The following is a 57,671-nucleotide window of genomic DNA, read 5'->3' as shown; positions in this document are numbered from 1 at the left end:
AAAAACAAATGGCATAAGTATTGTGCATTGTAAGATATTATAATATACCACACGTTTTCAGAGGTTATTATAAAAAATCACTTTAACGATTAAAAACGAAAATGACAATTTGTCATTCGATTAATTATGACAGAATTTGAAGATATTAGTTTAGAGGAAATGATCAGTGACGGATTTGATATCGTAACTGAAGAAATCAATCTTTCTGACTTTGCGGAAACTGATAAAAATTCCGAACAGAAAATATTCCCAATACTTCCTGTAAGAAATATGGTCATGTTCCCCAATGTGGTGATTCCTATTACAGCAGGAAGAAAAACATCGATACAACTTCTTGAAGAAGCTCAGAAAAACGGAGATTTTATAGGAATCGTGAGCCAGAAAAATTCAGATCTGGAACAGCCAACTGAAAAAGATATTTATACCACCGGTACACTGGCAAAGATTATCAAAATTATAAAGCTTCCGGAAGGTAATATCACTGCGATCACTAAAGGATTTCATAGATTTAAGATTAAAAAGGTTCTTGAGAGCCAACCTTATTTTAAAGCTGAAATTTCAAAATTAAAAGATACCAGACCAAAGGACCAGGAAGAATATGAAGCATTGCTTGAAAATGTGAAGGAACTGGCTTTAAAAATTATCGAACTGGATCCGAATATTCCGAATGCCGCTAATTTTGCCATCAAGAACATCAATAATAATGATGACCTTTTGAATTTCATCTGTACAAATGCCAACTTCCCTTCTTTGGAAAAACAAAAGCTCCTTGAAGAGAAGAGCCTGATGGAAAGAGCGAACAAGTGCTATGAAATGATGCATGAAGATTTCAGAAAACTGGAATTAAGAAACCAGATTCATCAGAAAACGTCAAAAGATCTTGATAAACAGCAGAGAGAGTATTTTCTGAATCAACAAATCAGAACAATTCAGGATGAATTGGGTGGTGGTCCTGAAAGCGATGTTGAAGATCTTATCACGAAAGCAAAGACTAAGAAATGGAGCCAGGAAGTAGAAGAACATTTCCAGAAAGAAATCAACAGGCTACAACGCCAGAACCCCAATTCTCCGGATTATAATGTCCAGAGAAACTATCTGGATTTCTTTACAGATCTTCCATGGGAGACCTATACTAAAGATATTTTTGATATTGCAAAGGCAGAGAAAGTTCTGGATAAAGCTCATTTTGGATTAGAGGATATCAAAAAAAGAATATTGGAGCACATGGCTGTTTTAAAATTAAAAAACAACATGAAATCTCCTATTCTATTATTGGTAGGACCTCCGGGAGTGGGGAAAACCTCTTTAGGGAAGTCTATCGCTGATGCATTAGGCAGAAAATATGTAAGATTATCTTTGGGTGGTCTTCATGATGAGAGTGAAATCCGGGGACACAGAAAGACTTACATCGGTGCTATGGCCGGAAGAATTTTGCAGTCTATCAAAAAGTCCGGAACATCTAACCCGGTTATTGTTCTTGATGAGATCGATAAAATCGGGCAAGGTCTTCATGGGGATCCTAGCTCAGCACTCCTGGAAGTACTTGATCCGGAGCAAAATAAGTCATTCTATGACAACTTCCTTGAGATGGGGTATGACCTGTCGAAAGTAATGTTTATTGCAACGGCAAATTCACTTTCCACTATACAAACACCTCTTCTGGACAGAACTGAAATTATTCAGATTGCAGGGTATACAATGGAGGAAAAAATTGAAATCGCAAAAAGGCATTTAATCAAAAAACAACAGGAAGAAAATGGTTTGGACACCAAATCATTTAAACTTGGAAATGCCGAGCTTAAGCATATTATAGAAGCCCATACTTCCGAAAGCGGAGTAAGAACTTTAGAGAAAAGAATTGCTGCCATAGGAAGATGGGTAGCATTACAGACAGCCTTGGTAAAAGAATATGATCCAAAAATTTCTCTTGAAAAAGTAGACGAAATTCTTGGAGTTCCGAGGCCAAAAAGTTTATCTGAAATCACAGGAGTTCCGGGAGTCGTAACAGGCTTAGCCTGGACCAGCGTTGGCGGAGACATCCTTTACATTGAAAGTATTTTAAGCAATGGAAAAGGAGCATTAACGATGACAGGTAACCTTGGGACGGTAATGAAAGAATCTGCAACGATTGCTTTAGAATATATTAAAGCGAAGCACGATGAATTGGGAATTACACAGGAAGATATGGATAAGAAAAATATTCACGTACACGTTCCTGAAGGAGCAACTCCAAAAGACGGTCCATCTGCAGGTATTGCGATGTTGACTTCAATGGTTTCTTCATTTAAAAACAAGAAAATCAAACCCCATCTTGCCATGACAGGAGAGATCACTTTAAGGGGTAAAGTCCTTCCTGTAGGGGGAATTAAAGAAAAACTGCTTGCCGCAACAAGAGCAGGCATCAAGGATGTTATTCTTTGTGAAGCCAACAGAAAAGATGTAGAGGAAATCAAAAAAGATTATTTAAAAAATCTGAAGGTTCACTATGTCAACAGAATGGAAGAAGTCATCGACATTGCCATTGAAAAATAAAACAATTGATAACATATTAACTTCTCAATAAAGAAACACGTCCTGCTAACCGGGGCGTGTTTCTGTTTTTGGAGAAAATCACCATCATCATTTCCACATGGAATAAAATTTGATGCAATACGGAAAAAAAATACCCTATTTGAGTAAAAAATTTTTCATTTCAGAAGGGTTTTCTTATTTTTATTCCATACAGTACATCCAGATTATGAATTTCCTTAGACTTCCTTTCCTAGTTAAGCTCACATTGGTGGTTATTTCCATCATTGGGATAGGCTATCTTTTAGTCCTGGAGCAGACTATTATAGCTCCGTTCTTCTTTGCATTCCTGATGGCAATGCTCTTTTTGCCGGCAGCAACTTTTATGGAAAGAAAACTGAGATTTCCGAGATCCGTATCCACAATGACCTCTGTTTTCATCATGTTAATCATTTTAAGCGGGATTATTTATTTCTTTACGAATCAGCTGTCTGATTTCAGCAAAGATCTTCCCCACCTGAGAGAGCAGTTTACAACAGTTTTTAATAATCTTCAGCATTGGGTATCAAAAACTTTTAATGTAAAAGTAGATGAACAGGTAGACTATATTAATCAGGGACTGAATAAACTTCTTTCTTCTTCAGGGGCTATTTTGGGGTTTACATTTGGTATATTTTCGACGGGATTCGGCTTTATCTTGTTTTTCACCCTGTTTTTTATCTTTATTTTAAATTACAGAAGATTGTTAAACAATTTCATTGTGACTGTTTTTAATGAAAGACATAAGTCAAGCGTGCAGGAGGCCGTCAATGAAATAAGAATCATGACCAAGAAATATATCTTCGGTCTTTGTATTCAAGTAGTTATCGTATCTATTCTTACGGCTACCGTTCTTACCATTTTAGGGGTAAAATATGCTATTTTACTGGGTGTCTTGACAGGTTTATTAAATGTAATCCCATATTTAGGTATTTTTATTTCTCTTGTTATTTCCTGTTTTATAGCATTTGCAACAGCCAGTCCTTCCACTTGTATTTATGTGGCTATTGGATACATTGGTATTCATGCCGTTGATGGCAATATCATACTCCCGTTTGTCGTAGGTTCAAGGGTAAAAATCAATGCTTTATTCTCGTTTATTGGAATTCTTTTAGGGGAGCACCTATGGGGTATCGCAGGAATGTTCCTATGTATTCCGGCAATTGCTATCATTAAAATTATCTGCGAAAGAGTTGAGGACTTAAAACCCTGGGGAAGATTACTCGGAGAGGAAATAAAACCCAATAAGAAAAAGAAAAGCTATAAGATTTCAAAGAATATTACCCTGAAGGAAATGGACTGATCATCAGCAATGAGTAATGAATAATAAATGATATTATTCTAATCTTTAAAGTAAAGTATAAATAAAAGACTGCCTTCTCCAGAGCAGTCTTTTTGTATTTTTATTATGGAAGTGCACAATAGGGGTTCATGCTATTCGCACAGACTTCTGTACACAAAATATTAGATTGGGTATAGCGACAATATTCATCATCAGGTGGTGGCAGGATACCTCCTTATCCCAACAAGGACCTCCCGCTGAAATTTTAAATGGGCAACCTATAGGACCAATATCAAATTGTACCCAAAACACCTATCCACCGGTCAACAACAATAATTGTTTATTTTTTAAGCCAATTAAATAAATATATCTCATTTTTGCATTACATTTGATATAAAATATTTAATTATGAAAATAGTAAAATTCATTATCTGCCTGCTTTTCGGACTTATGTTTATCAACGCAGGATTAGACAAGTTTCTTCATTATAATCCTGTACCCAAACTGACGGATACTCAAATGAAACTGTATGCTGCTTTTGGAGAGATTGGATGGTTGCTCCCTTTGGTAGGTGCTGTAGAAGTCATTGGTGGACTATTATTTATCTTTCCAAAGACAAGAGCACTAGGAGCAATCATTATATTACCGGTCATGGTTGGGATTTTGATTCATAACCTTTACAGAGATCCTTCATCAACAGGTATTGCCATTTCTTCAGTGTTATTCCTTATCAATATCTGGATGATTATTGATAATCGTGAAAAATATAAAAAACTGGTGAGTTAATAAACTACTGATATCAGGTAGCAGATTACACTTATTGATAACCTGCTACCTGGTCCAAGCTATACAAAAGCACTGAATCCTGTAATGGATCGCCCTACAATCAGTGAATTAATTTCTTTTGTTCCTTCATAAGAATAAATTGCTTCTGCATCTGCTACAAATCTTGCAACATCATATTCCAGCAGAATACCATTTCCTCCCAGCACTTCCCGGGCTCTGGAAACAATATCTCGTGTTCTAAGGGTACAAAATACCTTGGCGAGAGATGCGTGTTCATCTTTTAAAATACCTTCATCCTGCATTTCGGATAATCTGAAAACCATAGTCTGCATGGCGGTAAGATTAGATAACATTTCCACCAAATGTCCCTGAATCATTTGAAAAGAAGCGATAGGTCTTCCAAACTGTTCTCTTTTTCGGGTATAGTCCAATGCACTTTCATAAGCTCCTCTTGCACAACCCGTTGCCATCCAGGCTACTCCCGCGCGTGTCATCCGCAAAACTTTTCCGGTATCTTTAAAAGAGTTGGCATTTTGTAAACGGTTTTCTTCGGTCACCACACAATCTTTTAAAGTGATCAATCCGTTCTGAACAATTCTGAGAGCCATTTTTCCTTTGATTTTCTCTACCGAATATCCGGGGTTGTCTTTTTCTACAATAAAACCTTTTACCTCTCCATCATCCAGATCTCTAGCCCAGATGATCACAAGATCTGCAAAGGTTGCATTTCCAATCCATTTTTTCTGACCATTAAGAACCCAACCTTCGGCTGTTTTTTTGCAGGTAACAGTAAGACCTCCGGCTGCGCCTGATCCCACTTCAGGTTCTGTAAGGCCAAATGCTCCGATTTTTTCAAATTTCTGCATTTGTGGAAGCCATTTCTGTTTCTGTTCTTCTGAACCACAAATATAAATGGATCCCATTGCCAATCCGGATTGCACTCCGAAAAAGGTAGCAATGGAAGCATCAATTCTGGCCATTTCCATGGCAATGACACCTTCCATCAGAAAAGGCATACCCGGACAGCCGTATCCTTCATAGGTAACGCCGCAGATATTTAATTTTTGAAATTTCGGAATCAGCTCAAAAGGAAATTCATCTCTTAGCCAATAGTGGTTTACTAAAGGTTTCACTTCTTTTTCCATAAACGCTCTTACTTTAAGCTGAATTTCCCTTTGCTCAGGTGACAACGTGTGATAGATATCATAAAAATCTCCATCAATAGGTGGAAGCTCTTTCTTTTTTTTATTGGGATCGAGCATTTTCACCAATCCTGAAAGTTGTTTATCGTCCAGTTTTGAAAAGTTATTCATCAATTTAGGTAAATCCACTTTTTGAGAAATGGCACTTAATTGATCAAAATCTATGGATGTGAATAATCCGATTGCGTTTCTGATTTTAGAAAAGGTATTTGACATAATGGTATATTGTGATTTTGGTTTGTAAAAGATAAGCAAATTTTGCTCCGAAAAAAAGCCGCAACCGTTGAATCTATTTTACAAAACGCTAATTTTCAATTAATTAAAAGATAATATTTTCTTTACAATCTTTTTACTTCTGATTTTCAATGATTACAAAGAATCCTTACTGAACTTTGACTCAAGCAAAATATAAAAATCTACACTATGAAAACGACTTACATCAGATTATCATTATCCGCTATCATCCTTTTAGGAATTTATTCATGTAAAAAAGGAGAAGCTTCTGCTGCTGAACTCGAGACTTATGCTGCCACCGATTCTGCGAGCGCTATAGTATCAGACAGTGTTTCGTCTGCTGCAAGTATGAAAGTACAAGACAAGAAGTTTATAAAAACAGCAGATGTCAATATGGAAGTAAAAGATGTCTACAATACAACTATTTCTATTGAGAAGTCAGTTCAGGAGTTTGGAGGTTTTGTTGTCAACAGCAATTTGCAAAGCAATGTTATTTCGCAGGACACTTATAATACTTCCGACGAAGAAGCCATGTTGATCAAGAAATACCAGACGGAAAACAGAATGCAGGTTCGGATACCTACCGAAAAGCTGGGTGAGTTTTTAACATTCATCAACAGTAATAAGCTATTCCTTAACTCAAGAACTATCAATGCTGAAGATGTTACATCCAATATCAGATATTCAGAATGGGAAGGCAAAAGAAATCAGAAAACATCCGAAAATATAGGCCAGCTTAAGACTAATAAGGATAAAGTAAATCTTGACGATAAAAATATGTCTGAAGGGAATCTTCAAAAACTGGCTACTATGAATATGACAGACAACCTGAAATATAGCACTGTAGACATATACATTAAAGAACCTAAGGTTAGAATTGCTGAAATTGCCATTACCAATGCCAACAGCATCGATAATAAATACCGATACAACTTTATCTATGATGCTAAAGATGGTTTTGTGTATGGTTTCTACCTGATCCAGAGAATCATCGTTGCACTTATTAATATCTGGCCTCTGTTATTAATCGCAGGCGGAATCATCTATTTTTTAAGAAAGAGAAAAATCACAAAACCAGTCTCATCTAAAACACAGGAATAATAGCTATCCTAACCTAAAGGTTATCACTATAATTTTAGATTTTACAACCTCCTTTTCCAGGAGGTTTTATTTTTTTTGAAAAAAAACTGTAACGATTGCAACCTTGCTTTTACCTACTGTTTAAAGAATAGAAAATCAAAAAAAATAATCATATGAAAAATGTAATTAAACTTGGACTTATAACTTTATTATCAATCTGTCCGATATCTGCAACAGCACAATCTCTAAACATCAACAAGAGCAACAACAGTCTGCTTTGGGAAGTATCAGGAAACGGCCTTTCAAAACCTTCTTATATAACGGGAACTTTTCATATCTTATGCAGTAAAGATTTCGAAATCAAACCTAAAGTATTGCAAGCACTTGAGAAATCTGACAATTTTGTTATGGAAATTAATTATACAGATCCTGGTGAAATAATATCAATGCAAAAAATGCTTACGACAGACAAAAAAATTTCTGATCAACTTTCTCCCAAAGAAGCTAAAGAACTGAATACCATACTCGCTAATTACGGAACTGATCTGAAAAGTATAGATTCTTCAAGTTCTCAATCATTGTACGCATTGCTTTCTACCAAGGCTATTCCATGTCCTCAGACCGAAGTAAAGTTTTACGAAATGGAACTTTTACAGAAAGCAATAAAAGATAAAAAAAGCATCAAAGGGCTTGAAAAAGTAAATGATCAAATGAAAACCATCAATGAAGCTTATGATCTGAAGAGTACTATTGCGCAACTTAAAATGGGTAAGGAATATGAAGTATTATTCAGACAGATGATCGAAGCATTTAAAAATGAAAATGTACAATCACTTTATACTCTTTTTAAGGATGAAAGATTCATGAATGCTAAACAGGAGAAAGCTATGCTTACCAACAGAAATCAAAACTGGGTAAAAATAATGCCGGAAATGATGAAAAAAGAAAGCTCGTTCTTTGCAGTGGGCGGATCGCATCTTATGGGAGAAAATGGGATTATTCCTTTATTACAGTCAAAAGGGTATACTGTAAAGCCAGTATCAAGTTTATAATCATCAACAAACCATGAAACTACTGTGAACAATCCTACCGAATCTTCCTTTTTAATATTGATCAACCAACACAAGGGCATTATATATAAAGCCTCAAGGATTTATGCAGATTCTGTAGAAGACCGGGAGGACCTTCAGCAGGAAATCCTTATCCAGCTATGGAAATCTTATCAGAACTTCAAAGGAAACAGTGAGTTTTCTACCTGGATGTACCGGGTCGCCATCAATACTGCAATTACTTATTTAAAAAAGGAAAAACGAAGATCCAATAACCATACAGATGCTCCCAATCATTTTGAAGTACAGCAGGAAGATTATAATCCTGTAAAGGACAGACAGTTGGAAGTTTTCTACACTGCCGTTCAAGAGCTGAATTCCTTAGAAAAAGCCGTCATATTTTATTTCATGGAAGGGATGTCACATAAAGAAATTGGAAACAATCTGGGGCTCAGCGAAGGCAATGCCCGCGTAAAACTTAACAGAACAAAAGAAAAAATACAACACATCATAAAAAAATCAAATTATGAATTTTGATCAATTAAAAGAACAATGGAATAATGAAGATAGTAATCTCAATATCCCTGATAACATAAAGCAATTAAAGGAAAGTAAACACCCTGTCGAAAAAATCCAGAAAACCATGAAAAAAGAATTTCCAATGCAGATTCTGGCGGTGATTCTTATTGCATTCTTTCCTTTTATATTTAAATTCAGTGCATCGTTGTATACCATCTATTATACTTCTTATGCAATACTGGTTGTGGTCTCCTCTTATTATTTACTGGGGTTTTATAAATTCTATAAACAGACTGAGCTCTATACAGGAAACACTAAAAACAGCCTGTGGAAAATCTATCATGAGCTTCGCTTAAATATGGAAAGATATCAATCCTTCGGATTTTTACTTTTACCCCATCTTTTGATCACAATCGGTTTAGAAATCTGCAATGCTCTGGAGAAAAAGGGAAAATCCTTATTTGACCTTACCAATACTTATCAGCAATCTATAGTCCTGATTGTGTTAATCACAACCATAGTGTATGTAGCAGCTATTGTTTTATGGACAAAATATTTCTACGGAAATCAAGCTCAACAACTCGAAAATATTCTGAATGAAATGGATGAATAATACTTCACCATTTCTATTTACAAGCTTCTCCCACAAAACCTCAGAACATTTCTGAGGTTTTGTTTTTTAAAAAATTGTTATTTATACGTCCCAAATTTATGTGAGGTTTTATTTTTCCTTAAATTTGCAAATCAGAAATAAAGCATTATAGATTTAAATATTTTTAATCTGTTAATTTCTTTTCTGAACTAATTAATTCCCTACATATGCTATCAAAAATAAATCCTATACAAACCAATAGCTGGAAAGCCCTTGATGAACATTTCGGAGGAAATGACTTTGACTTAAGAACCCTTTTCCACTACAACCCTAATCGTTTTGCAGAATTTTCTTTACAAAAGGACAATTACCTTTTTGATTACTCTAAAAATTTAATCGATTCAAGAACTAAAGAACTTTTATTGAATCTGGCCGAAGAATGTCAGGTAAAAGATGCTATTTCCAAGATGTTCTCTGGTGACAAAATCAATGAGACCGAAGGAAGAGCCGTTTTACATACTGCTTTAAGGGATTTTTCTGATAAAGAAATTCTTGTAGATGGTGAAAACATTAAGCCACAAATCAAGAGCGTTCTTGATCATATGAAAGCTTTTTCTGAAAAGATTATTTCGGGAGAACATAAAGGCTTTAATGGAAAAGAAATTACTGATGTAGTAAATATCGGAATCGGAGGTTCAGATTTGGGGCCAGTGATGGTGTGCTCGGCTTTAAAGCATTTCAAAACAAGATTAGATGTGCATTTTGTTTCCAACGTAGACGGAAATCATATTGCAGAAGTTGTTAAAAACTTAAATCCTGAAACAACACTTTTCATCATTGCCTCTAAGACGTTTACCACTCAGGAAACAATGACTAACGCTAATTCGGCGAAAGACTGGTTTCTGAAAGCTGGAAAACAAGAAGATGTTGCCAAACATTTCGTAGCCTTATCAACGAATATTGAGGAAGTTAAAAAATTCGGAATTGCAGAAGAAAATATTTTTGAGTTCTGGGATTGGGTAGGCGGAAGATATTCACTGTGGAGTGCCATCGGACTCAGCATTGTGCTTGCCGTTGGATATGAAAACTTTGAACAGCTTTTAAAAGGTGCTTTTGATACGGATCAACATTTCCAGACTGCAGACTTCTCTGAAAACGTTCCGGTTTTAATGGGGCTTTTAGGAATCTGGTACCGTAATTTCTATGCGGCAACTACCTATGCTATTCTACCGTATTCTCAATATTTAGACAGATTTTCGGCTTATCTTCAACAGGGAGATATGGAAAGTAACGGAAAATGCGTTGACAGAAACGGTGAGTTTGTTGAATATGAAACAGGACCCATCATCTGGGGAGAACCAGGAACCAATGGTCAGCATGCATTTTATCAGTTGATCCACCAGGGTACAGAATTGATTCCAGCCGATTTTATCGCTTATATAAAAAGTGCTAATGATGTTTCTGATCATCAGGAAAAGCTTTTAGCTAATTTCTTTGCTCAAACGGAGGCTCTTGCCTTTGGAAAGACTGAAGAAGAAGCTGAGGAAGAACTTAGAACTTCCGGGAAGTCGGATGAAGAAATTGATCGATTATTAAATTATAAAGTCTTCCATGGTAACACGCCTACTAACTCCATATTATTCAAAGAATTAACTCCTTTTTCATTAGGACAATTAATTGCAATGTATGAGCATAAAATTTTTGTACAGGGTGTCATCTGGAATATTTTCAGTTTTGATCAGTTTGGAGTAGAATTAGGAAAAGTTTTGGCTACAAAAATCCTTCCTGAACTTGAAAATAATGAGAATGTAAGTTCTCATGACAGTTCTACCAACGGTCTGATCAATTACTACAAGGAATTCAAAAAGTAAATAAATCTAATAAAGTAATAAAAGTAAAAATGGCAGAAATTCTTGACGGACTTAAAGTATCCAAAGAAATAAAAGCAGAAATCAAGGTTGAAGTGGATAAAATCCTTGAAAGCAAAAGAAGAGCACCCCATTTGGTAGCTATTCTTGTTGGTAACAACGGAGCAAGTAAGGCGTATGTAAATGCTAAAGTAAAAGATTGTGAAGAAGTTGGATTTCAATCAAGCTTAATTAAATTTCCAAGTACGGTTTCAGAATCTGAGCTATTGGAAAAAATCGATGAGCTGAATAAGTCTAAAGCAGTAGACGGTTTTATTGTTCAGCTGCCTTTACCGGATCAGGTTGATCAGGAAAAAATCATTAATGCTATTGATCCAAGGAAAGATGTTGATGGTTTCCATCCTGAAAATTTTGGAAAAATGGCTCTTGAAATGGATACATTCCTGCCGGCTACTCCTTTCGGAATTTTAACATTATTGGAAAGATATAATATCGAAACCAAAGGAAAAGACTGTGTAATTATCGGAAGAAGCAAGATTGTAGGAAGACCAATGAGTATTTTGATGGGAAGAAAAGATTTCCCAGGAAACTCTACGGTGACTCTTACCCACTCCTATACAAAAGACATCGAAGAGTACACTAAAAAGGCTGACATTGTCATTACTGCTTTAGGCGATCCTCACTTCCTGAAAGGAGATATGATAAAAGACGGAGCGGTAATCGTGGACGTAGGTATCACAAGAGTAGATGACGATTCTCCAAAAGGATACCATCTTGCCGGTGACGTAGATTTTGATAGCTGTGCTGCTAAAGCAAGCTGGATCACCCCTGTACCCGGAGGAGTAGGGCCAATGACCAGAGCAATGTTGATGAAAAACACCATCATTGCATACAAAACTTCGGTCTATAACGACTAATTTTAAAATGAATAAAGATCAAGATATTTTATTAAAAGAAGGTAAAATGCTCCCTGTAATGGAGCATTTTTACACTTTACAAGGAGAAGGAGCACACACCGGAAAAGCCGCTTATTTTATACGATTAGGAGGCTGTGATGTGGGATGCCACTGGTGTGATGTGAAGGAAAGCTGGGATCCGGATCTTCATCCTTTGATGAATGCTACGGAAATAGCAGAGACAGCAGCAAAACATTGTAAAACAATAGTTCTGACAGGTGGAGAGCCTCTGATGTGGAACTTAGAAACCCTGACGTCAAAGTTAAAAGAACTGGGATGCACTATCCACATTGAGACCTCAGGAGCCTATCCTATGAGCGGACAACTGGATTGGATCACTCTGTCTCCAAAGAAAACAGGACTTCCGAAAGAAGAGATTTATCTGAAGGCTAATGAGCTTAAAGTCATTGTTTTTAATCATCATGATTTTACATTTGCCGAAGAGCAGGCAGCAAAAGTTTCTGAGAACTGTAAGCTTTATCTTCAAAGCGAATGGAGCAAAAGAAATGATATGTATCCTAAAATCACTGATTTTATTCTGGAACATCCGGAATGGCAGGCTTCAGTTCAGACACATAAATATCTGAATATCCCGTAAAAATACGTACATTAGCTTGCCGTATCCTGATAACCCCCGATAGATGCAGAGAATTCGATACTCTAGATACCTGAAATCAATCATTATTTTGCTTGACCTGATGGTTATTGCATCTATTTTTATATTCTTTTTTATAAGCAGAAACGAAAGTTTAAAATACAGTAAGGAAACCTGGTATCAGAATGCTTTTTCTCTGGTATTGTTATTTTTGTTCTGGGTGCTGCTAAGCGGTAGGACAAAAATATACAATATCCCAAGGAACCTGACCTATACTTTGTTTCTGGAAAGGCTTTTTACCCATTTCCTCTTTTTTATCCTGGGTGTTCTGCTTATCGGAAAGGTGAGTAAAAACGTATTTTTCAATACAGATATCTACTGGCTGTCCTTTTACTTATTAGTTCTTATTTTCCTGACAAAATCATTAATTTATTTTGCGATAAAATACTTTCGTTCACTGGGGATCAACCACAGGAATGTCATGTTTTTAGGAGATAATAGTTCAACTGAAATTCTAAAGAATATTTTTAAAAATCGTAAAGATTATGGATACCGGATCTTTAAATACGAAGGCTCAGAAACTAATATCAATGAATTAGTGAGCTTTTGGAAAAGAAATGGAATTCACACCTTATTCTTATCTACAGAAAACTCATATACTGAGGAACTGGAAACCCAGATTTTTAAATTGGCAGAAGATAATAAAATCCATATTTCCTTAATCCCGAGTATTACACAAAGTGATTTTTTCCTGTATGATCTCGGATATATACAAACACAACCTGTTCTTAATCAGGCAAGATATCCATTAGATTATTATTCTAATTTTCTGATGAAAAGAACATTTGATCTGTTTTTTTCAGCTCTCGTATTGCTTTTCATCTGTTCATGGGCATTTCCGATCATTGCTATTTTAATCAAAACAACTTCTAAGGGTCCCGTTTTCTTTCTTCAAAAAAGATATGGTTTCCATGAAGAAGTTTTTAATTGTATTAAATTCAGAACCATGGTAATCAATGATGAATCTGCGACTAAAACAACAGTTGCCAATGATTCCCGAATTACCAAAATAGGTAAATTATTAAGAAAAACCAGCCTTGATGAATTGCCACAGTTTATCAATGTATTGAAAGGAGAAATGTCCGTTGTAGGGCCGCGCCCTCATATGTTGTCGGTAGACAATTATTATAAACCCAAAATTGGAAGATACAGCTTACGAAGCATGGTAAGTCCAGGTATCACGGGTCTGGCACAGGTCAGTGGATTGCGTGGTGATTACGGAGATGTAGAAGTCGATATGAAGAAAAGGGTCCTGGCTGATTCATTTTATGTAAGAAACTGGAGTTTTGCTCTGGATGTGGTCATTATTCTGAAAACCGCATTATTAGTTATCGGTGGAGATAAAAATGCAAAATAAGTTCAGACTCCCGGTAAGGCTGGTATAATTTTAACATTAAATGACCATCAGTCTTTAGTCTTGACTCTAGCCTAATTAAATAAAAAAGTTTAATTTAGCGGCATGTTAAAAAAGTTTTTCACAGCAGTAGGGGAATATATAATCCTTCTGGGAAAATCCCTGCAGAAACCCCAAAAAATGAGGGTTTTTTGGAAGCTGTTCATGAGAGAAATTAATGATTTGGGAGTAAATTCTTTCGGACTTGTAGTCTTCACATCAATCTTCGTGGGGGCTGTAGTTGCTATTCAAATGTTCAACAACTTTGATGCTTCATCATTTCCTATCCCTCCTTCGTTTGTAGGATATGCAACGAAGGCTGTGCTTGTTTTGGAGTTTGCCCCTACCATCATCAGTTTAATTTTAGCCGGAAAGGTAGGTTCATATATCGCTTCCAGTATTGGTACAATGCGGGTTTCCGAGCAAATTGACGCACTGGATATTATGGGAGTAAACTCACCTAACTTTTTGATTTTCCCAAAAATTATTGCATGTATACTTTTTAATCCGCTCCTTATTGCTATCAGTATAGTTTTTGGTATTGGCGGTGGATATATTGCCGGGATTCTAACTGGAAACTGGACAGAGAATGATTATATTGTGGGGATTCAAATGTATATGCCCAATTTATTTATCTACTATGCCTTCACCAAAACCATAGTCTTTGCATTTATTATTGCAACAGTACCTTCTTATTTTGGATACAATGTGAAAGGCGGATCATTGGAAGTAGGTAGAGCAAGTACACAAGCAGTAGTATGGACCATGGTGTTCATTATTATTTCTGAATTAATTTTAACCCAATTAATATTAAGCTAATGATTGAGGTAAAAGATCTTAAGAAAAGTTTTGGAGATGTTGAAGTGCTTAAGGGAATTTCAACTTCATTTGATAAGGGAAAGGTCAATTTGATCATAGGACAGAGTGGTTCAGGAAAAACAGTTTTTCTTAAAAGTTTATTGAACGTTTATATGCCTTCATCAGGAGAAATCCTCTTTGACGGAAATGATATCAATACGATGACCCGGGATGAGAAACAGCATCTTCGTTCTGAAATTGGTACTGTATTCCAGGGAAGTGCTTTATTTGATTCCTTAACGGTGGAAGAAAATATCATGTTTCCTCTTGATATGTTTACCAATCTGACCTACAGAGAAAAAAAGAAAAGAGTTTTTGAGGTAATTGGTAGAGTTCACCTTGATAAAGCTGATAAAAAATATCCATCAGAAATTTCCGGAGGAATGCAAAAAAGGGTTGCCATAGCCAGAGCAATTGTTAACAACCCTAAATATTTGTTCTGTGACGAACCCAACTCCGGGCTGGATCCTTATACATCAAAGATTATTGATGATCTCCTGTATGAGATCACCAAAGAATATAATACAACAACCATCATCAATACACACGACATGAATTCCGTGATGACCATTGGTGAAAAGATTGTCTATCTGAGATTAGGAATCAAAGAATGGGAAGGGAACAAAGACATTCTGATTACTGCAGGCAATAAAAATCTGATTGATTTCGTTTATTCTTCAGAACTGTTTAAGGAGCTGAGAGAATATTTACTTGAAAATAACAAAACGATTGAAAATACAATTACAAAAATAGATGATAATGAAAAAGGTACTTAGTGTAGCGTTAATAGGGTTTTCAATGTGGGCTTCTGCACAGATTTCACTGGCAGGTAAAGCAAATTTAATATTTCCTACGGGCTCACCTTCATGGGAAAATATTAAAGGAACCGTGAACGATGCTGTTCAGGGAACAGGTAAAAACAATGTAGGATTCAATGTGGGACTTTCATTAAAGGTGGCACTTCCGACTTCATTGTTTGTGATGCCTGAAATTTATTATACGCATTTCAAGAATGAGTTTACCACAGAAAATACTACTTTTGATGTTAAAAGCAATCGTATAGATGTTCCGGTTCTTTTAGGGTATAATCTTTTGGGTAATATGTTAGGGGTTTTTGTAGGACCTGTCGGAAGCTTTAATTTGAGCAAAGACAATACTTACAATGATTTTAAAGAAAATGCTAAAAATAATTTTACCGTAGGATACCAGTTTGGTGCTCAGCTTGAAATCAAAAAACTGATTGTGAATGCAAGGTATGAAGGTGCTTTCAGCAAGGACGAAAGAAACTTCATCAACAGAGTTTCAGGTTCTGAGATCAGATATGACAACAGGCCGAACCTGTTTATGGTAGGTTTAGGATACAAATTTTAATCAACTATCGAAATAACAACTGTAAAAAACCCTCAAGTCTAGACTTGAGGGTTTTTATTTTGATTATCCAGTTCCGCCTGGCGCTTCGCAATATCAGCAGCCTGCTTTTCCAGTTCTTCTTTTTCTTTTTGCAATTGCTTGAATTCTTTCTTCTTTTGTTCTGCCTTCATTGCACTTCCTTTGCTAAGGTAGCCAACCATTCCGCCAATGATAAGCCCTACCCCAACTCCCGCCATCATTCCCATGATATGAGAGATTTTAATTTGCTCAACAGCAAAATCTGTGGTAAGGTAAAAAAGTAAAGCAGATACAGCTAAAAGTATAAGTCCGGTAATTGATAAACTCTTCATAATATTGTGTTTAGGTGGTTACATAAAAAAGCCTTACCAAATTTACTAAAAATTTAATAAGGCTTCACTCAAGATTAAAATTCTAATTATATTTTTCCTCCCGCAGCCTTATAATATTCCAAAGCTTTTGGTAAATCTTTATTAATATCCGAGATTCTTGTTTCAGGATTGGGGTGAGTAGACAAGAACTCCGGTTGTCTTGCTCCTGAAGAGGCCCCTTCCATTCTATTCCAGAAAGGAATAGCTGCTCTCGGGTCATATCCTGCCATAGACATCAGATAAAGTCCCATTTTATCAGCCTCTGATTCCTGACTTCTTCCATACTTCAATAAAGCTACCTGAGAACCAACAGGATAAACCTTCTGGAACACACTAGCCCATTGCGCATTTGAGATTGCTCCTCCAAGAATTGCCCCTCCATACTGAGCCATCATAGCCTGAGAGATTCTTTCATTTCCATGTCCTGCTAAAGCGTGGGAAACCTCATGTCCCATTACAACAGCAAGTCCGTTGTCATCTTTAGTCACGGGTAGAATTCCGGTATAAACCGCCACTTTACCTCCGGGCATACACCATGCATTGAGTTCGCTGCTTTGCAAAAGATTAAACTCCCAATTGTAGCTAGCCAGATCTGCTGACCTTCCTATACTCTGATAATATCTTTCTGCCGCGTTTTTAATTCTGTTTCCAACATTCACCACTCTCTTTGCATCTGCTGTTCCGGTAATCACTTTACCTTTAGACAATGTCGTTTTGTATTCCTGAGCAGACATTGTTAAAATTTCTGAATTGTTAGCCAGCTGTAGAGACGATCTTCCGGTAATCGGATTCGTAGTACAGGCAGTGACCGACAGAGCAATCGCTCCAATTCCAAATAGATGTGTAAATTTCATATTTTGAGTGTTAATAATTCAACCTTAACAATTTTTATTCCAAAATATTTTGGAAAGCATAAATTTGCATACATTTTGCTATTTAAATGTAATAATTATTCAATTATGAAAAAATATATTTCTCTTCTGATGATCTTTGGGGCTCTGTTCTTTTTTCAGAGTTGTGCCTCTCAAGGTTCATTAGATTCGAAAACCGTAGATGCTTTAGTAAATTCTCAGGAATTTACATTCAATGCACAGAGAGCTAACCCCATGAATTATGATGTCATCAACGTGATGAATTCTCTCCCAAATTCTACAGCATCCAGAATGCTGGATTTAAATGGAGAGTATACGATTCTAATAAGTAAAAATAATCTGGATGTGGTGCTTCCTTATTTTGGAAGGGTATTCAACCCTACTTATGGAGATACCAGCAGTAATAGTTACAGATTTACATCAAAGGACTACACAATCAACAAGTCTCAAAATAAAAAGGGAACATGGGTTTTAAAAATTAAGCCTAATGATGTGAGAAATGTTGACGAGATTAATATGGAAATTTATGCGAACGGAAGGGCATCAGTTTCAATGAGAAGTAATGACAGACAACCTATTACTTATAGTGGCTACGTTTCTAAAAATGTAATAAAACAGGAAAAACCAACACCTTAATCCTAGTTTTTGTCGGATAAAAATTTTTCTACAAATAATTTTGCTTCAGTACTTGGATTAGAAACCATTTCTGAAGCATTTTTCTTATGCATAAGATAAGCTTCTTCTACCGTATTACTTTTTTTCATAAGTGATAAAATATATTCCTGAACCCAGTATTCGAAACGTTTTTCTGCTTGCTGAGTACGAACCTCTTCAAAACGTCCTGCCTTCTTTTTGATATCAATAAATTCGGCAATCTTATCATAGATCTCGTTCAACCCTTCATGATGTAGAGCAGATCCTAATAATACCGGGATTTTCCATCCTTTTTCTTTTGGTGGAATAAAATCAAGAGCCCTTTTCAGCTCAAGCCTTGTATTCTTTGCTTTCTGAAGATTATCCTGATCTACTTTATTGATAAAAATAAGGTCAACCATTTCCATGATACCCCGTTTTATTCCCTGAAGCTCATCTCCACCTCCGATTATTTTAAGAAATAAAAAAACATCGGTAATATCTGCTACAAGAACTTCAGACTGTCCCACTCCAACGGTTTCAATCAAAATGTAGTCGTAGCCTGCAGCTTCACAGATCATCATGGTTTCAAAGGTTGTATTGGCAACTCCTCCTAAAAAACCTGAGCTTGGGGAAGGACGTATAAAAGCATTCTCTTCTTTGGCAAGCTCTTCCATTCTGGTTTTATCTCCTAAAATACTCCCTTTATTGATCGAAGAGCTCGGATCAATAGCCAGAACAGCTACTTTTTTCCCTTCTGCGATAGCCAATCTCCCGAAACTTTCAATGAAAGTAGATTTTCCTGCACCTGGCACCCCTGTCACCCCAACTCTGATGGAGTTTCCTGTAAGTGGCATTATTCTTTTTAAAAGATCTTCTGCCTGCACCCTATGGTCTGCTTTTTTACTTTCAACTAATGTAATAGCTTTTGCAATCAGACGTTTATTTCCTGATTGTATTCCTTCCATTAATTCTTCTGTAGAAAATTTCATTGATTCAAAAATAACAATTAAAAAGGGAATGGTCAATACCCGTGTTTAATGATATATAAAAAGAAAATTTCTCAACTGCTTTTCTGCATTATTAATGTAAGCTGAGTTCGGGTCAGGAATGAGAAAAGTAAGTATAAAAGAGGAGAAACCGGAAGAAACAGGCAGATCGTCCATTTCCCAGCTTTAAATCTGCTTACACCAGAAATCCTGATCCCAACTGATAATAGTTCAGTTCCATTTTAATTTTTATTTCTTCTAAATTAAAACTACAAGCCTCTGTGTCAACGGCCTGAGGAATTTATTACATTTGTTATCTATCAAAAAAATAAACATGAAAAAACTTATCGCTGTCGCATCAGTTACTGCCGTTCTACTTGTTTCTTGTACGCCTAAAGCTTCAACATCTGTTGTCGCATCCGGATCTTCAACATCAACAGCAGAGCAGATTGCTCAGGGAAAAACTATTTTTGAAAACTCTTGCGGAAAATGTCATAAACTTCCGGATCCGGCTTCACATAATCCTGTACAATGGGTAGGAATTATGAATTCTATGGCTCCGAAGGCAAAGCTTACGGACGAACAACATCAGTGGGTTTACGATTATATCGTTTCTGTAAAAAAATAACCAACAACAAAACAAAATAGAGGTATGAAAAAGTTAATTTTAAGTGGTATTGCAGCTTCAGCATTTTTGTTATCCTGCGGACCCAAAAGTACAGCCGTAACCGGCCCCAAGTATTCCTCATCTGAAAAATTGGCCCAGGGAAAAACTATTTTTGAAAATTCGTGTGCAAAATGCCACCAACTTCCGGAGCCTACAAAGCACGACAACCAAGGCTGGATAAAAACTTTAAGCAGAATGGCTCCAAAAGCTAAACTTAATGATGATCAACATCAAATGGTTTATGATTATCTGATTTCTGTAAATAAAAAATAAGCTTTCATTAGAAAGCTTATTTTTTTGTATTCATGATTGTATTTACCTTACAATCAACTTCTCCACCTGCATTTTATCTCCCTGCTGAATATGTACCATATATACTCCTTTCTGAAATCCACGTGTTGAAATAGCTTTCTTTGATACAGATTCCCTGGAATCTGTAAATACCAGTTTTCCTGACATATCAAACATTTTGATCTTGACTTCTTTGGAAGATTTATCAATATTTCCAACAAAGAATTCATCATAAGTAGGGTTAGGGAAAATAACAAACTTATTATCAGCTGTCTTAATATCCTGAGTTGACAGTGTGTTACATTCTGACGGAACCGTAAAATCTTCTACCTGATCGTTAGCAACAGTGCTACTTCCTGCAGAAGCATTCGTTCCCAATCCTCTTTTTGCAAATGCATTCCAGATCATACATTTGTCTGCTCCTGCATTACCAACTGCATCAGCCTGGAGAATTGCGTTTCTCCCATCAATAAATGAAGGGTTACAAGCCTGAAGTTTAAGTCCATCCATAACCAACTGCAACACCCTTGCATTCCCGGAGGTTGTACTGGCCATCACATCACTGTTGTACCCATATTTTTCAATGTATTTCCAGGTAAGATCCCACAACATGGTTGCCCAGATAAACCCTATGGCGTGGGATCCTGAAACCGTATTCGTTCTGGCATACGTATAATCGTTTACACTAAAGTCCGGCGAATATTTAGCAAGCCTGATTCCTCCTCCATTTGTTGATTGATTCTTAACATATGTTCCCATTCCTTTCGCTAAAGAAGATGTATCTCCAGGTTTAGTAGTTAACATTAATGCAAAATAATCTGACCATCCTTCTCCCATCTGTTCGACAGAATTAAGGCAACTATACCCTTGCCCCGTTAACCTATTTGAAATACCATGTCCGTATTCATGAGCGATAATTCCATTATCAAAACTTGAATGCTTAAAGCCATCATAATTAAAATTTAAGGTAAGATTCACTGTCGTTCCCCCGTTAACCTGATCAACAAGATATTCCCCTTCTGACTTACCCATCATAATAGAAGGGATGGTAACTCCAGAAACGTTACCATCATCGCCCATTGTAAATGGATCAGCGTTAACCGGATCATAAATAATAGCTCCTATAGCTCCTGCTGTCTGCATATTTTTCACTTTAGTTTTAAAGCTGCAGACTCCTCTTTGTGCAACGCCTATTTTTCCTGTCAGGCTTCCTGCAGTTAATGCAGAACAGGCATTAGTAGGTGTAGAAATACCGAGGTCCCCCGTTACTGTCTGTCCACCAAATAAAAGTGACCCAAATCCAGCTCCTCCTGTTGCCACTTTAGGGCGGTTTACAATTAAATCCGGAGCATTATATTGATATCGAGTAATGAGATCATTTGCGGTTTCATTTCTAGTCCAAAGATACATTTGCATTCTTGGAACATAAATATAAGTCTGCCCTCCAACTACAGCTTCCAGCCCAGGATAAAAATTGGCATTATTAAGCCCGCTTCCATCAAAGGCTTCGGCATTTACAGCGTCTCCCTGCAATCCTCCTTTACCAAAATTGTTGGTTTGATAATTTCTAGCGGTCTCTGTAAATCCAAATTTATAGAATATATCATGCATCTTATTATTCATATAAAACAGATTGGTAATAGCTGCATCTCTGTATGTAAAAGGATTTTCATATCTACCATCGGCAAAAGGAAAGTCAAAATTGAGAGTACTTCCTCCATCCGGAGAATATCCGGCTGTATCAGTATTGTTCTGATCTGAATATGCATACACATTATTTCCTCTGGTATTGGTATAGTTATTTGTTCCATCTGAGTGCCACCCTTCTGGAGACAATGTCAAATTCCATGGATTATTGACAAGTGATCTGGATCCAAATGTGGGAGCTTCTACCGGCAGGGCAAAAACATTATATGAAGCATTAGTGGGTACGAGTACATTTGCCAGATTATCCCGAGAAATTTCTTCCTTACCCATTGATTGTATTTCTTTAATTTCTTCATGTACATCTGAATTATTCCCAAAATTACAACTGAGGGTCATATTATCTTTAGTCAATATTTCCCCACTGTCTGCGTCCGCAATCACATGCCAGATATCCGAGGAGTTTTTGTCTGATACAAAGAGTTCTTTCGCCAGAATATACACTCCATTTTTCTCAAAGTATACATTCGGAAAATAATCAACCTTTGCAATTTCGTTTAATGCAAGTTTTTGCTTAAGAAGATCCTCTGGAAACTTTTCCTGAGCTTTCTTCTGAGTGGCAACTACAATATTTCTCCTGAAATCATTTTTTTCAGAGATGATACGATCATCTTTCACAAGTACTTTCCCCAAGGCATTAAAAATCCTAAGCCCATCATAAGTTTGTTGTACATTTACAATCGTTAGCCCCAAACTTTTTGAAAGATCTTCATTAAGAATAGTAACTCCAACTTTATTCCCTCCATTATTTTTTTGAGCTAAATAGTCGCTATTTTGATAATAATCCTGAATAAATTTTGAAGTGTTTTGTGCATTTATTTTGCCAAATGCAAAAAAAACAGCCATAGAAATTGGCATTAAAAATAGTTTTCTATCCATAAAATATGTTTTTAAACAATCGAACTTACATATTATTCATAAGAAAACACATGTAAAAATGTTAAAAAAATAGAAAAACACGCATTTTATTAAAATTATTGTTTTTTAATTATTTTTATTCAGTTTTTCAAAACTTTCATTGTATTAATTTCTTTTCACTCAATTGTATGGGGTTGATTTCTATAAATAAAAAGTAAGCTTTCTAGTAGAAAACTTACTTTTGGGCTCTTTATATTAAGCTATAGTTTATCTTACAATCAGTTTTTCCACTTGGGTTTTATCTCCCTGCTGAATGTGTACCATATACACTCCTTTCTGGAATCCTCGTGTTGAAATAGCTTTCTTGGACGCAGATTCTCTGGAATCTGTGAATACCAGTTTTCCGGACATATCAAACATTCTGATTTTAACTTCTCTGGAAGATTTATCAATATTTCCAACAAAGAACTCATCATAAGTAGGATTAGGGAATACGATGAATTTAGTATCTGCATTTTTTATATCCTGGGTGGCCAGTGTCGTGTTACATTCTTGCGGAACAGTAAAATCCTCCACCTGGTCATTGGCCACTGTTTTAACTCCGGCTGAAGCATTTACTCCTAAGCCTCTTTTTGCAAAAGCCGCCCAGATCATACACTTATCAGCGCCTGCATTCCCCACTGCATCTGCCTGAAGAATGGCATCTCTTCCATCAATAAATGTGGGGCTACATGCTTGTAATTTAAGTCCATTCATCACAATCTGAAGCGCTTTGGCATTTCCTGACGTAGGGCTCGCTAAAACATCACTGTTATATCCATACTTTTCAATATATTTCCAGGTAAGGTCCCACAACATGGTTGCCCAGATAAATCCTACCCCATGTGGGATCACTGCAGTATTTGTGTTTACGTACGTGTAATTATTTTCATTAAAATCCGGAGAATATTTAGCTGGTCTTATTCCTACTCCTGTGACAGGTTGTCCTTTCGGATATGTTCCTACACCTCTTGCAAGAGCTGAAGTATCTCCCGGTCTTGTGGTGAGCATCAGGGCAAAATAGTCTGACCATCCTTCTCCCATCTGTTCTGTGGTATTGGTAGCAGAAAGACAGCTATATCCCTGACCTGTCAATCGATTTGAAATTCCGTGTCCGTATTCATGAGCGATAATCCCATTATCGAAACTTGAATGTTTAAATCCACTGTAATCAAAGTTTAAAGTGGCATTGACTGTTGTTCCCCCATTCAGTTGAGCGACCATAAATTCACCTTCCGTTTTTCCAATATTAATGGATGGAATGGTTACCTGCGCTCCTGAGTTTCCGGCCCCCATACTTACAGGGGTATCACTTGATGGTCTGTATACGATTACTCCGACAGCACCGGCATTTTGCGCGTTCAAAACTTTAAGACCATATTCACAACTCGTACTGGTCACAATAGCGATTTTATTGGTAAGGCTTCCCGCAGCAGGTGCTGTACAAGCGTCCGCAGGAACCGAAACGGCAAGATCTCCTGTAACTGCCGGACCGAAGATGGGCCCGAATGAAGCTCCTCCTGTCGATGCTTTGGGTCTGTTAACAATCGTTGCCGGAGAATTATACTGGTACCTTACAATAGGGTCGTCTGCGGTTTGTGTTCTGTCATACAGATACATTTGCATTCTTGGCGCTAAAACCTGAGGTTGTCCTGAAACAATTCTTTCATAGCCTGAGCTGAAATTGGCATTATTAAGTCCACTTCCGTCAAAAGCTTCCGCCCGTACTGCATCACCTCCCAATCCTCCGTTAGCAAAATTATTAGTTTGAAAATTTCGTGAACTTTCCGTAAACCCAAACTTATAAAACACATCATGCATTTTGTTGTTCATATAAAACAGGTTGGTAACCGCCGCATCTCTGTATGTGAACGGATCAGCATATCTGTCGTCGGCAAATGGGAAATTAAAGTTTCTGGTAATGCCTCCATCGGGTGAGTATCCTGGTAAATTGGTGTTATCCTGATCCGAATAGGCATATACATTGTTTCCTCTTGTAATGGTGTAGCTATTGGTTCCATCAGAATGCCATCCTTCCGGAGAGGCCGCCAAGTCCCAGGGATTATTAATAACCGTACGACTTCCAAAGGTAGGAGCTTCTACCGGCAGTGGAAAAATATTATAGGAAGCATTAGAAGGTACAAGCAGATTATTTGTTGTATTCTGAATCGTTTCTTTAAAATAAATAGGTTGATCTACCCTATTTTGAGATTCCTGAATCTCTTCAGATTTTTCATCTGAATCTAAGTTGTGATCAAACTGGCAGCTAAGAGTCATATTATCTTTACTAAGAATTTCTCCACTACCGGCATCTGCAATGATATGCCATACATCGGAAGAATTACCGTCTGAAACAAATATTTCCTTTGAAAGGACAAATACTCCATTCTTTTCGAAATAGACATCGGACGAATAGTCTGCATGTGTAATTTTCGTCAACCCAAGTTTTTGTTTAAGGAAGTCGTCTGAGAATTTCTGTTCTTTTTTAGAAGGAGTAGCCACCACCACATTTCTGCTAAAATCATTTTTTTCGGAGACAATCTGTTCACCTTTAATGATTACTTTTCCCAAGGCATTGTACAATCTAAGTCCATTGTAGGTTTGCTGCACATTGACAATATTAGCTCCAAGTGTTTTAGAAGGGTCTTCATTCAAAATGATCACTCCAACTTTATCATTGGCACCGTTTTTTTGAGTTAATTTTCCGCTTTTTTGATAATAATCCTGAATGAGTTTCGTAGAATTTTGTGCATTCAACCGGCCAAATGCAAAAAACACTGCAACAGAAACCGGTAGTAAAAATAATTTTTTATTCATATAATCGCTTTTTATTGGATAAATCTATGGATTATTTACAATAAAACAAACAATTAAATGAATTTTATAAAAAATGAAGACTTATACAGTCTCCACTTTTTTTCTTCTTTCAGGCATTTTCTCTCTGATAAATTTTTCCCGATCATTGAGCGTATCTGTCATACTTCTGCAATAACTGAATCTTTTCGCTGTTTTCAGGTGTTCGATCGCTTTATTGTATTCTTCTTTTCTTTCATATAAAAGGGCATTACAATAAAGAATATCTGCTTTATCGATCCCTTTCATTTTCAAGGCGAAAGCAATTAGTTTTTCTGCTTCATGGTAATCTTCGTTATTCATAAGGCATTCAATATAATATCTTGGAGTATTTATATTGGCAATATTCGACTGCATGGCCGCTTCAAAATAGTTTTTTGCAGCCTCATAATCCCTGACAATTTCTGTGTAGACTCTGCCCATGAGACAAAGACTGTCTGCATCCTCAGGTTCATAGGATAACGCATAGTTTAAAGCATCCATACATTCTGAAAGGTTATGAGGAAAATAATCTAAGGCCTCAAAGTAGTATTTATTTTTAGTTAAGGTCATTGCTGTACTTTTTTAATTCATTTTTTAGAGTGCTCCTTTTCTTTTTAAAGGATTTGTCTTCATAATTTTTTTTAAAATCTGTTCCGGAAAATATCCGTATCGGATTTCCACGTTGCACTTGTATCTGAAGTGTCCAGGTTTCTTTCATTTTCTTTTCCAGTTGTTGAATATACATTGCCATTACTTTTTCTTTCAACCGAATGACAGACAGCTTTTTATTCTCCAATTGTGATCTTGAGTCCTGCACAAATACAGACTCTTTACTTGGGATATGGGTAGCCCGGACAGCTGTATTGACTTTATTTACATTCTGGCCTCCGCTTCCCTGGCTTCTTGTCGTCTGGAACTTAATGTCTCTTTCCCTGAAGTCTACTTTTTCCGGGTTCTCTAATTCAAAGACACCGATAAACCAGTTGCTTCTTTTGTGTAGTTTTCTGAAAGTACTTTTCCCAACCCAGCAAATACTTCCCAGCCAGTTTTTTAAAAACACCGGCAGCTCTTTTCCTTTTAAAAGAACAGTGACCGATTTCAATGTCAGGTTTTCATCACCGTTTTCACGATGGATGATTTCATACTTTATATTATTTTGTGTTGCTTCTTCAAGAAACGTTTTCAATACTTTAGCAACTACCCATTGGCATTCTAAAGGTCCTCTTCCGGAAGTTATCTGTATTAATTTTTCCATTTTATTTAGGTATTTCACTTAATTTTGGATGTCCCAAAGGATCAATTCGCTTTTGTAATAAATCTTTTGCAGCCATTACTGCCCAGCATTTGTCACTGGAATGGATATTTCTATAAAAGGAGAGCAGCAGCTCCGGCTCAACGACAGTGAATCCATTGGATTTTACCGTTTTCAGATCATCTCTTTCAAAGAAATCGATAGTAATCCTATAAAATTTTTCGTTTTCCAGTTCTACTGTTTTCTCATACCTGCGGAAGTTTTCCTGACTTGGTAAATGATCATACCGGGTCCATACTTTCTGAAACCCTTCGTTTTGCAGGATCATTACGACCTCAGCTACGTTTTCCTTTTTTACAAAAACATCAATATCCTTGTGATCATGGGCATGTTTGTATTCTGTGTGCCCGGGTTCTGACATAAAATGCCAGGCCCATCCTCCTGATATAATGACTTTATTTTTGAGTATATTTAATATGTCAAGACCCAGGCGGATTCTGAATTCCGGCCAAAGCTCTCCATATCTTTTTATGTTATGTGGTGCTCCCATTGTTTTGTTTTTTAAGGTGATAAAGATTGATTACTGATATTACCTTTCTTTTCTATTGTTATTAAAACCTAACAGGTTTCAGAAACCTGTTAGGTTAGCCCCGATTGCAGCGATTGTCTGAGCTCATTTTTCTTTTTGCAAAACGAAAAATAGCGAGTGCGGAAAGCGGGATTAAGCTCCTGTATACACAACAAGCTATCGGTCCATTCTTACAATTCTCGGTTGAAATGTTCCCAGAATGTCTACCAGTTCGCTTTGTGCGTTCATCACTTCATGGATGTTTTTATAGGCCATTGGTGCTTCTTCTGCATTTCCTCCCATTAAGGTAACGTTCTTGAGCTTTAACTCTTTTTTGATATCGTTTTGGGTAAAAAGGCTTCTGCATTCTCCTCTTGAATGAGCTCTTCCTGCACCGTGTGAAGCAGAATTCAAAGAATCAGGGTTTCCTTTTCCGCGGACAATAAATCCTTTTTCGGTCATGGATCCGGGAATCATCCCCAATTCATTTTGATTGGCCGGAGTGGCTCCTTTTCTGTGAACAATGACTTCTTTTCCGTTGTGAATTTCCTTCCATGCAAAATTGTGATGGTTCTCAATTCTGGCTTTCACCCTACCACCGACGGCTTTCACCAATCTCCTGTGTATATCGTCATGACAAGCGGAAGCATAATCTCCGGCAAGGTTCATAGCAGTCCAGTATTCCAACCCGAGATGTGTACTCAGGTCAAGCCAGGCAAACTGTTGTGCTTCCTTGGGGAGAGGACATTGGTCTGCCGCTACCCTTGAGTAATACTGGGCAATCTCAGCTCCCAGCCCTCTGGAACCGCTGTGAGAAAGTATTCCCAGATATTTTCCTATGGGCAGACCGATCTGCTCATCTTCTTCGGTGATTTCTACTTCCCCGAATTCTACGAAGTGATTTCCACCACCGGAAGATCCCATTTGCTTAATGGCTTTGCCTTTTAATCTTCTTAAAACTGGAATGTGATCAAAGGTATCTCTGTCGAAGATCTCATGGTCTATGTGAGACTTATGGGTCTCATACATTCCGAATTTTGTATGTTCTGCAAGGGCTTTTTCATATTTATCCCTTGCTCCGTTGAGATATGAAACCGGTGTATCCAAAATACTGAGGCTCATTCTGCAACCGATGTCCATCCCCACTCCATAAGGGATTACTGCATTTTCTACGGCAAGTACTCCTCCGATAGGAAGCCCATACCCGCTGTGAGCATCAGGCATTAAAGCTCCTTGCGTAGAAATCGGCAGTTTCAGTGCGGTGTACAGTTGGTTTTTTGCTTCTTCTGAAATATTGTTTCCAAAGATCTGAAAAGAGGCGCGCTGCGAATTCAGCATTCTTTTTTCTGTCTTTTTTGAAGAAAGCAATGTTTCTGCGATCTGTCCGAAGGTCAAATCTTTTTCAAAATTCTCCGGATGAATCAGGATTTCTTTTAAAATAGATTTTACGTGATGGATATTTTTGGTTGCAAAATTTCTTTTCATGACTTCCAAAGCAACGTTTACACTTTGATTGTTTGGATAGCCCAGTTTTAATATATCTTTTCCTTTTAGTTTTAAATTTCCCATTGTTTTGGTTTTAAATAATAGTTGGACTTACAGGTCCTGAAAGTTTTCTGCAATTTCTTTTGCAGAGAGGGCGCAGGTATAATATTTCCCGCTTTTGACAAGATGTATATCTTCTTTTTTTGATCTCCATTTGTATGATTTACCATAGATTTTTTTGTTGATAACCCCTACTGTTTTATGCTGCTCTAAACAAGACTCCAGCTCTGCAAGTTCTTTTTCCAGTTCGAAATCTATTGGCTTGTAATGGGTAATCATATTGGGTCTTATCCTTAAGGTAAACCTCCATGGTTCAGTAAATTCGTAGTATGCTTCGTTGCATTTCCGATAAGGGCAGTATTCTTCATATTTCAGGAAATATTGTCTTTCCCTTGCTGTAAGTCCGAATTTCGGATCATTCCAGGACCAGGAAGAGATCGTCTTGAGCTTTTGTTCTTTTTCGACATATATTCTCCTCCCGAATTTCCTTTTCTTTTTGAGAAACTGACGGCTTTCGGAATACATCCAGGTATTGATTTTCTTTAGAATTTCTTCAAAAAATTCTCCATCTTTTGATCTCATGACGTCATCCCTGACGACAAAGAATCTTACAAATCCCCTCTGATAAGGATTATCTAAAGGAATCAGTGGAGTATTTCTTTTTATTTTCCAAAGTTCTTTACTACGATTATACTTTTTTCTGATCTGTTTTTCTACATCTTTTCTTTTTGTTCTTTTTCTGCTTCTCAAACTTCTTAAGCGATAGGACAGAAGGTGATCATTTTCCATGTTAAGACACAGGATATCAGATACAAGATCCGTAATTAAGGATCTGTTTTGTATCTTTTCCTTTATTCAACTAAAACATTAGTTGATATATTGACACTGATGGACATGTATAGTTTTGAGATTGGAATCTCATTCTATTTTTGTCCTTTAACGACACTAAAAGATTTCGGGGAAACTTAAGTTTGAAATATTGCGCAATAAAAAACCCGAAATCTCTACGACTTCGGGTTGTGATATTTCTTTGTACTATTATTCTAAGAGTGTACCAAACCACGAAGCCTCACCACGAAAAGTGGCAATCCAACTGTAGAATTCTGTTTATTTCTGAACATTGCTTCGTTGTTTTTAAATGGTTAAACTTGATTTTCAGGTGCAAATATATAATTAATTTTTAAATGTTCAATTTTTTAAATCTTATTTTTGTGAAAAAATTAATTTCATGCATAAACTTTTGTTAGGCTTACTTCCGTTATTGTTGATCGGATGTAAGAAAGAAGAACCTGTAAAAAAAGAAGAGGTAAAGGTGTTGGACAAGGCTTGTTATTCCACCGATTTCACTAAAAAAATCCTTGATCTTGATGAAATGAAGGAGCAGGCTAAATTTCTGGATTCTCTGACTAACGGGAAAAGTGGCATTGCTTTTTTAGTAGACAGTACAAAGGTTAATGGTATCTGGAACTACTCTATTTCTGCAGGATATAACGGACCGGATCGTTTTGAAACCTATCACATCTTTCGTGCTTCCGCCAATGAATGTGATCAGCTGGAAATTATGGAATCTGTTTCGGGAGATTATATATCTATCGAAAAATGGAGAAAAGCAACGAACGAGCCTTCACAGGAAGAATCCGGCTTAAAAAAGGGGAAATACAGTTTTCCTCTTGAAAGCCTTCCCAGGGTAGATGTCAAATTTATGGAAACTGATTTCTTACCGGAAGGTTCAGAACAATATACCTGTGGAGAGCCCAAGTTCAGATATTTTCCGTTAACGCAATATAAAGGGATGGAGCTTATTCTCGTTCCGATGGATTGTGGTGATTTTGATTACCGGTACTATCTGCTTACTGTAGTGAAAAACAGCATCATTGGTGAAGCTTATGTAGAAGGTATTTGGTTTGATCCCGGAAAGGATGATAAGAAGGAAGAATTCAGCAGTTATGAAATCAGTAAAAGCGGTAAGGTGACTGTCACTACGGATCATACCTTAGATGGGGAAAGCCAAAGCATCACGAAAGCGTATTACCAGATTTCGGATGACGGCAAAATAATAGAAATCAAGAAATAAAAAAAGCTGCTTCGTAATTGAAGCAGCTTTTTTATGGTATTGCCAGTCCTACTGATCGGAAGACTGGGCTAATAATCTCTCTAAAATTTCAACCGCGCATTTCGGAAGGTTGGTTCCCGGACCGAAGATAAAGTCGGCACCATTTGCAAACAGGAATTCGTAGTCCTGTTGAGGAATAACCCCTCCTACAACAATGGCAACATCATCAGCTCCCAGTTTCTTAAGTTCTCCTACTACCTGAGGAACCAGTGTTTTGTGTCCTGCAGCCAGTGAAGATACTCCCAGAATGTGAATATCATTTTCTACCGCCTGCTTTGCTACTTCTTCAGGAGTCTGGAACAATGGAGCAACGTCTACGTCGAATCCCATATCGGCAAATGCGGTAGCTACCACTTTAGCTCCTCTGTCGTGCCCATCCTGGCCCATTTTAGCGACCATAATCCTTGGGCGGCGCCCTTCTTCTTCTTCAAATTTCTGAGTCAGATTAAGGGCTTTTTCAAAGTATTCGTTTTTACCTGCGTTCATAGCATATACTCCAGAAATTGTTTTAATATTGGCTTTATATCTTCCGAAGGTTTCTTCCATGGCATCACTCATTTCGCCAAGGGTAACTCTTCTTCTTGCGGCTTCTATACATAATGCCAACAGGTTTCCTTTTCCTGTTTTAGCACTTTCACGGATATCATTTAAGATTTGTGCAACAGCTTCAGGATTTCTTTCGGCTTTGATGGATTCCAGTCTTTCAATCTGTTTTCTGCGAACTTCTGTGTTATCGATGTCCAGAATTTCAATGGCATCTTGCTTTAATGATGACCTGAATGAATTGACTCCGATGATAAATTCTTCTCCACTGTCAATCTTCGCTTGTTTTTTAGCAGCCGCTTCTTCGATTCTCATTTTAGGGATTCCCGCTTCAATGGCTTTGGTCATTCCTCCTTCCTGTTCTACCTCATCGATATATTTCATGGCTTCTTCAATCATTTGCTGGGTAAGGCTTTCCACCAGATTGCTTCCTCCCATTGGATCTACCACATCACATATCCCGCTTTCCTGTTGTAGGATAATCTGGGTATTTCTGGCAATTTTTGCGGAGTAGTCTGTAGGCAGGGCGATCGCTTCATCCAATGCGTTGGTATGCAGGGACTGTGTTCCGCCTAATGCTGAAGATAAGGCTTCAATGGCTGTTCTTGTAATATTATTGAAAGGTTCCTGTTCTGTGAGTGACCAACCGGAAGTCTGTGAATGGGTTCTTAATGCTAACGATTTAGGATTCTGAGGATTAAACTGTTTTAAAAGAGTCGCCCAGATATATCTTGCAGCCCGCATTTTAGCAATTTCCATGAAATGATTCATTCCAATCGCCCAGAAGAATGAAAGTCGGGGAGCGAAATCATCTACATTCATGCCTGCTTTAATTCCTGTTCTTACGTATTCAAGACCATCTGCCAGTGTGTATGCCATTTCCAATACGGGAGTGGCTCCTGCTTCCTGCATATGGTATCCTGAAATGGAAATGGAGTTGAATTTCGGAATGTTCTGAGAAGTATATTCAAAAATATCTGCAATAATCTTCATGGAAGGTGCCGGCGGATAGATGTAGGTATTTCTTACCATGAACTCCTTAAGAATATCATTCTGGATGGTTCCGGAAAGCAATTCCTGTTTTACTCCCTGTTCTTCGGCAGCCACAATGTAGAAAGACAGAATCGGAAGTACCGCTCCATTCATCGTCATGGAAACAGAAATCTGATCCAATGGAATTTCGTTGAAAAGGATCTTCATATCTTCAACGGAATCAATGGCTACTCCTGCTTTTCCAACGTCACCTACTACTCTTGAGTGATCTGAATCATATCCTCTGTGTGTAGCAAGGTCAAAAGCTACTGAAAGACCTTTTTGCCCTGCAGCAAGGTTTCTTCTGTAAAAAGCATTAGATTCTTCTGCTGTCGAAAACCCTGCGTACTGTCTGATCGTCCAGGGTTTTTGAACATACATGGTGGAATACGGCCCTCTCAGGTAAGGTTCAATTCCTGGAGAAGTCTGGGTTAATGATTCATTTTTCACATCTTGTTTTTCATAAGATGATTTAAGCTCCAGTCCGTCTTTTTCAAAGTTGTATATCTCTCTTTCCTGAGGTAATATATTAAAATCCGGTGTTTTCACAGAAATTGTCTTTCGCATTCCAATAATTTTTGTCTCCGTAAAGTTAATTTTTTTGAACGAAACACGAAACTTCCGTTAACGATTACATTGTCTGCATTTTAATATATAAAAAGGCCGAACAAATGTCCGGCCTTCATGTCATTTATTTAATCTGTTTATTTTTTATAAACCTGATTTTATATGGTAAAATTAAAGCTTAACTCCCATTTCATAAAGCGCAAAAGAAAGCAAGTCTGCATTTTCACCGATTACCTGATCTGTTGATCTACCGGCACCGTGTCCTGCATTCTTCTCGATTCTTAATAAAACAGGATTCTTACATGCCTGTTTTTCTTGCAGCTCTGCACCAAATTTGAATGAATGGGCCGGCACTACTCTGTCATCATGATCACTGGTAATAATCATTGTTGATGGATAGCAGGTTCCTGCTTTTACATTATGTACCGGAGAATAAGATTTAAGATATTCAAACATTTCTTTGCTATCTTCTGCTGTTCCGTAATCATATGACCAGCCCGCTCCGGCCGTAAATTTATTATATCTTAACATATCCAGAACCCCTACTCCAGGGAAAGCTACTTTTGCAAGATCCGGACGCATGGTCATTGTTGCACCTACCAACAATCCTCCGTTTGATCTTCCTGAAAGAGCCATATATTCTTTTGATGTATAGCCTTTGCTTTGTAAGTATTCTCCTGCTGCAATAAAGTCTTCAAAAACATTTTTCTTCTGCTGTTTTGTACCGGCATCGTGCCATTTTTTACCATATTCACCTCCACCACGGATATTTGGAACAGCATAGATACCCCCATTTTCCATCCAGATCGCATTCACTACGGAAAAAGAAGGCTGTAAGCTGATGTTGAAACCTCCGTAAGAATAAAGGATTGTAGGGTTTTTACCATCAAGCTTGGTTCCTTTTTTATAATTGATCATCATCGGAACTTTTGTTCCGTCTTTTGAAGTATAGAATACCTGTTCTGATACATAATCCTCAGGATTAAACTTCACTTTCGGCTTCTGATATACTTCGGATTTACCTGAATCTACATTAAATTTAAATGTTGTTCCCGGAGTAATATAGTTACTGAAAGAATAATACACATCCTTTTCTTTTTCTTTTCCTCCGAAACCTGAAATATTTCCTTTGCCCGGAAGCGCAATTTCTCTGATCAGCTTTCCTGTTTTATCAAATTGTTTCACCTGATCAATAGCATCCACCATGTAGGTAGCAAAGAAATATCCACCACCGGAAGAAATTCCCAATACATTTTCTGTCTGCGGAATCACATCCTTCCATGTCTCAGGAGCCGGATTAGCGATGGTCGTTTTTACAAGACGCATATTCGGAGCCTCTTTGTCAGTAGAAATGAAAAGGTTATCTCCTTCTGTATCTACAATATCAGCATTGATATCAAATCCTTTTACGATTTGTACAAAATCCCCCCCTTTCTTTAAATCTTTTATATACAATTCATTTCCATTGGTAGCATTTGCAGCTGAAATAATCAGGTATCTCTGATCTTCAGAAACACTTGCACTCAGATATCTTCTTGGTGTTTTTTCACCACCGAAGATCAATTTGTCTTCAGACTGTTTGGTTCCCAGTTTATGAAAGTATACTTTATGTTTATCTGTCATTCCGGAAAGCACCGTCCCTTCTTTCGGTTTATCATAGCTTGAGTAATAGAACCCTTCATCTCCCTGCCATGAAATGCCGCTGAATTTTACATCCAGTAGTGTATCATCAATCTGTTTTTTGGAAACTGCATCGATGATGATAATTTTATTCCAGTCGCTTCCGCCTTCTGAAATGGAATAGGCTGCAAGGTTTCCTTTTTTATTGAAAGAAAGATTAGACAGTGAAGTTGTCCCTTTTTCAGAGAATTTATTAGGATCTAAAAATACTTCTGTAGCCTTGGTCTTATTGTTGGTTCTGTATAAAACAGACTGTGCCTGTAGACCATCATTTTTAGAGTAATAGGTATAATCCCCTTCTTTGAAAGGTGCTGAAATTTTTTCATAATTCCAGATTTCCTTCAATTGATTTTTTATTTTATCTCTGAATGGAATTTTTGCAAGGTAATTCTGGCTGTACGCCACCTCTTCATCTACCCATTGCTTAGTGGCTTCAGAGTCGTTTTCAAGATCTCTGAAAGGATCAGCCACCGTGCTTCCGAAATACGTATCATTCTGGCTTCCTTTTAATGCTTTAGGATAATTCATTGTTTGAGAATAAAAAGACGCTGAAAACAGAACTCCAGCGGTTAATAACATAGGTTTAAAATTCATAGTGAACGGTTTTTCTCAAAAATACGTAAAGTCTGTGACATAAAAAAAGTCCCGAAAACCGGGACTTTAATATATTTCATTTTAGAATTATTCTTTCGCTCCAAAGCTATCAAAATAAAAATCGGTAAGATCCGTGACAATCTGATCCGGACTTCCGTTCCAATAGTATATTTTATCTCCTTCTTTAAGCTCATAAAGGGTAAACTCCTGGTCTGTAGTCACCGTTTTGTCTGCATTCTTAAAATCCTGGGCAGCTCCAACCAAATATTTTTTAAGATCCTCAGCTTTTACTTTCTTAAGATCTCCTGCTGGGGAAGGTGTTAATTTTGAAGGAACCTGAAAGCTCACAGAATAGGTGATTTCAGCAATTTTCTGATCTTCCACATATTCATTGGGAACAACTTTTACATTTTTTACGGTAAGTTTTCCGGTTTTAAAATTACCCAGCATCCCTTTGAAATATTCTTCAGCTTCTTTTTTGCAAGCCGCAGCAGTTGCCTTAGGGAAAGCGCCAAGAAAATTCTCCACACTTGAGTTCATCATCTCTTCTGAACTTTCTTTAAAATTGACCTGATAAGCATTCTGCCCTTCTACGGTAGGTCTTAAATAATCATTCAGCTTGTTTAAGGAAGTTTCATCATTATTTACAAAAGTTCCAAAGAAGAGTTCAAATGCCTCCTTAGGTTTCTTTACTTCTGTCTGAGCCGACACATACTGTCCCATCATGGTAAGAAATACCAATAAAATAATTTTGTAGTTTTTCATAGTTTATATTATTAAATGATTTGAAAAAGAAAGCCCCCGAAAAATCAGAGGCTTTCTTATATATTTTTTTAAACTTTAGTAGTTTTCTTCTTCTCCCTTCATTTTCTCTGCATTCTCTGCCATGATTACCGCATCGATCATTTCAGCAATGTCTCCGTTCATGTACGCATCCAGATTATACATTGACTTGTTGATTCTGTGATCCGTTACTCTTCCCTGAGGATAGTTGTACGTTTTGATTTTTGCAGAACGGTCTCCGGTAGAAACCATTGTTTTTCTTTGTGCTGCAATATCTCCCTGAACTTCCTGCAATTTGATATCATAAAGTTTAGCACGAAGCATCTCCATTGCCAATTCACGGTTAGCCAGCTGAGAACGTGCCTGTTGACAAACCACCACAAGCCCTGAAGGTTTGTGAGTAAGCTGAACTTTCGTTTCAACTTTGTTTACGTTCTGACCACCGGCCCCTCCTGAACGGGAAGTCTGCATTTCAATATCTGCAGGGTTGATTTCTACATCTACTTCTTCAGCTTCTGGCAGAACGGCAATTGTAATAGCAGAGGTGTGGACTCTTCCCTGAGATTCTGTTTCAGGCACACGTTGTACACGGTGAACTCCAGATTCGAATTTCATGATTCCGTACACCCCTTCACCTTCTACTTTCATGATCAATTCTTTGTAGCCTTTTGCAGCTTCATTAGAATCGGTTACTTCATGTCTCCATCCTTTTGTTTTGAAATACATGGTGTACATTCTGTAGATATCTTCTACGAAAATCGCAGCTTCATCACCTCCGGTTCCGGCACGTAATTCTACAATTATATTTTTATCATCCGCAGGATCTTTAGGAATCAGCAATACTTTCAGCTCTTCTTCCAATCCCGGTATTTTAGCCTGAGCCTCCAGTTTTTCTTCTTTAGCAAGATCTACAAGATCTCTGTCTGACCCATCTGCAATAATCTCATCAGATTCCTCAATGGCATCTAATGCTCCTTTGTACTGGTCATACACTTTAACAATTTTCCCCAAGTCACTGTATTCTTTGTTCAAAGAAGAATATTTTTTTTGGTCTGAAATGACATCAGGCTGTATAATAAGGTCTGCAACCTCATTATATCTTTGTTTTATAGCTTCTAATTTTGGAATTAATGATTTAGACATTGTGGAAATTTTGTGGGTGCAAAGATAAGCATTATTAATTCAAAAGTAAAGCATAAATTTTTGAGCATTAGGGGTAAAATAGTAAAAAGGTGAATATGGGGATTTACAAATTCATCTTTTTACAGGATGAATGCTTTTTTCTAAACTCCTTTAGTAAGTCTTCTGTCTACGAGATACAAAATAATTCCTACAGCAATAATTCCCAATCCTATTACACTTTCTTTAGGATTATGGATAAATGTAAAATAGAGAATATAAAAGCTGAAGAGCAGGAAAACTGTCGGAAAAATATAAAATGTATTGGATTTAAATATTCTTCTGTCCTTTTTTTTCAGGAAAAACACCGTTGAAATAGCAAGACTGGCAAACAATTGCAGAATAAAAGCTGTGTATACAAAAATTTCTTTAAAGCTTCCCGTAAGGATAATAATCGTAGCAATCACCGCATGGGCAAAAATAGCTCTCACCGGAATTCCTTTTTTATTACCTGTTGAAAGAGGTTTCCATAGGTACGTACTTTTTGCAAACGCCTGTGTCAATCTTGAGCCTACCCACAGATAACCACTAATGGTGGCGATAAGCTGTAATGCAATAAAGACATTAACAATCTTTCCGAAACTGGTTCCCAGCATATTCACAGCCGCCTCACCCATCACATCTTCTTTTCCGGCCAATTGACTTACCGGAGCATGTTTCAGCATGATATAATTGACTAGGAGATAGCTGACAGTTACAAAAACAGTTCCTATAATCAGAGACTTCGGGAGGCTTTTCTGCACATCTTTTATTTCTCCGGCAATATAAGATGCTGAATTCCAACCGGTGTAAGAATAGGTCACAAAAACCAGAGAGGTGGCAAAAGCCGGAAGCATGATCTCATTTTTCCAACTCTCACTAAAATTCAGACTATTTCCAATTTGTGGTGATTCTGAAAGCCCAACTCCTACAATGACCAATACAATAATAAAAGCTATTTTGATAAAGGTAAAAAAGTTATGGAACCTGCTGGAAGTTTTTAAACTAAAGGATAAGGTAGCGGCTACCAGAAAAATAGCGGCTATGGCAAAGCCATTTCCAAAGGAATAATTAAATACGGAAAGGTATTTGGACATCGCTAAAGCTGCCAGGGCAACAGGGGATGAAAATCCAATGATTAAGGAAATCCAGCTGATCAGGTATCCAAATAGTGGATGATAGGTTTCTTTAAGATAAATAAAATCGCCACCGTTGCCTTTGAAATGGGAGCCTAATTCGGCATAGCAAAATGCTCCGAACAAAGCCAGAATTCCTCCGATAATCCACAATAGAAAAATACTGTAGGTATTGGTAATGTCCGATAATTGAAACCCCAATGTAGTAAAAATACCTGTTCCGATCATATTGGAAACAACAATTGCTGCTGCTGTTTTCCAACCGATCTGATGTGAAGCAGTACTCATGTAATGATTAAAAGTTAAAGTTAAGTCTTCCAAAGAAATAGCTCCCTAATGTTCCCATCTGAACAGGAGCATATTTGAATACCCCATAATATGAATTTTCATAAATCTGAAGATCAGGAAAGACATCAAAAATATTATTGGCCCCTACGGTAAAATTGATGTTTTTTGTAATATCATATCCTACACTAAGATCTGTAACAATTTTGGATGAAAATTTCTGAATGCCTCCAAACGGATAGCCATCTCTTATGACTTTACCAAAATAGGTATTTCTCACGAGAAAATTGAATTTTCCAATGCCATAGTTCAATCCTAATGATGCTTTTGTTTTAGGGGATAATGATTCAATAATATTGATCTGATCAGGACCAAAAAATTCTTTTTGAGGGGTTCCCAGGTTTTCCGGGAAATGGAAATCTGTAATTTTTGTTTCTGTATAATTTCCGGCAAGATTGATATTTAGATTTCCGCGGTCCAGTTTCCAGTCATAGGATACAACCAGATCTACACCTTTCGTTTCTGTATCTACGGCATTGGCAAAAAATCTTCCGCTTTCCACTTCATTCCCCGCGCCGACAATATCAGGATCCGACAATCTTGGGTCAGTAATATTGCTTGTGATCACAATTCTATCTTTCACCTTGATAAGATATCCATCCAACGTAATAAATAATCCTTTAGCCGGTTTTAAAGTAAATCCTACGCTTCCGTTCACTGATGTTTCCTGTTTTAATTTATCGAATCCAAGAACCTGTGCAGCTTTACTGTCGTTATTAAAAATTCCTTTAGTTACAATTCCTGAGCCGGAGGTTGAAATATCGGCATACGAATTATTGAAATACTGCTGCTGAAGAGAGGGGGCCCTGAAACCTGTTCCTATCGCTGCTCGTATGGCGTAATTTTTCACTATTTCGTAGCGTAAAGCAAGTTTACCATTCAAAGAATTTCCAAAATCGGAATAGTTTTCAAATCGGACGGCAGCATCAACATTCAGCTTTTTATCAAGATCATAAGATACATCTGCATATACCGCTGTGGAATGTCTGTCTTTTTTCAACGCATTTTTAGGTGAAAAACCAATAAATGACTGGGATCCGCCTGCACCACTTACCGTTGAACCTGAAGTTGCAACATTTCCATTGATATCATACTGGGTATAAGAAGCTTCATCTCCCGGTCTGATCTGATATTGCTCGAATCTGAACTCTCCACCGAATGCTACATTAAACTTACTGATGCTTTTGGAAACGTCAAGATTGAGGGTATTCTGAAGAAATTCGTGTGCTCCGGCATAAAAACTTGTGGGAGATTTAGCTCCCAGCGAAGCATTATTGGTATTGCTTATATTGTAATTGAAGGTATTGCTTCCGAAAGTATTGCTCAGATCAATTAACCAATTATTCACATCATACTTTGCTCCCACGGCGTAGGATACATCATACACCTGCGATCCTATGACAGCCTGAAATCCATTGGGGTACATTGAAGGAACGACATTAGAGGTTTCGCTTGGAAGCCTTCTGAAACCATACCCTTTTCCTTCCTTAATACTAAATCCTCCGAAAGAATACATTTTAAAGCGATCATTAAAAGGATACTCAGCATTAAAAAATAATTGCCCTTGTCTTATCTGAGCATCTCCGATCTGAAAATTGAAATCATCACGGGATAATCCTCTCTCTTTAATTTTTGCATCATCTGCAGCCCTTGCCGCTTCAGGATCCTTAGCAAATGCATAGGCGAAATTATCTCCAAAGATATCTAAATCATGATTTTGAGTTCTTGTTGTCTTTCCTCTATGACTTAACTGCAAAGAAAGATTGATATAGCCGTCTTTTTTTCCTAAAGAAGTTCCGTAATTTGCACCTGCCTGATAGGTATCACCATCATTTCTTCCACTTAAACCATAGGTAAGGCTGGCTGAAGCGCCTGCATTTTTTTTAAGAATAATATTGATAACTCCTGCAATAGCATCAGATCCATATTGTGCTGCAGCTCCATCTCTTAGTACTTCTATTCTATCAATGGCAATAACGGGAATGGTACTTAAATCTGTTCCCACCGATCCGTTTCCAACCGTGTTCTGGTAATTGACTAAAGAAGTAGTATGTCTTCTTTTTCCATTCACCAATACCAGCACCTGATCAGGTCCCATTCCTCTCAAAGTTACCGGGTCAATGTGCTCAGTACCATCTGAAGCAGATTGTCTTACAGAATTAAATGACGGAATCACATAATTCAATAGATCCTGGACGGTAATTTGCGGGGAAGCTTTCTGTATTTTTTCAATGTTGATCACATCGACAGGAACCAGTGTTTCCAGTTTTGTTCTTTTAACATTACGGTTTCCAACGATGATAATATCTTCGATTTGTTTTCCTTTTTCCTCTTGCTCCTGAGCAGCGACTCCAATTGTTCCAAGCAGTAATATAGTGATGCTTAATTTTTTCATCTTTTGTTCTTGCCGATTAAATACAAACGTTCTGACGGAACCTTCCGCAGATACATAAGACTTCAAGAAATGGAATTCATATAAGAATATTGACTTCACTTATCTCCCCCATCGGGTTGGAATTAGCACCTTTGCACTTCTGGAATTGTGCAGGTTGCTAAGGTTTCATTGGGCCAAATCCCTCCACCTTTCTTGATAAATCTACTGCAAAAGTAGACTATTTTTTTCAATATGCAAAAAAAGCAGAGCCACTTACTTGAAAATGGGTTGTCATGACTATTCGTTTATTTTATTTTTATTTCTGATTTTCCTGCTTGACTTTTAATCCCTATATCCATAAAAAAGACCCATGAAAATCTCATGAGCCTTCTAATAAAAGTAATTGTAATGAACTATATTTTAACCGAAAAATCGGAAGATATACTAATTATGATCATGAAAAACATCAGTCTTTTATAACTTTTGTAAATACTGACTGACCATTTTTCAATTTTAACTCTACAATGTACAGTCCATTAGAAAATGTTGTCATATCAATACGATTATCTGATACTTTGACATCCATTTTCTGTCCTATTGTATTGATAATACTTACACTTTCAATAGCGGTATCTGCTTTTATGGTCAGAATTCCTTTTGTAGGATTTGGTGAGATTCTCAGATTAAAGTTTTTTAGTTTAATATCTGAAGTACTTAATGCAGTTTCTGTTTTAATACATCTCACAGAAGAACCTTGTCCTCTGGATGCTCCTGCAGAAGGATTGGCCAGGATATTTCCTATATACAGGTATTTCCCTCCAAGTCCGGAAGTATCGGAGCTCCAGAAATATCCTCTTTGTCCTACAAATGTAAAGTCTCCACTGCCTGAACCTCTGTATCCCCCTGCAGGTAATTTCAGATGACTACTATATGCAGTAGCTGGATTTACAATATTTTCGGCACTTATTAATGATGCCCAGTCTGCCTGTGAAGGCATTTTCCAATCAGAACCAATCGCTTTGCAAGGGTCTACACCGATATAATCTTTAGCATCTTCAGGAGCTTTGGCCGTCCATGTATCTGTTGACTCAAAACCAGCCCACCAGGCCGGAGCGCCTGCAATATATGATGCTGTTGTAATCCCTACCGGGTTGTTGGGACTCGGGGCAGGACTCACTGAAGAGTTTCTCAATTGGTGCCCATCATCCCATCTGCCCCACTGAAAAAGATCACCATATGAATCCTGATCTGCCACTGCTGACGCCACCTTTGAGCTTCCAAGATTCTGTTGAAGCCATATTTTTCCATCTGCACCTCTTACTGTGGCATACGCAACCGGTTGTCCCTGATACGTAAAGTTGACGCATCCTAAATCTCCTGCGCTTCCTCCCGGATCTGTATTGCTGCAGTTTTGTGGTGTTATCTGGGCAGATACAGAATTTGCGGTCAATACAATTATTGCAGTGATGCATGTTTTTCGTATGGTAACATATAAATTTTCAAGCATATAATAATATTATTTTTATTTATTCTAAATTTAATTTAATTTTGCGCAAAAGTACCGTACATAATTAACCTGGGGTTATCATTTCCCAACTTTTAGTTATCCTATACGATACTTTATTGATTGTACGTTGTGCCGTTGCTGTAAACATGTGTTGTATGAGGAACCAACAAAAAAACGGAATATTCTTCAGATCTTCAGATATTGAAATCATCATGAAGGAGGAAGTACCACCTGAAATGGGTGTAGGATCTTATCTATTTGAAAATAAATCAAGTTTTAATCTGCTTTTTTTATTGAGTTCAAATATCAGTATGAAACCTGATAAGCTCCGTCCAAAAATTGTACTGCAAAAAAATCAATACCTGCTTCATTACACCTCAGAAGAAAACAAAACCGAATGGTGGTCAACAAATGATGAAACATTGAAGTATTTGCATATAAAACTCAGATACAAATATATTTTTAACCTCATCAACCCGGAATATAATAAAGAAGGTGTACAAATACTGGAAAATATGATTCAAAATAACTTTATTTTTTTCCATGAAGAAACTCCTCCTACAATGACTGTTGAAATGCATATGATTATCAAAGAAATGATCAGTTATTCTAAGGAGGGAATCCTGCGAAAATTGTTTATGCAAGCCAAAGTCATCAAGCTCCTCATTCTTATTTTTGAGCAATTCAATGAAAAAAGCGTGGTGGGATCATCCCCTAAAATACCTGAAACCGTAAAGAGATTTATTGATGAGAATTATCACAGAAATATCAGAGCTGAAGAAATCGGAAGACTGATTGGAATCAATCAGAATAGTATCAGAAAAGAATTTAAGGCACAGTATCATACTACAATTGCCCATTATATTTTAGAATTAAGAATGTTGAAGGCCAGAAAGCTGATTACCAATAAAGACATTATGATTAAAGAGATAGCCATCGAGTGCGGATATGAGTATATTCAGAATTTCACGCGCGCATTTAAAAAGAAATTTGGGGTATCTCCGGAAAATCTTAGAAATAATACATAGAAAAACCGCTTAAATTTTTTAAGCGGTTTATATATGTTGTTTTGCTTTGATATTACTTTTTCAGAATTCAGGTGAAAAAGCAATGACAATCAATTAATGATGATGTCCGTGATCGTTGTGAATGAAAGGTCCGTTCCCTTTAGGTTCGTTAAAAATAACCTCTACTCCTTCCTGCTCATACATTTTCTTTCTTCTGATATCTTCAGGATCGAAAGGCTTTACTTTTCCGAAATATTCTTTCAGACCTTCAGTTAACCACATTGGGATAACTAATCCGAAGAACATAAAAATACACCAGAATCCTACTAAAAACATAGTAATGAAAAATACAGTCCAAAGGAACTGGTAGAACGGCCAAAATGCTGATAAAATCGTTATCATTCTCTAAAAGATTTTAGGCAAAAATAAAGCTTTTTTCTTTTTTACACAAAAGATAAGCACTCTATTTTATTATTTATTTTAATTCTACATAGATTTTAAGGCAGTGGGACACGAAATATAAGATAATATAGTCATCTACGACCTCGTATTCTTACAGTCTCTTATTCTGATTAATGGGCAAGATTTGCAAAGAAGTCATTTCCTTTATCATCAGTAATAATGAATGCTGGGAAATCTTTTACTTCAATTTTTCTTACGGCCTCCATTCCCAGCTCTGGAAAGTCGACAACATCTACAGACACAATATTATCTTTTGCAAGAATTGCTGCAGGCCCTCCGATAGATCCAAGGTAGAACCCTCCGTATTTATTACATGCATTGGTAACATCTTTGCTTCTGTTTCCTTTTGCCAGCATAATCATGCTTCCCCCATGGCTTTGGAATTCGTCAACATATACATCCATTCTTCCGGCTGTAGTAGGCCCGAAACTTCCTGAAGCCATTCCTTCCGGTGTTTTTGCAGGTCCTGCATAATAGATAGGGTGATTTTTGAAATATTCCGGCATTGGTTTTCCACTGTCGATAATTTCTTTGATCTTAGCGTGAGCAATATCTCTTGCTACAATCAGTGTCCCGTTTAGCTTTAATCTTGTTTTGATCGGGTATTTCGAAAGTTCAGCCAAAATCTCAGGCATTGGCTTATTCAAATCAACTTCTACGGCTTCTTCCAGATGTGGTGGTGTAGCTGGTAAGAATCTTTTAGGATCTTGTTCCAACTGCTCAAGGAAAATACCTTCTTTTGTAATTTTCCCTTTGATATTTCTATCTGCAGAACAAGAGACTCCCATTCCTACCGGGCAAGAAGCTGCATGACGAGGGAGCCTGATCACTCTCACGTCGTGGGTAAGATATTTCCCTCCAAATTGTGCTCCAATAGCACTTTCCTGGCAAATTTTCTGAACCTTAGCTTCCCACTCAAGATCTCTGAATGCCTGACCGGCTTCGTTACCTTCTGTCGGAAGATGATCATAATATTTTGCTGATGCTTTTTTTACCGCTGCAAGATTTGCCTCTGCTGAAGTACCTCCGATGACCAACGCCAGATGATAGGGTGGGCAGGCAGCTGTTCCAAGATCTGAAATTCTTTCTTTGACAAATTCTTCAAGAGATTTTTCGTTCAATAAAGATTTTGTCTTTTGATATAAAAATGTTTTATTCGCAGAACCTCCTCCTTTTGTTAAGAACAAAAATTCATAATAATCTCCCTTTTTAGCATAGATATCAATCTGTGCAGGAAGGTTTGACCCTGAATTTTTCTCGTCAAACATCGTTAAGGGAACAACCTGAGAATATCTTAAGTTCCTTTTCTGATAGGTATTGTAGATTCCACGGCTTAAGAATTCACCATCATCTACTCCTGTATATACATTTTCTCCTTTTTTTCCCATTACGATTGCCGTTCCAGTATCCTGACAAGAAGGAAGGGCTCCTTCTGCAGCCACTGCAGCATTTTGTAATAAGTTGTACGCAACAAATCTGTCATTATCTGTAGCTTCAGGATCATCAATGATTCTTTTAAGGCTCTCTAAGTGAGATGAACGCAACATGAAAGAAACATCCGCCATAGCTTCTTCAGCTAATAACTCCAATCCTTTTGGATCAACCGTTAAGATTTCTCTGTCACCTAATTTTTCAACCTTTACATAGTCTGATGTAAGCTTTTTATACACCGTATCATCTTTCTGAATCGGATACGGATCCTGATATCTAAAGTCCATTCAATTTTTGTTTGTGCAAAAATACGGCTTCCGTAAAAAACATGAGTAAAATCAGTGATTTCCATTGATATTTATAATGATTATAAATTGTGGATTTCTCCGGTTATGAGTAACTTTATAAAAATTTCAATCACAATGAATTACAGAATAGAAAAAGACACCATGGGAGAGGTGCAGGTACCTGCTGATAAACTTTGGGGCGCACAAACGGAACGTTCCAGAAATAATTTTAAAATCGGTCCCGAAGGTTCTATGCCTCATGAGATTATAGAGGCATTTGCCTATCTTAAGAAAGCTGCGGCTCATACCAACACAGATCTTGGTGTACTTCCTGCTGAGAAACGAGACATGATTTCTAAAGTTTGTGATGAGATTCTGGAAGGAAAATTGAATGATCAGTTTCCTTTGGTAATCTGGCAAACGGGTTCCGGAACTCAATCGAACATGAATGTCAATGAAGTTATTTCAAACAGAGCTCATGTCAACAACGGCGGCACATTAGGTGAAAAATCAGAAATTCACCCTAATGATGATGTCAATAAGTCTCAGTCATCCAACGATACTTATCCTACGGCTATGCACATTGCCGCCTATAAAAAAGTAGTTGAAGTAACGATTCCTGCTGTTGAGAAGCTAAAACATACGCTTGCTGAAAAATCAAAAGCTTTCAAAGATGTTGTAAAAATAGGGAGAACACACCTGATGGATGCTACTCCATTGACTCTTGGACAAGAGTTTTCGGGGTATGTGGCACAATTGGAATTTGGCTTAAGAGCTTTAAAAAACACATTACCTCATCTTTCTGAGCTGGCCTTAGGAGGAACAGCTGTTGGAACGGGACTTAATACACCCAACGGCTATGATGTAAAAGTAGCAGAATACATTGCGAAGTTTACCAATCTTCCTTTGGTTACAGCTGAAAATAAGTTTGAAGCACTTGCTGCTCATGATGCAATCGTAGAGAGCCATGGAGCATTGAAGCAACTTGCTGTATCCTTATTCAAAATCGCTCAGGATATCAGATTATTGGCATCAGGACCACGTTCCGGGATCGGAGAAATTCATATTCCTGAGAATGAACCGGGATCTTCGATCATGCCGGGAAAAGTAAATCCTACTCAAAATGAAGCTCTGACTATGGTTTGTGCTCAGGTTTTAGGCAATGACACCACGATCTCATTTGCAGGAACACAAGGAAACTACGAACTGAATGTTTTCAAACCGGTAATGGCGTATAATTTCCTTCAGTCTGCTCAATTGATTGCTGATGCTTGTATTTCGTTCAACGATCATTGTGCGGTTGGTATCGAACCAAACTATGAAAGAATTAAAGAACTCGTTGACAAATCTCTAATGCTTGTCACTGCTTTAAATACACATATCGGATATGAGAACGCAGCAAAAATTGCAAAAACAGCTCATAAGAACGGAACTACTCTGAAAGAAGAAGCCATTAATCTTGGGCTGCTAACTTCTGAGCAGTTTGATGAATGGGTAAAACCGGAAGATATGGTGGGAAGCCTCAAATAACACTAACGTACTGCCTGTATTACAATTACAGAAAAAGAGATTATTCCAGAAATAGTCTCTTTTTTTTATTTTCAAGCAGCAATAACTATAAAAATTTATAAAAAATACAATCAAATATTCATCATAATATAATTATTGCTAAATTTAAATTAAAAATAAAAACTAAAACAAGAATATATGAAAATTCGTTTATCAAAATGGTTTATCTTAAGAAAAACCCATCTCCTACTTCTCTTTATGTGTACAATGAACACCTTATTGTATGCACAAAAAGTATATGTAAGCAGCCAAAACAACCAAATTTATGGGCCATGTGGCGGCTGCTCCGTTGATAATCCTCAGAATATTGTGGGACCTGATGAAAGCAATTACACCTCCATGATAATTCCTCTGGGACTTGGGGCAAGGATTGAACAAACCCTTATTTTCCCGTCTGTAAAAACGCATACGAAAGTTGCAATTGGTATAGGAACCAATATTTCTGGTTTATCGGTTCAATTATTGGCAGGTGTTTCCATAGAAACTTTTAACGGGAATACCTCAAACAACGATTATAGAATCGTTAATAATGAAATGCTTAAAATCGGGCTTACAGGCATCAATTCAAGTAAAGGAACTATAGAGTTTATTACTACAAAACCTTATGATCGTGTCAGAATAAGTTTAAATGCAGGACTATTAAATCTGAACGGAGGACTTAATCTCTATTATGCCTATCAGCTGGATAACAGAGTGTATGCAAGCAGTGAAACACATATTGCCTACTCTGAAAGCTGCAACAACTGTAGTGTTCAAAATCCCCAAAATGCAGTTGGGCCCAATGAAAATGACCATTCTACATTAACGATTAGTACTTATGGAAACGTAAGAAATATTCAGCAGACTCTTTTTTTTCCTACAACCAGAACTTTCACTAAACTTGTGATCGGTGTTGGAAGTGACAATAAGCCTATCAGCCAAATTATAAAAGACAGAACTTTTATCCGAACAATAACGGAAGATGATGGAACAGCAGAACCAATTGTCGATCAACTTAAAGTAGATCCACAAAATCCTAATCGGGGTATCATAGAATGTATTACGTCATTGCCTTATAAAGGAGTCAGATTCTGGCTGCATGGCATCAACGAATCTAACACTGGATATTATGTTGATGACTTAAAAATCTACTATGCATATCAGGAAGAACTTAGTCTTGATGCATGTAAAAACGTTCCTTATGATCCGTTTTACTATTTTTCTTTTAATGGAAATACCAATAGTACGAAATTCGGATTCAATCTTCATCCATCAATCCTTTTTCCTGAATTTAAAAATAATATAGCATGTCAGCAAGGTCTCACCTCAACAACGTCACCTTATGCCCTCGAGAGTCCGGACATTCCGCAATCTCTTTACACCGGAGACATTACTGTTGCATTCTGGGCTAATATAAGACCTGGCGACCCACTTATTCCAGATCCTAATGATCCGGGCGAATATCTTCCCCCTACAAAGCCACAACCTTATCTCAAATTAGAGGCTTTTGGTGAGAAGTTTCACATGGATTCCAAACACCTTATGATTGGTGAAGAATTTGATGGCGGACAAATTAGCCAGCCTGGCGGATATGCCCACTATGTTTTAGTCCTGAAAGCAAATGGAGATATAGATAACGCATGCATCTATGTAAACGGGCAATTGGGTGGTGACTCTATTGATGAAAACGGAGCGTGCACCCTATGGACACAGGAAAAGCGAATTAATCACAAAAAAATCAAAATTGCTCTTGACCGGGCAGATATTGATGAGCTGATTATTTACAATAAAGCCCTCAATGAAAGTGAAATACGCCTGCTTTACCATTCTTATAATATCAGTCAAAATAATGCATCTATCATATCAACATCATTATCAAACAAAACACAACCGATTACCCTTCCGGAGAAAGACATTCTCACCTTATCTCCTAACCCAACTACCGGAAACATTACCTTCAGTGGAAATATTTCTTTAGAGGGTGCTGAAATTTTTGTGAGTGACACCTTCGGAACAGAGGTATTCCGTACCAAAGTAAAATCAAAAATTCTGGAGCTTCCTCAAAGGTTACCAGGCGGAGTTTATATCCTTACCCTTCAGACGAAAGATAAAAAAATATTTACCCGTAAAGTTTTTTTGACAAGGTAAATCACCCCCCTTTTTGTTTCTGATGTTTTCCACTTAAAATTAAAGACCCGTCTTACTACTGTATGACGGGTTTTTATAATATATTGCACCATTTTTACCATCCCAATGCAAGTCCAAAAATCAACGCTTTATCACTTTCAAAGCGTCCATCTTTAAAGAAATTTCCAAAATCTTTTTTAACGAAAACACTGAAATCACCATAAGATACTGTAAGCTGACCGCCATAAATAAAAGGATTTACCTGATAATTTTCCCGTTCTCTCTGGCTGATTCCTTCTCCTTTTATGATATTATTCGTTGACATTCTGACTCCCCCATACACATTAGCTCCTACCTTAAATCCTTTATCATATTCTCTGTATTGAATGTCCAATCCAGCATTTTTTAATTTCGAAAAATTATATTGTACACCTACCGGTACCATAATATATCCTGTTCTCAGTTTACTTTTACTAAGATTTTTATCAAATTTCTCGAGATAAACATCAGCGTTGGCATCTTTTGTAAAGAACATATTATTTTCAACATTTAAAGTTCTCCAGGAAAATCCAATTCCGGAAATTAATCCCCAGGGACTGGTTCTGCTAAACTGACAGTTCAATTTGAGTCCAAATTCCAGATTTCCTGCATAGCCCAGGTTTTTATCAAGACTATTATCTGTCTTTGAGTTGGTAAGATTCATAATTCCATAAGAGATATAGCCTGTAATGTTTTTGGTAGGACGAAACTTTTTCAAAAGTTTTTCTCTCAGTTCTTCTTTGGAAGTAACATCATTATTCAGAAGAGAATATCTTACCTGTTTTTGAATAACATCATCCATGTCAAAACCAAGACTTTCAATTCTCTGATCTATTTTCAGTGAATAACGGGAAGCGATCTCGGCCTTTTGTTTATTAAACTCAGCTTTATCAAGGTTTTGTCCCTGAGCAATCAAGAGCTCTTCTTCCATCAACTTCTTTTCTTCTTTAATGATGGCATCTATTTTTCTTGCATATTCATCAACTTTTTCCTTTACAATAGGACTTACCTCCGTATCTTCTTTTGAAGGAAGATTAAATTTGAAAGGTTTTCTTTGTGCATATACAGATCCGGATATAAGGCATACGAACCCCAGCATGATAATTTTATTAATCATAGTATTGTTTTTTGTTCTTTATAAAAATTTATTATCTCCCGTTCAGATCGATAGTGGCGACCTTACTTTCTTTGGTTTTCTCAATCACATCCTTGTGTTCTACAGAAAAAAGCAGGGTTTCAGGGTCTACATATTTTTTCTTCTTCACCGGAGCTTTTACAGTATCCGCCTGCGCTATAATTTTTGTTTGAGGATAGGGTATATTGATGGTTTTTTTATCTAAAACCGGTTCTTTAGAAACAAGCTTTTGATCAATCGCAGGAACAGGAGAAATGATATTTTCTTTTGTTTCCTCTGGTCCCTTATTTTTTATAATTTCATTCTTATTTTCTTCCACAGCCAACGGGCTATCTTTATGATCAGGTATGACGGACTGTTGCGGAGCAGAAGGTTTATTTTCTTCTTTCGCAATTTTTGAAGAATTATCTACTGAGGTTTCTCCGGAAAAAAACAAAATACTACTTAATCCCAAAACCATGATAAGGCAGGCAGCCCCTAAAAACCAGCCCGTTTTTGATGATGACCGATTTTTGCCTCCTTGTTGCTGTATTTCTGACCACAGATCCCTTGAGGGTTCAATTTCTCTCTTTTCCATCTGTTTTTTGATCTGCAACTCAAGATTATCTTTAGACATGTTCATTTTTCAATTTTTTTTGTTGTTGAAAGTAAATCTTTCTTAATTTCTCTTTGGCTCTGAACAGCTGAGTTTTACTTACTGCAACAGAAATTTGCAAAGCATCGGCAATTTCCTGATGTGAATACTCTTCAAGAACATAAAGATTAAAAACCATTCTATAGGCATCCGGGAGCTGGCTCAGAAGTTCCTGTGCATTAAAATCAAAATCAATTTCAGGGTTATCACTATCATCATAAAAAGACAGATTGACTTCATCGAGGTAAAAAACCGTTTTATGGCTTTTGATAAAATTCAGGCATTCATTGACAACAATTCGTCTTGCCCAACTTTCAAGATTAGCTTCTCCCCTGAAGCTTTCAATATGTTTAAAGATTTTACAAAATGCCTTGATAAGACAATCTTCAGCCTGATACAGATCATTTACATAGCTTTTGCTTACACTTAGAAATCTTTTTACATTTTGTTCATAGAAAAGTTTTTGTGCCACCGGATCTTGTTTTTTCAGACGGCTCAACAAATCATCTTTTTTATTTCTGAACAAAAGCTTCATTCTTATATTGTTTCTATTATTAAAGACAATGAATAGTAAAAAAGGTTACACAAAAAAATATTTTTTTTGAATTATATGCTTGAAATGGTTTTTTTAAAAAAATCCCGCACATCACTCAGTATATTTAAAAGTCTAAAAATCAAATTTTTAACAGCTTAGTTTGCATTTTTTTCATACATTAGAGATCTAAAAATTAAAATCCAAAACCATGAAAAATTTGAAAAAAGTAAACCGAAATCATTTAAAACAGGTTCTTGGAGGGAACTCTGCATTTACATGCTCCGGAAGGCTACAATATCTTGTTGCTTTTAACGGGTATTATGCCTGCTGTAAAGAAGAAGTGCAAAACCCTTGCTCAACGACGGTCATGTGCCTGCTTCCCATAGGAATGTGTGAGTAAAAAATTGAAAAGGTCAGAACATATAATTTCTGACCTTTTTATTATTACAGGGTTACGTTCGGCTCTTCTATTTCAGGAGCAGATGAAACCTGCTCTGCAAAGTAATATTCGAGATCTTTCAAAGTTTCAGGGTTGGTCTGAATATCTTTTACCAACCTCCCTTTGTTTACCACTACAATTCTGTTGCATACTTCTGTGGTATGTGATAGATCGTGGCTGGAAATAAGGAAGGTCACGCCATCCTGCTTTGACAATTCCTTGATTAAATTCTTAAGCTTGATTTGAGTAGACGGATCAAGATTGGCAAAGGGTTCATCAAGAATGATAATTTCCGGATGTCCAATAATGGCACCCACTATCCCTACTTTTTTCTGATTTCCTTTTGAAAGATCACGGATATATTTTCCTGATGCAAGAATTTCACCATTGAAAAAATCATGAAACGGTTTTAAAAATTCATCTACAGAAGCTTTATTCTGCCCTCTCAGCTCTCCAATGAAATAAAAGTATTCTTCAGGGGTAAGATACCCTATCAAAAAGGAATCATCCACAAAAGCTGAAACTTTATTTTTCCAGACTTCAGACTCGTTCACTTTAATTCCGTCAATGCTCACTGAGCCTGTGGTTGCCTGGATAAGATCAAGCATTAAGCTGAAAAGGGTTGTCTTCCCTGCTCCATTGTTCCCTACCAGACCAAATGTTTCTCCATTGGGAATTTCAAGATGCTCAATAGTAAGAACGGTTGCTGTTCCGTATGTTTTGGATAAATTATTGATATTGATCATGATTTAAGCTTTATTTTTAAACGCCTCAAGGGTGCTGTATTTTTCTCTTTTATAATGTTTTACGATGATTTCGAAAATCTTCTCCCTCAATAGAAAACCGGCAAATCCTAATACGGCAATACTTACCACTCCGGCAGCCATTCCAAAGAAATATTTCGCAACCGCAAATACAGCCATTGGAAGTAACATTTTGGGAATTAGCAAAAGCATAGAAACCATATTAAAACTGTTTTTCTGTCCTAATCTTTTCTCCTTTGAGTTGAGATCGATCTGGCTTTTATTAAATGCTCCGGACCAAAGGGTAAATTGGGAATTGACGCCAATATTATACAACCCTGCAGCAAAGAAAGTAATATAGACCTCCCATCCGAAATAGGTATAAAACAATGCTACAATAATAGAAACGGCTGTCATAATGTTCATGAGCCACCATTTAGCTTTTAAATATTCTTTATACGGAACATTCAATGTCATCATCAAAGGATAATAGGAGCTATCGAAAGCCGGAACCCGCTGTCCGAATAAAAATTGAAATCCACCGGTTACAAAAAGCCCCATGAACATCATCATAGCCGGAGTTTTATATAGAGATGAAGAAAACATCAGCAATCCATAGAACAGGAACATGAAACTCCCAAAAAGTATTCCTTTGGTTACTTTGTTTCGTCTCAACATTTTAATATCATTATTGATAAATGTACCGATTGCTCCATATTTATTTAAAAATGCAATATTTTCTGTCTTTCCGATTGTTTTCTTAGCTTCAAGTCCCTGATCCAGATAAAATTCTTTCCGGATATATCTAAAACAAAGCATCCACAAACCGGCAAATAAAACCAGAGGGATCAATGCAAAGTAATAGGAATCATAAAAGCCGTAAAAAAACAGTTCCGAATAAGACAGAATAGGAATAATATTATAGTATCCCAAAGCCCCCAGTATTACACAGGTTATTCCCGCAACAACTGCTATAGTTTCTCTATCATTAAAGAAAATATTCAAAAAGCTGTTCAGATAAAACAAGCAGGAAATGCCTGCAAACCATACAAGAACTCCGGGGAGACTATACCCTTTAAACAGAAGAATACATGAAAAAGTAAAAAAGAAGAGGGAATTCAACCAGCTAAATGCGGATAAGAAAGTTTTTACCAGCATATAATTGACCAATGTATTCTTCCTGATGTTTAAGGTGAGAAATGGTTTTATATTCTGGGTGGGTATCTCCTGCCAGAGATATTTTAGGGCAAGGTCGATGATCCAGGCGACAATTAAAAATTTAGAAACAACTTTTAACGGATCCTGATGCATTTTCTCTTCTGCAAAGAAATAGATAAGAAAGGCTCCTCCTGCAAGACACCCCATAAAATAGAGAATCCCGATAAACCGAAGGATTTTCATGGTGAGATTGATCCCTAAAGAAGTACCACGGAAGAAGCTTTTTATTTCAAGCCTAAGGAACTTTAGAAACATAAGTTAGTTTTTTACATTAGTCAATACAATGCAAAATATGTTACAATCTTTTACCCAATTAATTCTTTTGCCTGTGCTAAGGCTGCTTCCGTAATTTTGCTTCCTGAAAGCAGTTGGGCAATTTCGTTCAGTTTTTCTGTCTCACTTAAAGGAATGATCGTGGATTGGGTTTTCCCTGCAATATCCTGTTTCACTACCTTATAGTTGTCATTTCCTTTTGCAGCAACCTGTGCAAGGTGGGAGATCACGATTAATTGCATATCCTGAGACATTTGCCGCATGAGATTTCCGATCTCTTCAGCTACTTTCCCTGAAACTCCGGTGTCGATTTCGTCCAGGATAAGAGTTGGTAGCTCGTCACTTTCTGCAATAATTTTCTTTACAGCAAGCATTACTCTTGATCTTTCACCTCCTGAGATAGCGGTCTGAATAGGTTTCAAGGGAAATCCTGAGTTCGCCTGAAACAAAAGCTGTATATTTTCTTTCCCGAACGAATTAAATTCGGATGCCTCCTGAAGCTCTATATCAACTTTAGCTTTTTCGAGGCCCAGTTTTTTCAGAAGGGATTCTGCCTTTTTAATAAAAACAGGAATACTTTTTTTTCTATTTATTGAAAGTGTATCAGCAAGAGCCTGAAGAGTTTTCTCCTTTTCAGCGATGTTTTCTTCGGTTTCTATGATCTGTGCCTCCAGTTCTGAAGCTCCTCTCTGGTCACCGGCAAGTTCATTTCTAACGGCGATCAATTCGTCAAGATCGGAAACATTGTGTTTGAGAAATAATGAATTGATTTTATTATTTAACTCAGTAAGGTAAATCAGATTTTCCGGGTTGATCTCCACCTTTTCAGCTTCTGTTTCCAACTCAGAAATAATATCCTTCAGCTCAACAAAAGAAGTTTCCAGTCTTTCATTCAGCTCTGCAAAACCGGTAGAAACTTCAGCGATTTTAGAAAGCTTAGCTTTGGCTTCATTAAAAAAGGAAAGAATTCCGATTTCCTCCTGATGGAATCTTGCTAGGATCTGGCCAACATTTTCAGAAATCATGCCCGCATTTTCCTGAATGGATAGTTGATTCTGAACCTCTTCAAAATCTACATCATCCAGTTTTAATTCTTCCAACTCATTGAGCAAAAACTCTTTATAGTCACTTTCTTTGGTAGTCTCTGAAAGTTGCGTCTTTAATTTTTTAAGTAAGACTTTCAACGTCTGGAAATCTGAAAACTCCTGTTGGTAGTTTTCAATGCGTTTTTTATTCTCTGAAAGTCCGTCAATAATTTTAAACTGATATTCTGAGGTGAAAAGATTAGACGTTTCAAATTGAGAATGAATATCAATTAATTGAGATGAGAGCTCTTTAAGGACATCCAATGTTACCGGAACATCATTGATGAATGCTCTGGATTTCCCTGAAGGAAGAATTTCCCGTCTTATAATCGTTTGTAATTCATAATCCAGGTCATTTTCGATAAAGAATTTTTTAAACTGATTATTAAGGTTAAATTCAGTTTCAACAATACTTTTCTCCTCTGCTTTAGATATTGATTTCACATCAGCCCTTTCTCCTAAAATAAGTCTGAGAGCTCCTAAAATAATAGATTTACCTGCTCCTGTTTCCCCGGTTATTACCTGTAAACCGTTTTTCAGTGATACCTCTAGAGTATCAATTAAGGCAAAGTTTTTAATGTAAATTCTCGAAAGCATTGATCAATGACTGGTTACTTTAAATGCAAATATAGAACTTTAAGAGTGAGGATTCAAGAGTAGAAAAACAGAGTCTCTACACTTTCCATTTATTCCACTTATTATCAATATTTTTTGGGGAAAGAATGATCATGGTTTGTTTTAAATCATTAAGAATAATCCCTCCGTTATTTCCTGAGTTGAAAATATTAAAAATCTCATCACTTTTACCATCCATAAACAGGTTGAAAAAGTAACTCTGCTGGAAAGAATTTTCATACATTTTCAGCTGCATCAGCGCATCGAAAATTACTTTTTTAGCGGCAGTCTGGTCCTGATTGAAAAGATTATCCATCCCGGCTCTGTGGTAAGTATAGATTGTTGAACGAAGCTGACTCCAGTTAGGATTCATGATTTCATTTATCAGTATCGAACGACTTCGTGGTTCATTAATCGTATTCCATCCGTCATAGTTTCTGTTCTGAGAATTCTGGGCGATCTGCTGGGCTTTTGAAAACCACTGGGAACCTCCCATAGCCTGAAAACTATCTGCGTCATATCCCAAAATCATATATACATAAAAGCTGATAATATCGGTAAGGTTCTTACCGGAAAACTGTCTTTCATTAAAAATAAGATTCTCATTTTCAACATATTCAAAAGACATCCTTTGATCCTGTAAATTGAGTAAGGGAGATTCATAAGTTGTATTGAAAACAGGACGCACAGCCTGAATCACAATTGACCCCTGATACCTGTTACCGTCTTTTCCTGAGATAACAAGGGCAAAACCACATTTAATCTTTTCAAAATTCTGGAGTTTTTTACCTGTCCAGCTGGTATTATTTATAAAGTCGCGAAGACTCTTTTCCAAAGATTTATAGGCTTGCTGATTACTTCCCCCCAACTGTTGGGAATTTACCTGCACTGTCGCCAGAAGCTCCTGAGAAAATCCCGAAGTATATATGAAAAACAGAAAAAATAAACTTATAATTTTTTTCATTGTCTTATTAATAATTGAGAACGGAAATTTATTAAAATTATTTTAAAAGTTGAGATTCTACAAAATTGAGAATATCTTTTGCTACACTATCTTTTGATTTAAGATCAAATTCCTTCTTTTCGGTCTTCGTAAATATTTTGATTTTATTCGTATCATTCTTAAAACCGGCTCCTTCATCACGTAAAGAATTTAAAACAATCATATCCAGGTTTTTCTTTTCCAGCTTTCCTTTGGCATTTTCTTCTTCATTCTGGGTTTCCAGA

The 57,671-nt window shown here is 36.9% G+C and carries 50 protein-coding genes and 1 riboswitch (1 of these 51 only partly in view); of the genes, 22 read left to right on the top strand and 28 right to left on the bottom strand.

Features of this window, described 5'->3' with window-relative positions; genetic code table 11:
* The first annotated feature begins 126 nt into the window (after positions 1–126).
* From lon to C1631_RS19490, 3 genes are all read left to right on the top strand, one after another.
* Positions 127–2,532, top strand: a complete 2,406-nt coding sequence (gene lon, locus C1631_RS19500; RefSeq protein WP_109713792.1) for an endopeptidase La — start codon at positions 127–129, stop codon at positions 2,530–2,532.
* A 139-nt stretch (positions 2,533–2,671) separates the two neighbouring features.
* Positions 2,672–3,850, top strand: coding sequence for an AI-2E family transporter (locus C1631_RS19495; protein WP_228441378.1), 1,179 nt, complete (start codon positions 2,672–2,674; stop codon positions 3,848–3,850).
* Between the two features lie 387 nt (positions 3,851–4,237).
* Positions 4,238–4,615, top strand: a complete 378-nt coding sequence (locus C1631_RS19490) for a MauE/DoxX family redox-associated membrane protein (protein WP_103246527.1) — start codon at positions 4,238–4,240, stop codon at positions 4,613–4,615.
* A gap of 59 nt (positions 4,616–4,674) precedes the next feature.
* On the opposite strand, the gene C1631_RS19485 is transcribed toward C1631_RS19490, so the two are convergent.
* Positions 4,675–6,033 (bottom strand): acyl-CoA dehydrogenase family protein, encoded by a 1,359-nt coding sequence (locus tag C1631_RS19485; RefSeq protein ID WP_103246528.1) that lies wholly within the window; start codon positions 6,031–6,033, stop codon positions 4,675–4,677.
* Between the two features lie 207 nt (positions 6,034–6,240).
* Here C1631_RS19485 and C1631_RS19480 point away from each other — a divergent pair, with 207 nt between their 5' ends.
* From C1631_RS19480 to C1631_RS19430, 11 genes are all read left to right on the top strand, one after another.
* Positions 6,241–7,152, top strand: a complete 912-nt coding sequence (locus C1631_RS19480; protein WP_103246529.1) for a DUF4349 domain-containing protein — start codon at positions 6,241–6,243, stop codon at positions 7,150–7,152.
* Positions 7,153–7,304: 152 nt separating this feature from the next.
* Positions 7,305–8,183, top strand: a complete 879-nt coding sequence (locus tag C1631_RS19475; protein WP_103246530.1) for a TraB/GumN family protein — start codon at positions 7,305–7,307, stop codon at positions 8,181–8,183.
* Between the two features lie 24 nt (positions 8,184–8,207).
* On the top strand, positions 8,208–8,717 hold the full coding sequence (locus C1631_RS19470) for an RNA polymerase sigma factor (protein ID WP_103246531.1): 510 nt from the start codon (positions 8,208–8,210) through the stop codon (positions 8,715–8,717).
* Positions 8,707–9,312, top strand: a complete 606-nt coding sequence (locus C1631_RS19465) for a hypothetical protein (RefSeq protein WP_103246532.1) — start codon at positions 8,707–8,709, stop codon at positions 9,310–9,312. Before C1631_RS19470 ends, C1631_RS19465 begins: the two co-directional genes overlap by 11 nt.
* Positions 9,313–9,518: 206 nt before the next feature.
* Positions 9,519–11,162, top strand: coding sequence for a glucose-6-phosphate isomerase (gene pgi / locus C1631_RS19460; protein WP_103246533.1), 1,644 nt, complete (start codon positions 9,519–9,521; stop codon positions 11,160–11,162).
* Positions 11,163–11,191: 29 nt separating this feature from the next.
* The gene (locus C1631_RS19455) at positions 11,192–12,076 is read left to right on the top strand and encodes a bifunctional 5,10-methylenetetrahydrofolate dehydrogenase/5,10-methenyltetrahydrofolate cyclohydrolase (protein WP_103246534.1); all 885 of its coding nucleotides are present in this window, start codon (positions 11,192–11,194) and stop codon (positions 12,074–12,076) included.
* Positions 12,077–12,083: 7 nt separating this feature from the next.
* On the top strand, positions 12,084–12,713 hold the full coding sequence (locus C1631_RS19450; protein WP_103246535.1) for a 7-carboxy-7-deazaguanine synthase QueE: 630 nt from the start codon (positions 12,084–12,086) through the stop codon (positions 12,711–12,713).
* Positions 12,714–12,756: 43 nt separating this feature from the next.
* Positions 12,757–14,127, top strand: a complete 1,371-nt coding sequence (locus tag C1631_RS19445) for an exopolysaccharide biosynthesis polyprenyl glycosylphosphotransferase (RefSeq protein ID WP_103246536.1) — start codon at positions 12,757–12,759, stop codon at positions 14,125–14,127.
* A 102-nt stretch (positions 14,128–14,229) separates the two neighbouring features.
* Positions 14,230–14,982, top strand: coding sequence for an MlaE family ABC transporter permease (locus tag C1631_RS19440; RefSeq protein ID WP_103246537.1), 753 nt, complete (start codon positions 14,230–14,232; stop codon positions 14,980–14,982).
* Entirely contained in the window at positions 14,982–15,797 is an 816-nt protein-coding gene (locus C1631_RS19435; RefSeq protein ID WP_109713790.1) for an ABC transporter ATP-binding protein, read from the top strand. The genes C1631_RS19440 and C1631_RS19435 overlap by 1 nt, the downstream gene beginning before the upstream one ends.
* Positions 15,781–16,392 (top strand): outer membrane beta-barrel protein, encoded by a 612-nt coding sequence (locus C1631_RS19430; RefSeq protein ID WP_103246539.1) that lies wholly within the window; start codon positions 15,781–15,783, stop codon positions 16,390–16,392. The genes C1631_RS19435 and C1631_RS19430 overlap by 17 nt, the downstream gene beginning before the upstream one ends.
* Before the next feature lie 38 nt (positions 16,393–16,430).
* Here the strand turns inward: C1631_RS19430 and C1631_RS19425 are convergent, their stop codons facing one another.
* Together C1631_RS19425 and C1631_RS19420 are read right to left on the bottom strand one after the other, a co-directional pair.
* A complete protein-coding gene (locus tag C1631_RS19425; RefSeq protein WP_103246540.1) occupies positions 16,431–16,742 on the bottom strand; it encodes a hypothetical protein in 312 nt (103 codons plus the stop codon).
* Positions 16,743–16,828: 86 nt separating this feature from the next.
* Positions 16,829–17,635 carry a M48 family metallopeptidase gene (locus tag C1631_RS19420; protein ID WP_103246541.1) on the bottom strand — a complete coding sequence of 269 codons (807 nt, stop codon included), beginning with the start codon at positions 17,633–17,635 and terminating at the stop codon, positions 16,829–16,831.
* 105 nt (positions 17,636–17,740) lie between these two features.
* Here C1631_RS19420 and C1631_RS19415 point away from each other — a divergent pair, with 105 nt between their 5' ends.
* Complete coding sequence (locus tag C1631_RS19415) at positions 17,741–18,289, top strand: DUF4251 domain-containing protein (RefSeq protein ID WP_103246542.1); 549 nt, start codon at positions 17,741–17,743, stop codon at positions 18,287–18,289.
* Between the two features lie 2 nt (positions 18,290–18,291).
* On the opposite strand, the gene meaB is transcribed toward C1631_RS19415, so the two are convergent.
* Complete coding sequence (gene meaB, locus C1631_RS19410; protein ID WP_103246543.1) at positions 18,292–19,278, bottom strand: methylmalonyl Co-A mutase-associated GTPase MeaB; 987 nt, start codon at positions 19,276–19,278, stop codon at positions 18,292–18,294.
* A 331-nt stretch (positions 19,279–19,609) separates the two neighbouring features.
* Between meaB and C1631_RS19405 the strand changes: the two genes are divergently transcribed.
* Positions 19,610–19,903, top strand: a complete 294-nt coding sequence (locus tag C1631_RS19405; protein WP_109713788.1) for a c-type cytochrome — start codon at positions 19,610–19,612, stop codon at positions 19,901–19,903.
* A gap of 24 nt (positions 19,904–19,927) precedes the next feature.
* The gene (locus C1631_RS19400) at positions 19,928–20,215 is read left to right on the top strand and encodes a c-type cytochrome (RefSeq protein ID WP_109713786.1); all 288 of its coding nucleotides are present in this window, start codon (positions 19,928–19,930) and stop codon (positions 20,213–20,215) included.
* Between the two features lie 42 nt (positions 20,216–20,257).
* Here C1631_RS19400 and C1631_RS19395 read toward each other — a convergent pair whose 3' ends face one another.
* From C1631_RS19395 to C1631_RS19365, 7 genes are all read right to left on the bottom strand, one after another.
* Positions 20,258–22,816 carry a T9SS-dependent M36 family metallopeptidase gene (locus tag C1631_RS19395; protein ID WP_109713784.1) on the bottom strand — a complete coding sequence of 853 codons (2,559 nt, stop codon included), beginning with the start codon at positions 22,814–22,816 and terminating at the stop codon, positions 20,258–20,260.
* Between the two features lie 246 nt (positions 22,817–23,062).
* Positions 23,063–25,651, bottom strand: coding sequence for a T9SS-dependent M36 family metallopeptidase (locus tag C1631_RS19390; protein WP_109713782.1), 2,589 nt, complete (start codon positions 25,649–25,651; stop codon positions 23,063–23,065).
* A gap of 81 nt (positions 25,652–25,732) precedes the next feature.
* On the bottom strand, positions 25,733–26,239 hold the full coding sequence (locus C1631_RS19385) for a tetratricopeptide repeat protein (protein ID WP_103246547.1): 507 nt from the start codon (positions 26,237–26,239) through the stop codon (positions 25,733–25,735).
* Entirely contained in the window at positions 26,226–26,924 is a 699-nt protein-coding gene (prfH, locus tag C1631_RS19380; RefSeq protein ID WP_109713780.1) for a peptide chain release factor H, read from the bottom strand. The genes C1631_RS19385 and prfH overlap by 14 nt, the downstream gene beginning before the upstream one ends.
* Before the next feature lies 1 nt (position 26,925).
* Complete coding sequence (locus tag C1631_RS19375) at positions 26,926–27,471, bottom strand: nucleotidyltransferase family protein (RefSeq protein ID WP_103246549.1); 546 nt, start codon at positions 27,469–27,471, stop codon at positions 26,926–26,928.
* Positions 27,472–27,666: 195 nt separating this feature from the next.
* Positions 27,667–29,058 carry an RtcB family protein gene (locus C1631_RS19370; protein ID WP_103246550.1) on the bottom strand — a complete coding sequence of 464 codons (1,392 nt, stop codon included), beginning with the start codon at positions 29,056–29,058 and terminating at the stop codon, positions 27,667–27,669.
* Between the two features lie 27 nt (positions 29,059–29,085).
* On the bottom strand, positions 29,086–29,823 hold the full coding sequence (locus C1631_RS19365; protein ID WP_109713778.1) for a hypothetical protein: 738 nt from the start codon (positions 29,821–29,823) through the stop codon (positions 29,086–29,088).
* Positions 29,824–30,262: 439 nt separating this feature from the next.
* Between C1631_RS19365 and C1631_RS19360 the strand changes: the two genes are divergently transcribed.
* Positions 30,263–31,108 (top strand): hypothetical protein, encoded by an 846-nt coding sequence (locus C1631_RS19360; protein ID WP_103246552.1) that lies wholly within the window; start codon positions 30,263–30,265, stop codon positions 31,106–31,108.
* 48 nt (positions 31,109–31,156) lie between these two features.
* On the opposite strand, the gene scpA is transcribed toward C1631_RS19360, so the two are convergent.
* From scpA to C1631_RS19325, 7 genes are all read right to left on the bottom strand, one after another.
* Complete coding sequence (gene scpA, locus C1631_RS19355; protein WP_103246553.1) at positions 31,157–33,289, bottom strand: methylmalonyl-CoA mutase; 2,133 nt, start codon at positions 33,287–33,289, stop codon at positions 31,157–31,159.
* Positions 33,290–33,460: 171 nt separating this feature from the next.
* Positions 33,461–35,563 carry a prolyl oligopeptidase family serine peptidase gene (locus tag C1631_RS19350; protein ID WP_109713776.1) on the bottom strand — a complete coding sequence of 701 codons (2,103 nt, stop codon included), beginning with the start codon at positions 35,561–35,563 and terminating at the stop codon, positions 33,461–33,463.
* An 87-nt stretch (positions 35,564–35,650) separates the two neighbouring features.
* A complete protein-coding gene (locus tag C1631_RS19345) occupies positions 35,651–36,328 on the bottom strand; it encodes a hypothetical protein (RefSeq protein ID WP_109713774.1) in 678 nt (225 codons plus the stop codon).
* 75 nt (positions 36,329–36,403) lie between these two features.
* On the bottom strand, positions 36,404–37,489 hold the full coding sequence (gene prfA, locus C1631_RS19340; RefSeq protein WP_109713772.1) for a peptide chain release factor 1: 1,086 nt from the start codon (positions 37,487–37,489) through the stop codon (positions 36,404–36,406).
* A 140-nt stretch (positions 37,490–37,629) separates the two neighbouring features.
* Entirely contained in the window at positions 37,630–38,928 is a 1,299-nt protein-coding gene (locus C1631_RS19335; RefSeq protein WP_103246557.1) for an APC family permease, read from the bottom strand.
* A gap of 7 nt (positions 38,929–38,935) precedes the next feature.
* A complete protein-coding gene (locus tag C1631_RS19330; RefSeq protein ID WP_103246558.1) occupies positions 38,936–41,380 on the bottom strand; it encodes a TonB-dependent receptor plug domain-containing protein in 2,445 nt (814 codons plus the stop codon).
* Positions 41,381–41,476: 96 nt separating this feature from the next.
* A riboswitch (SAM riboswitch) is annotated at positions 41,477–41,582 on the bottom strand.
* A gap of 243 nt (positions 41,583–41,825) precedes the next feature.
* On the bottom strand, positions 41,826–42,866 hold the full coding sequence (locus tag C1631_RS19325) for a T9SS type A sorting domain-containing protein (protein WP_109713770.1): 1,041 nt from the start codon (positions 42,864–42,866) through the stop codon (positions 41,826–41,828).
* Between the two features lie 155 nt (positions 42,867–43,021).
* Here C1631_RS19325 and C1631_RS19320 point away from each other — a divergent pair, with 155 nt between their 5' ends.
* Complete coding sequence (locus tag C1631_RS19320; RefSeq protein WP_165828343.1) at positions 43,022–43,894, top strand: helix-turn-helix transcriptional regulator; 873 nt, start codon at positions 43,022–43,024, stop codon at positions 43,892–43,894.
* 93 nt (positions 43,895–43,987) lie between these two features.
* Here C1631_RS19320 and C1631_RS19315 read toward each other — a convergent pair whose 3' ends face one another.
* Both C1631_RS19315 and C1631_RS19310 read right to left on the bottom strand, forming a co-directional pair.
* Positions 43,988–44,275, bottom strand: a complete 288-nt coding sequence (locus C1631_RS19315) for a hypothetical protein (RefSeq protein WP_185144683.1) — start codon at positions 44,273–44,275, stop codon at positions 43,988–43,990.
* A gap of 170 nt (positions 44,276–44,445) precedes the next feature.
* Positions 44,446–46,053 (bottom strand): fumarate hydratase, encoded by a 1,608-nt coding sequence (locus tag C1631_RS19310; protein WP_109713768.1) that lies wholly within the window; start codon positions 46,051–46,053, stop codon positions 44,446–44,448.
* A gap of 135 nt (positions 46,054–46,188) precedes the next feature.
* Here C1631_RS19310 and fumC point away from each other — a divergent pair, with 135 nt between their 5' ends.
* Together fumC and C1631_RS19300 are read left to right on the top strand one after the other, a co-directional pair.
* Positions 46,189–47,583 (top strand): class II fumarate hydratase, encoded by a 1,395-nt coding sequence (gene fumC, locus C1631_RS19305; protein WP_103246561.1) that lies wholly within the window; start codon positions 46,189–46,191, stop codon positions 47,581–47,583.
* 177 nt (positions 47,584–47,760) lie between these two features.
* Positions 47,761–49,749: a T9SS type A sorting domain-containing protein gene (locus C1631_RS19300; protein WP_103247055.1), complete on the top strand. Its 1,989-nt coding sequence runs from the start codon at positions 47,761–47,763 to the stop codon at positions 49,747–49,749.
* A 94-nt stretch (positions 49,750–49,843) separates the two neighbouring features.
* Here the strand turns inward: C1631_RS19300 and C1631_RS19295 are convergent, their stop codons facing one another.
* The 3 genes from C1631_RS19295 to C1631_RS19285 are packed head-to-tail and all read right to left on the bottom strand — an operon-like array spanning position 49,844 to position 52,071.
* Positions 49,844–50,884: an outer membrane beta-barrel protein gene (locus C1631_RS19295; protein ID WP_103247054.1), complete on the bottom strand. Its 1,041-nt coding sequence runs from the start codon at positions 50,882–50,884 to the stop codon at positions 49,844–49,846.
* Positions 50,885–50,915: 31 nt separating this feature from the next.
* Positions 50,916–51,524, bottom strand: a complete 609-nt coding sequence (locus C1631_RS19290) for a hypothetical protein (protein WP_123966743.1) — start codon at positions 51,522–51,524, stop codon at positions 50,916–50,918.
* On the bottom strand, positions 51,511–52,071 hold the full coding sequence (locus tag C1631_RS19285) for an RNA polymerase sigma factor (RefSeq protein WP_103247052.1): 561 nt from the start codon (positions 52,069–52,071) through the stop codon (positions 51,511–51,513). Before C1631_RS19285 ends, C1631_RS19290 begins: the two co-directional genes overlap by 14 nt.
* Before the next feature lie 208 nt (positions 52,072–52,279).
* Here C1631_RS19285 and C1631_RS19280 point away from each other — a divergent pair, with 208 nt between their 5' ends.
* Complete coding sequence (locus C1631_RS19280; protein ID WP_109713766.1) at positions 52,280–52,471, top strand: bacteriocin-like protein; 192 nt, start codon at positions 52,280–52,282, stop codon at positions 52,469–52,471.
* A gap of 44 nt (positions 52,472–52,515) precedes the next feature.
* Here the strand turns inward: C1631_RS19280 and C1631_RS19275 are convergent, their stop codons facing one another.
* From C1631_RS19275 to coaBC, 5 genes are all read right to left on the bottom strand, one after another.
* Positions 52,516–53,256, bottom strand: a complete 741-nt coding sequence (locus C1631_RS19275; RefSeq protein WP_103247051.1) for an ABC transporter ATP-binding protein — start codon at positions 53,254–53,256, stop codon at positions 52,516–52,518.
* Between the two features lie 3 nt (positions 53,257–53,259).
* Positions 53,260–54,726, bottom strand: coding sequence for a DUF5687 family protein (locus tag C1631_RS19270; protein WP_109713764.1), 1,467 nt, complete (start codon positions 54,724–54,726; stop codon positions 53,260–53,262).
* Between the two features lie 50 nt (positions 54,727–54,776).
* Positions 54,777–56,426: a DNA repair protein RecN gene (locus C1631_RS19265; RefSeq protein ID WP_109713762.1), complete on the bottom strand. Its 1,650-nt coding sequence runs from the start codon at positions 56,424–56,426 to the stop codon at positions 54,777–54,779.
* A 76-nt stretch (positions 56,427–56,502) separates the two neighbouring features.
* On the bottom strand, positions 56,503–57,408 hold the full coding sequence (gene porD / locus C1631_RS19260; RefSeq protein ID WP_109713760.1) for a type IX secretion system protein PorD: 906 nt from the start codon (positions 57,406–57,408) through the stop codon (positions 56,503–56,505).
* Between the two features lie 37 nt (positions 57,409–57,445).
* Positions 57,446–57,671: the end of a bifunctional phosphopantothenoylcysteine decarboxylase/phosphopantothenate--cysteine ligase CoaBC gene (gene coaBC, locus C1631_RS19255; protein WP_109713758.1), read on the bottom strand. It continues 980 nt past the right edge of the window; 226 of the gene's 1,206 nt are visible here — the last part of the coding sequence; the start codon falls outside the window, past its right edge — the gene reads right to left on this strand; the stop codon is at positions 57,446–57,448.

Origin of the sequence: Chryseobacterium phosphatilyticum (assembly GCF_002899825.2) — a bacterium.
In the GTDB taxonomy this organism is placed as follows: Bacteria; Bacteroidota; Bacteroidia; order Flavobacteriales; family Weeksellaceae; genus Chryseobacterium; species Chryseobacterium phosphatilyticum.
The sequence above is the reverse complement of the archived record's forward strand: the minus strand, read 5'-3'. Positions and strand labels throughout refer to the sequence as shown.

Bases quoted from the DNA above. Each gene is read 5' to 3' on its own strand.
- lon (WP_109713792.1), top strand. From the start codon at position 127: ATGACAGAATTTGAAGATATTAGTTTAGAGGAAATGATCAGTGACGGA.
- C1631_RS19490 (WP_103246527.1), top strand. From the start codon at position 4,238: ATGAAAATAGTAAAATTCATTATCTGCCTGCTTTTCGGACTTATGTTT.
- C1631_RS19485 (WP_103246528.1), bottom strand. From the start codon at position 6,033: ATGTCAAATACCTTTTCTAAAATCAGAAACGCAATCGGATTATTCACA.
- C1631_RS19480 (WP_103246529.1), top strand. From the start codon at position 6,241: ATGAAAACGACTTACATCAGATTATCATTATCCGCTATCATCCTTTTA.
- C1631_RS19475 (WP_103246530.1), top strand. From the start codon at position 7,305: ATGAAAAATGTAATTAAACTTGGACTTATAACTTTATTATCAATCTGT.
- C1631_RS19465 (WP_103246532.1), top strand. From the start codon at position 8,707: ATGAATTTTGATCAATTAAAAGAACAATGGAATAATGAAGATAGTAAT.
- pgi (WP_103246533.1), top strand. From the start codon at position 9,519: ATGCTATCAAAAATAAATCCTATACAAACCAATAGCTGGAAAGCCCTT.
- C1631_RS19455 (WP_103246534.1), top strand. From the start codon at position 11,192: ATGGCAGAAATTCTTGACGGACTTAAAGTATCCAAAGAAATAAAAGCA.
- C1631_RS19450 (WP_103246535.1), top strand. From the start codon at position 12,084: ATGAATAAAGATCAAGATATTTTATTAAAAGAAGGTAAAATGCTCCCT.
- C1631_RS19445 (WP_103246536.1), top strand. From the start codon at position 12,757: ATGCAGAGAATTCGATACTCTAGATACCTGAAATCAATCATTATTTTG.
- C1631_RS19440 (WP_103246537.1), top strand. From the start codon at position 14,230: ATGTTAAAAAAGTTTTTCACAGCAGTAGGGGAATATATAATCCTTCTG.
- C1631_RS19435 (WP_109713790.1), top strand. From the start codon at position 14,982: ATGATTGAGGTAAAAGATCTTAAGAAAAGTTTTGGAGATGTTGAAGTG.
- C1631_RS19430 (WP_103246539.1), top strand. From the start codon at position 15,781: ATGAAAAAGGTACTTAGTGTAGCGTTAATAGGGTTTTCAATGTGGGCT.
- C1631_RS19425 (WP_103246540.1), bottom strand. From the start codon at position 16,742: ATGAAGAGTTTATCAATTACCGGACTTATACTTTTAGCTGTATCTGCT.
- C1631_RS19420 (WP_103246541.1), bottom strand. From the start codon at position 17,635: ATGAAATTTACACATCTATTTGGAATTGGAGCGATTGCTCTGTCGGTC.
- C1631_RS19415 (WP_103246542.1), top strand. From the start codon at position 17,741: ATGAAAAAATATATTTCTCTTCTGATGATCTTTGGGGCTCTGTTCTTT.
- meaB (WP_103246543.1), bottom strand. From the start codon at position 19,278: ATGAAATTTTCTACAGAAGAATTAATGGAAGGAATACAATCAGGAAAT.
- C1631_RS19405 (WP_109713788.1), top strand. From the start codon at position 19,610: ATGAAAAAACTTATCGCTGTCGCATCAGTTACTGCCGTTCTACTTGTT.
- C1631_RS19400 (WP_109713786.1), top strand. From the start codon at position 19,928: ATGAAAAAGTTAATTTTAAGTGGTATTGCAGCTTCAGCATTTTTGTTA.
- C1631_RS19395 (WP_109713784.1), bottom strand. From the start codon at position 22,816: ATGGATAGAAAACTATTTTTAATGCCAATTTCTATGGCTGTTTTTTTT.
- C1631_RS19390 (WP_109713782.1), bottom strand. From the start codon at position 25,651: ATGAATAAAAAATTATTTTTACTACCGGTTTCTGTTGCAGTGTTTTTT.
- C1631_RS19385 (WP_103246547.1), bottom strand. From the start codon at position 26,239: ATGACCTTAACTAAAAATAAATACTACTTTGAGGCCTTAGATTATTTT.
- prfH (WP_109713780.1), bottom strand. From the start codon at position 26,924: ATGGAAAAATTAATACAGATAACTTCCGGAAGAGGACCTTTAGAATGC.
- C1631_RS19375 (WP_103246549.1), bottom strand. From the start codon at position 27,471: ATGGGAGCACCACATAACATAAAAAGATATGGAGAGCTTTGGCCGGAA.
- C1631_RS19370 (WP_103246550.1), bottom strand. From the start codon at position 29,058: ATGGGAAATTTAAAACTAAAAGGAAAAGATATATTAAAACTGGGCTAT.
- C1631_RS19365 (WP_109713778.1), bottom strand. From the start codon at position 29,823: ATGGAAAATGATCACCTTCTGTCCTATCGCTTAAGAAGTTTGAGAAGC.
- C1631_RS19360 (WP_103246552.1), top strand. From the start codon at position 30,263: ATGCATAAACTTTTGTTAGGCTTACTTCCGTTATTGTTGATCGGATGT.
- scpA (WP_103246553.1), bottom strand. From the start codon at position 33,289: ATGCGAAAGACAATTTCTGTGAAAACACCGGATTTTAATATATTACCT.
- C1631_RS19350 (WP_109713776.1), bottom strand. From the start codon at position 35,563: ATGAATTTTAAACCTATGTTATTAACCGCTGGAGTTCTGTTTTCAGCG.
- C1631_RS19345 (WP_109713774.1), bottom strand. From the start codon at position 36,328: ATGAAAAACTACAAAATTATTTTATTGGTATTTCTTACCATGATGGGA.
- prfA (WP_109713772.1), bottom strand. From the start codon at position 37,489: ATGTCTAAATCATTAATTCCAAAATTAGAAGCTATAAAACAAAGATAT.
- C1631_RS19335 (WP_103246557.1), bottom strand. From the start codon at position 38,928: ATGAGTACTGCTTCACATCAGATCGGTTGGAAAACAGCAGCAGCAATT.
- C1631_RS19330 (WP_103246558.1), bottom strand. From the start codon at position 41,380: ATGAAAAAATTAAGCATCACTATATTACTGCTTGGAACAATTGGAGTC.
- C1631_RS19325 (WP_109713770.1), bottom strand. From the start codon at position 42,866: ATGCTTGAAAATTTATATGTTACCATACGAAAAACATGCATCACTGCA.
- C1631_RS19320 (WP_165828343.1), top strand. From the start codon at position 43,022: ATGAGGAACCAACAAAAAAACGGAATATTCTTCAGATCTTCAGATATT.
- C1631_RS19315 (WP_185144683.1), bottom strand. From the start codon at position 44,275: ATGATAACGATTTTATCAGCATTTTGGCCGTTCTACCAGTTCCTTTGG.
- C1631_RS19310 (WP_109713768.1), bottom strand. From the start codon at position 46,053: ATGGACTTTAGATATCAGGATCCGTATCCGATTCAGAAAGATGATACG.
- fumC (WP_103246561.1), top strand. From the start codon at position 46,189: ATGAATTACAGAATAGAAAAAGACACCATGGGAGAGGTGCAGGTACCT.
- C1631_RS19300 (WP_103247055.1), top strand. From the start codon at position 47,761: ATGAAAATTCGTTTATCAAAATGGTTTATCTTAAGAAAAACCCATCTC.
- C1631_RS19295 (WP_103247054.1), bottom strand. From the start codon at position 50,884: ATGATTAATAAAATTATCATGCTGGGGTTCGTATGCCTTATATCCGGA.
- C1631_RS19290 (WP_123966743.1), bottom strand. From the start codon at position 51,524: ATGAACATGTCTAAAGATAATCTTGAGTTGCAGATCAAAAAACAGATG.
- C1631_RS19285 (WP_103247052.1), bottom strand. From the start codon at position 52,071: ATGAAGCTTTTGTTCAGAAATAAAAAAGATGATTTGTTGAGCCGTCTG.
- C1631_RS19280 (WP_109713766.1), top strand. From the start codon at position 52,280: ATGAAAAATTTGAAAAAAGTAAACCGAAATCATTTAAAACAGGTTCTT.
- C1631_RS19275 (WP_103247051.1), bottom strand. From the start codon at position 53,256: ATGATCAATATCAATAATTTATCCAAAACATACGGAACAGCAACCGTT.
- C1631_RS19270 (WP_109713764.1), bottom strand. From the start codon at position 54,726: ATGTTTCTAAAGTTCCTTAGGCTTGAAATAAAAAGCTTCTTCCGTGGT.
- C1631_RS19265 (WP_109713762.1), bottom strand. From the start codon at position 56,426: ATGCTTTCGAGAATTTACATTAAAAACTTTGCCTTAATTGATACTCTA.
- porD (WP_109713760.1), bottom strand. From the start codon at position 57,408: ATGAAAAAAATTATAAGTTTATTTTTTCTGTTTTTCATATATACTTCG.